The organism is Pseudomonas sp. NPDC087639 (genome assembly GCF_044743385.1).
Classification (GTDB): domain Bacteria; phylum Pseudomonadota; class Gammaproteobacteria; order Pseudomonadales; family Pseudomonadaceae; genus Aquipseudomonas.
In genome coordinates this window covers 1-57,671 of sequence record NZ_JBIUWI010000022.1, presented here as the reverse complement: position 1 = coordinate 57,671, position 57,671 = coordinate 1, and the positions used below count along the sequence as shown (strand labels likewise).

The 57,671-nt window shown below is 59.2% G+C and carries 46 protein-coding genes and 2 pseudogenes (1 of these 48 running past the window's edge); 24 read left to right on the top strand and 24 right to left on the bottom strand.

From position 1 onward, the window contains the following. From ACIOVB_RS12040 to ACIOVB_RS12025, 4 genes are all read left to right on the top strand, one after another. Nucleotides 1–1,070: the 3' portion of a DUF1302 domain-containing protein gene (locus tag ACIOVB_RS12040; RefSeq protein ID WP_401267900.1), read on the top strand. 724 nt of this gene lie to the left of the window's left edge; the window shows 1,070 of its 1,794 coding nt (coding positions 725–1,794); its start codon lies off the left edge, out of view; the stop codon is at nt 1,068–1,070. 23 nt (nt 1,071–1,093) lie between these two features. Beyond that, nucleotides 1,094–2,461, top strand: a complete 1,368-nt coding sequence (locus ACIOVB_RS12035; protein ID WP_187676822.1) for a DUF1329 domain-containing protein — start codon at nt 1,094–1,096, stop codon at nt 2,459–2,461. A 139-nt stretch (nt 2,462–2,600) separates the two neighbouring features. Then, nucleotides 2,601–5,156: a LuxR C-terminal-related transcriptional regulator gene (locus tag ACIOVB_RS12030; protein WP_401267898.1), complete on the top strand. Its 2,556-nt coding sequence runs from the start codon at nt 2,601–2,603 to the stop codon at nt 5,154–5,156. Nucleotides 5,157–5,444: 288 nt separating this feature from the next. Further along, nucleotides 5,445–8,939, top strand: coding sequence for a dermonecrotic toxin domain-containing protein (locus ACIOVB_RS12025; protein ID WP_401267895.1), 3,495 nt, complete (start codon nt 5,445–5,447; stop codon nt 8,937–8,939). 28 nt (nt 8,940–8,967) lie between these two features. On the opposite strand, the gene ACIOVB_RS12020 is transcribed toward ACIOVB_RS12025, so the two are convergent. Continuing rightward, on the bottom strand, nt 8,968–9,756 hold the full coding sequence (locus ACIOVB_RS12020; RefSeq protein WP_401267892.1) for an IclR family transcriptional regulator: 789 nt from the start codon (nt 9,754–9,756) through the stop codon (nt 8,968–8,970). Between the two features lie 165 nt (nt 9,757–9,921). Here ACIOVB_RS12020 and hmgA point away from each other — a divergent pair, with 165 nt between their 5' ends. The 4 genes from hmgA to ACIOVB_RS12000 all read left to right on the top strand — a co-directional run bounded on the left by hmgA (nt 9,922) and on the right by ACIOVB_RS12000 (nt 14,704). After that, nucleotides 9,922–11,226 (top strand): homogentisate 1,2-dioxygenase, encoded by a 1,305-nt coding sequence (gene hmgA / locus ACIOVB_RS12015; protein ID WP_187676826.1) that lies wholly within the window; start codon nt 9,922–9,924, stop codon nt 11,224–11,226. Between the two features lie 3 nt (nt 11,227–11,229). Next, nucleotides 11,230–12,534, top strand: coding sequence for a fumarylacetoacetase (gene fahA, locus ACIOVB_RS12010; protein WP_401267889.1), 1,305 nt, complete (start codon nt 11,230–11,232; stop codon nt 12,532–12,534). 12 nt (nt 12,535–12,546) lie between these two features. Continuing rightward, nucleotides 12,547–13,182: a maleylacetoacetate isomerase gene (maiA, locus tag ACIOVB_RS12005; RefSeq protein WP_401267886.1), complete on the top strand. Its 636-nt coding sequence runs from the start codon at nt 12,547–12,549 to the stop codon at nt 13,180–13,182. A gap of 151 nt (nt 13,183–13,333) precedes the next feature. After that, nucleotides 13,334–14,704, top strand: coding sequence for an MFS transporter (locus ACIOVB_RS12000; RefSeq protein ID WP_401267884.1), 1,371 nt, complete (start codon nt 13,334–13,336; stop codon nt 14,702–14,704). A 51-nt stretch (nt 14,705–14,755) separates the two neighbouring features. Here ACIOVB_RS12000 and ACIOVB_RS11995 read toward each other — a convergent pair whose 3' ends face one another. Then, nucleotides 14,756–15,559, bottom strand: a complete 804-nt coding sequence (locus tag ACIOVB_RS11995) for a transglutaminase family protein (protein WP_401267883.1) — start codon at nt 15,557–15,559, stop codon at nt 14,756–14,758. Between the two features lie 185 nt (nt 15,560–15,744). Here ACIOVB_RS11995 and ACIOVB_RS11990 point away from each other — a divergent pair, with 185 nt between their 5' ends. Beyond that, entirely contained in the window at nt 15,745–16,764 is a 1,020-nt protein-coding gene (locus ACIOVB_RS11990; RefSeq protein WP_187676831.1) for a Glu/Leu/Phe/Val dehydrogenase, read from the top strand. 145 nt (nt 16,765–16,909) lie between these two features. Here the strand turns inward: ACIOVB_RS11990 and ACIOVB_RS11985 are convergent. After that, nucleotides 16,910–17,164 (bottom strand): annotated as a pseudogene (locus ACIOVB_RS11985) (YebG family protein); the annotation flags it as partial. 337 nt (nt 17,165–17,501) lie between these two features. On the opposite strand from ACIOVB_RS11985, the gene ACIOVB_RS11980 reads away from it, so the two are divergent. Then, nucleotides 17,502–18,002, top strand: coding sequence for a phosphate-starvation-inducible protein PsiE (locus ACIOVB_RS11980; protein ID WP_187676832.1), 501 nt, complete (start codon nt 17,502–17,504; stop codon nt 18,000–18,002). Here ACIOVB_RS11980 and ACIOVB_RS11975 read toward each other — a convergent pair. After that, a complete protein-coding gene (locus tag ACIOVB_RS11975) occupies nt 17,999–18,316 on the bottom strand; it encodes a DUF3509 domain-containing protein (RefSeq protein ID WP_187676833.1) in 318 nt (105 codons plus the stop codon). The genes ACIOVB_RS11980 and ACIOVB_RS11975 overlap by 4 nt on opposite strands. Nucleotides 18,317–18,560: 244 nt before the next feature. Further along, nucleotides 18,561–19,937 carry an L-serine ammonia-lyase gene (locus ACIOVB_RS11970; protein WP_401267880.1) on the bottom strand — a complete coding sequence of 459 codons (1,377 nt, stop codon included), beginning with the start codon at nt 19,935–19,937 and terminating at the stop codon, nt 18,561–18,563. A gap of 135 nt (nt 19,938–20,072) precedes the next feature. Here ACIOVB_RS11970 and ACIOVB_RS11965 point away from each other — a divergent pair, with 135 nt between their 5' ends. Continuing rightward, nucleotides 20,073–21,020: a LysR substrate-binding domain-containing protein gene (locus ACIOVB_RS11965; protein ID WP_187676835.1), complete on the top strand. Its 948-nt coding sequence runs from the start codon at nt 20,073–20,075 to the stop codon at nt 21,018–21,020. 200 nt (nt 21,021–21,220) lie between these two features. After that, on the top strand, nt 21,221–21,625 hold the full coding sequence (locus ACIOVB_RS11960; RefSeq protein ID WP_401267877.1) for an HPF/RaiA family ribosome-associated protein: 405 nt from the start codon (nt 21,221–21,223) through the stop codon (nt 21,623–21,625). Between the two features lie 70 nt (nt 21,626–21,695). On the opposite strand, the gene fecA is transcribed toward ACIOVB_RS11960, so the two are convergent. The 3 genes from fecA to ACIOVB_RS11945 all read right to left on the bottom strand — a co-directional run bounded on the left by fecA (nt 21,696) and on the right by ACIOVB_RS11945 (nt 25,537). Further along, on the bottom strand, nt 21,696–24,029 hold the full coding sequence (fecA, locus tag ACIOVB_RS11955; protein ID WP_401267874.1) for a TonB-dependent Fe(3+) dicitrate receptor FecA: 2,334 nt from the start codon (nt 24,027–24,029) through the stop codon (nt 21,696–21,698). 90 nt (nt 24,030–24,119) lie between these two features. After that, nucleotides 24,120–25,052 carry a FecR domain-containing protein gene (locus ACIOVB_RS11950; protein ID WP_401267873.1) on the bottom strand — a complete coding sequence of 311 codons (933 nt, stop codon included), beginning with the start codon at nt 25,050–25,052 and terminating at the stop codon, nt 24,120–24,122. After that, on the bottom strand, nt 25,049–25,537 hold the full coding sequence (locus ACIOVB_RS11945; RefSeq protein ID WP_401267871.1) for a sigma-70 family RNA polymerase sigma factor: 489 nt from the start codon (nt 25,535–25,537) through the stop codon (nt 25,049–25,051). Before ACIOVB_RS11945 ends, ACIOVB_RS11950 begins: the two co-directional genes overlap by 4 nt. Nucleotides 25,538–25,714: 177 nt before the next feature. Between ACIOVB_RS11945 and ACIOVB_RS11940 the strand changes: the two genes are divergently transcribed. The 6 genes from ACIOVB_RS11940 (at nt 25,715) to ACIOVB_RS11915 (ending at nt 32,069) form a co-directional block, all read left to right on the top strand. Then, nucleotides 25,715–26,020: a DUF3649 domain-containing protein gene (locus ACIOVB_RS11940; protein WP_305441490.1), complete on the top strand. Its 306-nt coding sequence runs from the start codon at nt 25,715–25,717 to the stop codon at nt 26,018–26,020. Beyond that, nucleotides 26,017–27,603, top strand: a complete 1,587-nt coding sequence (locus ACIOVB_RS11935) for a PepSY-associated TM helix domain-containing protein (protein ID WP_401267870.1) — start codon at nt 26,017–26,019, stop codon at nt 27,601–27,603. The genes ACIOVB_RS11940 and ACIOVB_RS11935 overlap by 4 nt, the downstream gene beginning before the upstream one ends. Beyond that, on the top strand, nt 27,603–27,929 hold the full coding sequence (locus ACIOVB_RS11930) for a DUF3325 domain-containing protein (protein ID WP_187676841.1): 327 nt from the start codon (nt 27,603–27,605) through the stop codon (nt 27,927–27,929). The genes ACIOVB_RS11935 and ACIOVB_RS11930 overlap by 1 nt, the downstream gene beginning before the upstream one ends. A gap of 1 nt (nt 27,930) precedes the next feature. Then, nucleotides 27,931–28,497 carry an RNA polymerase sigma factor gene (locus ACIOVB_RS11925; protein WP_401267868.1) on the top strand — a complete coding sequence of 189 codons (567 nt, stop codon included), beginning with the start codon at nt 27,931–27,933 and terminating at the stop codon, nt 28,495–28,497. Further along, nucleotides 28,494–29,483 carry a FecR family protein gene (locus tag ACIOVB_RS11920; RefSeq protein WP_401267865.1) on the top strand — a complete coding sequence of 330 codons (990 nt, stop codon included), beginning with the start codon at nt 28,494–28,496 and terminating at the stop codon, nt 29,481–29,483. Before ACIOVB_RS11925 ends, ACIOVB_RS11920 begins: the two co-directional genes overlap by 4 nt. Nucleotides 29,484–29,639: 156 nt before the next feature. Beyond that, nucleotides 29,640–32,069 carry a TonB-dependent siderophore receptor gene (locus ACIOVB_RS11915; RefSeq protein ID WP_401267863.1) on the top strand — a complete coding sequence of 810 codons (2,430 nt, stop codon included), beginning with the start codon at nt 29,640–29,642 and terminating at the stop codon, nt 32,067–32,069. A 117-nt stretch (nt 32,070–32,186) separates the two neighbouring features. Here the strand turns inward: ACIOVB_RS11915 and ACIOVB_RS11910 are convergent, their stop codons facing one another. Next, entirely contained in the window at nt 32,187–33,062 is an 876-nt protein-coding gene (locus ACIOVB_RS11910; RefSeq protein WP_401267861.1) for a helix-turn-helix domain-containing protein, read from the bottom strand. Between the two features lie 139 nt (nt 33,063–33,201). Here ACIOVB_RS11910 and ACIOVB_RS11905 point away from each other — a divergent pair, with 139 nt between their 5' ends. Then, on the top strand, nt 33,202–34,104 hold the full coding sequence (locus ACIOVB_RS11905) for a DMT family transporter (protein WP_401267858.1): 903 nt from the start codon (nt 33,202–33,204) through the stop codon (nt 34,102–34,104). Nucleotides 34,105–34,123: 19 nt separating this feature from the next. Here the strand turns inward: ACIOVB_RS11905 and ACIOVB_RS11900 are convergent, their stop codons facing one another. From ACIOVB_RS11900 to ACIOVB_RS11875, 6 genes are all read right to left on the bottom strand, one after another. Next, on the bottom strand, nt 34,124–34,633 hold the full coding sequence (locus ACIOVB_RS11900) for a DUF2165 family protein (protein WP_401267855.1): 510 nt from the start codon (nt 34,631–34,633) through the stop codon (nt 34,124–34,126). Nucleotides 34,634–34,781: 148 nt separating this feature from the next. Then, nucleotides 34,782–35,756: a 2-hydroxyacid dehydrogenase gene (locus ACIOVB_RS11895; protein ID WP_401267853.1), complete on the bottom strand. Its 975-nt coding sequence runs from the start codon at nt 35,754–35,756 to the stop codon at nt 34,782–34,784. A gap of 140 nt (nt 35,757–35,896) precedes the next feature. Then, nucleotides 35,897–36,346 carry a hypothetical protein gene (locus ACIOVB_RS11890; protein WP_401267851.1) on the bottom strand — a complete coding sequence of 150 codons (450 nt, stop codon included), beginning with the start codon at nt 36,344–36,346 and terminating at the stop codon, nt 35,897–35,899. A gap of 449 nt (nt 36,347–36,795) precedes the next feature. Further along, nucleotides 36,796–37,170, bottom strand: a complete 375-nt coding sequence (locus ACIOVB_RS11885) for a DUF6124 family protein (RefSeq protein WP_401267849.1) — start codon at nt 37,168–37,170, stop codon at nt 36,796–36,798. Nucleotides 37,171–37,733: 563 nt separating this feature from the next. Continuing rightward, entirely contained in the window at nt 37,734–38,108 is a 375-nt protein-coding gene (locus ACIOVB_RS11880) for a DUF6124 family protein (protein ID WP_401267846.1), read from the bottom strand. A gap of 412 nt (nt 38,109–38,520) precedes the next feature. Further along, on the bottom strand, nt 38,521–39,489 hold the full coding sequence (locus ACIOVB_RS11875; protein ID WP_103305180.1) for a LysR family transcriptional regulator: 969 nt from the start codon (nt 39,487–39,489) through the stop codon (nt 38,521–38,523). 193 nt (nt 39,490–39,682) lie between these two features. Between ACIOVB_RS11875 and ACIOVB_RS11870 the strand changes: the two genes are divergently transcribed. The 4 genes from ACIOVB_RS11870 (at nt 39,683) to ACIOVB_RS11855 (ending at nt 44,665) form a co-directional block, all read left to right on the top strand. After that, the gene (locus ACIOVB_RS11870) at nt 39,683–41,182 is read left to right on the top strand and encodes an efflux transporter outer membrane subunit (protein ID WP_401267844.1); all 1,500 of its coding nucleotides are present in this window, start codon (nt 39,683–39,685) and stop codon (nt 41,180–41,182) included. Nucleotides 41,183–41,390: 208 nt separating this feature from the next. Then, on the top strand, nt 41,391–43,583 hold the full coding sequence (locus ACIOVB_RS11865; protein ID WP_401267842.1) for an FUSC family protein: 2,193 nt from the start codon (nt 41,391–41,393) through the stop codon (nt 43,581–43,583). After that, entirely contained in the window at nt 43,573–43,773 is a 201-nt protein-coding gene (locus tag ACIOVB_RS11860) for a DUF1656 domain-containing protein (RefSeq protein ID WP_007914106.1), read from the top strand. Before ACIOVB_RS11865 ends, ACIOVB_RS11860 begins: the two co-directional genes overlap by 11 nt. A gap of 25 nt (nt 43,774–43,798) precedes the next feature. Continuing rightward, on the top strand, nt 43,799–44,665 hold the full coding sequence (locus ACIOVB_RS11855) for an efflux RND transporter periplasmic adaptor subunit (RefSeq protein ID WP_401267840.1): 867 nt from the start codon (nt 43,799–43,801) through the stop codon (nt 44,663–44,665). A 99-nt stretch (nt 44,666–44,764) separates the two neighbouring features. On the opposite strand, the gene ACIOVB_RS11850 is transcribed toward ACIOVB_RS11855, so the two are convergent. Beyond that, complete coding sequence (locus ACIOVB_RS11850) at nt 44,765–45,589, bottom strand: SDR family oxidoreductase (protein WP_401267837.1); 825 nt, start codon at nt 45,587–45,589, stop codon at nt 44,765–44,767. 35 nt (nt 45,590–45,624) lie between these two features. Beyond that, on the bottom strand, nt 45,625–46,089 hold the full coding sequence (locus ACIOVB_RS11845) for a multidrug transporter (RefSeq protein ID WP_187676855.1): 465 nt from the start codon (nt 46,087–46,089) through the stop codon (nt 45,625–45,627). A gap of 163 nt (nt 46,090–46,252) precedes the next feature. Between ACIOVB_RS11845 and ACIOVB_RS11840 the strand changes: the two genes are divergently transcribed. Next, nucleotides 46,253–49,111, top strand: a complete 2,859-nt coding sequence (locus ACIOVB_RS11840; protein ID WP_401267834.1) for an RHS repeat domain-containing protein — start codon at nt 46,253–46,255, stop codon at nt 49,109–49,111. Between the two features lie 74 nt (nt 49,112–49,185). Here ACIOVB_RS11840 and ACIOVB_RS11835 read toward each other — a convergent pair whose 3' ends face one another. From ACIOVB_RS11835 to ACIOVB_RS11805, 7 genes and pseudogenes are all read right to left on the bottom strand, one after another. Continuing rightward, entirely contained in the window at nt 49,186–50,637 is a 1,452-nt protein-coding gene (locus tag ACIOVB_RS11835) for a mannose-1-phosphate guanylyltransferase/mannose-6-phosphate isomerase (RefSeq protein ID WP_100846177.1), read from the bottom strand. Between the two features lie 214 nt (nt 50,638–50,851). Next, entirely contained in the window at nt 50,852–51,508 is a 657-nt protein-coding gene (locus ACIOVB_RS11830) for an alginate O-acetyltransferase AlgF (RefSeq protein WP_401267830.1), read from the bottom strand. 14 nt (nt 51,509–51,522) lie between these two features. Next, nucleotides 51,523–52,698 carry an alginate O-acetyltransferase gene (locus ACIOVB_RS11825; protein WP_401267827.1) on the bottom strand — a complete coding sequence of 392 codons (1,176 nt, stop codon included), beginning with the start codon at nt 52,696–52,698 and terminating at the stop codon, nt 51,523–51,525. 10 nt (nt 52,699–52,708) lie between these two features. Next, complete coding sequence (locus tag ACIOVB_RS11820; protein ID WP_401267824.1) at nt 52,709–54,274, bottom strand: MBOAT family O-acyltransferase; 1,566 nt, start codon at nt 54,272–54,274, stop codon at nt 52,709–52,711. 346 nt (nt 54,275–54,620) lie between these two features. After that, nucleotides 54,621–55,745 carry a mannuronate-specific alginate lyase gene (locus ACIOVB_RS11815; RefSeq protein WP_401267821.1) on the bottom strand — a complete coding sequence of 375 codons (1,125 nt, stop codon included), beginning with the start codon at nt 55,743–55,745 and terminating at the stop codon, nt 54,621–54,623. 8 nt (nt 55,746–55,753) lie between these two features. Then, on the bottom strand, nt 55,754–57,214 hold the full coding sequence (locus ACIOVB_RS11810) for an alginate O-acetyltransferase (protein WP_187676861.1): 1,461 nt from the start codon (nt 57,212–57,214) through the stop codon (nt 55,754–55,756). A gap of 10 nt (nt 57,215–57,224) precedes the next feature. After that, nucleotides 57,225–57,671, bottom strand: a pseudogene (locus ACIOVB_RS11805) (right-handed parallel beta-helix repeat-containing protein); the annotation flags it as partial.

Here is a 57,671-nt window from a genome sequence, read left to right as displayed (position 1 = left end):
GCGTCGATGTGGCAGCGGACGGTTGCAACAGCGGCTACACCGTCGGCAATCCGGCGATTGCTCCGTTGGTGCCGTTGACCACGGCATTTGGTCAGGGCATTCAAGTCACCCGCGAAGGCGTAGTGATCCCCCGTGGCGGCGACCGCGATGCGCGGGATTCCGGGCAGTGGGGCACGGCGTTGCGCTGGCTGGGTGACGACACCGAGTACGGCCTGTACTTCATGAACTACCACAGCCGCACGCCAACAGTGGGCACCACCACCGCAGGGCTTTCGACCCTGGCGGCATTGCCGGGTATGGTCGGCATTGCCAACGGTCTGGCGCCCGGCAGCGGTTCGGGACTGGCGCAGAGTGTGATGCTCGGGCGCGGTGGCTATTACCTCGAATACCCGGAGGACATTCGCCTGTACGGCGCGAGTTTCTCCACCACATTGCCCACCGGAACGGCATGGACCGGCGAGATCAGCTACCGGCCAAACGCCCCGGTGCAGGTCAGCACCAACGATCTGACGCTGGCGCTCCTCAACCCGATTGCCGGCGGCGCCGCCTCGCCACTTTCGACTTCCCCCGGTGCCGACAACAAGGGTTATCGCCGTAAAGAGGTCACACAGATCCAGAGCACTCTCACGCACTTTTTCGATCAGGTGTGGGGTGCTCAACGCCTGACTCTGGTCGGTGAGGCGGCGGTGGTGCGGGTCGGTGGTCTGGAGTCTCGAAGCAAGCTGCGTTACGGCCGGGACTCGGTGTACGGCCAGTACGGTTTCGGTGGCGATACCGACGGCTTCGTCACCTCGACTTCGTGGGGCTACCGCGCCCGGGCGATCCTCGATTACGCCAACGTGATCGGCGGGATCAACCTCAAACCCAACCTGTCGTGGTCGCATGACGTCGCCGGTTACGGCCCCAACGGTTTGTTCAACGAAGGTGCGAAAGCGATCAGCGTCGGCGTCGATGCCGATTACCGCAACACCTACACCGCGAGCCTCAGTTACACCGACTTTTTCGGCGGCGATTACAACGTCCTCGAAGACCGTGACTTCGTGGCCCTGAGCTTCGGCGTGAACTTCTGATCTGCCCGAGAAGGATGAAAGCAATGCGCAAAATGATTCTGCAATGCGGTGTGCTGGCCCTGAGTCTGTTGGCGGCCAACGTGATGGCGGCAGTGTCGCCGGATGAGGCAAACAAACTCGGCACCAGCCTGACCCCGCTCGGCGCCGAGAAGGCCGGCAACGCTGACGGTTCGATCCCGGCATGGACCGGTGGCATCCCGAAGAACGCCGGTGCGGTGGACAGCAAAGGCTTTCTCGCGGACCCGTTCGCCAGTGAAAAACCGTTGTTCACCATCACTGCGGCCAACGTCGACCAGTACAAGAGCAAGCTTTCCGACGGCCAGGTAGCCATGTTCAAACGCTACCCGCAAACCTACAAGATCCCGGTTTATCCGACCCACCGCACCGTCGCCGTGCCGCCGGAAATCTACGAGTCGGCCAAGCGCAGCGCACTCAACGTTACCAGCATCAACGACGGCAACGGCCTTGCCAATTTCACCGGTAATCGCTATTACGCTTTCCCGATTCCGAAGAATGGCGTCGAGGTGTTGTGGAACCACATCACCCGATACCACGGCGGCAATCTGCGCCGAATCATCACCCAGGTCACGCCGCAAACCAACGGCAGTTACACGCCGATCCGCTTCGAAGAAGAGATCGCCGTGCCGCAACTGATGAAGGATATCGATCCGGAAAAAGCCGCCAACGTGCTGACCTTCTTCAAGCAGTCGGTGACCGCGCCGGCACGGCTGGCCGGCAACGTGCTGTTGGTGCACGAAACTCTCGATCAAGTGAAAGAACCGCGTCTGGCGTGGATCTACAACGCCGGGCAGCGCCGGGTACGCCGCGCTCCGCAAGTCGCATATGACGGCCCGGGCACCGCCGCTGATGGCCTGCGTACGTCGGACAACTTCGACATGTTCTCCGGAGCACCGGATCGCTACGACTGGAAACTGGTCGGCAAGAAGGAAATGTACATTCCCTACAACAGCTACAAACTCGATTCGCCGAAGTTGAAATATGACGACATCGTCAAGGCCGGGCACATCAATCAGGATCTGACCCGCTATGAGTTGCACCGGGTCTGGGAAGTGATCGGCACGGTCAAGCCGAGCGAGCGACACATCTACGCCAAGCGCCACATGTACATCGACGAGGACAGCTGGCAAGTGGCGCTCGCCGACCACTACGACGGTCGCGGGCAACTGTGGCGCGTCGCCGAAGGTCACGCTCAGTACTACTACGATCACCAGGCTCAGGCCTACACCCTCGAAGCGCTCTACGACATCATTGCTGGCCGATACATTGCCCTGGGGATGAAGAACGAAGAGAAGCACAGCTTCGAATTCGGCTTCGAAGCCAAGGCTGCCGACTACACGCCATCGGCCCTGCGTGCCGAGGGGGTGCGGTAACGTTTCGGATACATCGACTGAACAAAAGGCGACCGCACGGTCGCCTTTTTTATGGCCGCCAATCAGCGTGCTGAATACTTATCAACAAGCGGTTTGGAGAGGGCTAGGGTGAGCCAACAACTATAAAAAGGTTAAACCGATGACCGCCATGACGCCGTGTCTGGATCGCCCCGGATTTCTGCCCAGACTGTCCGCCCATCATCAGGCACGCTCGCGATTGAGCGAGCCGTTGCTTGAGTCGATGGCGCGGGTCAGGCTGATCTGCGCTCCTGCGGGCAGTGGCAAGAGTGCGCTGCTTGCCGAGTGCCTGCTGCAGGCGCCGCCACGCTGCGAGGTCGGCTGGTTGCCGTTGGCAGGCGCGGCATTGAGTACCAGTGAATTTTGTCTGCGACTGGCGCAGGCGCTGGGGCTGGCCGAGACAACGGAGTCCGCTCTGGTCGCTGCGCTGAGTCGCTGGTCGAGGCCGACCTGGCTGTTTATCGATGACTACTGCCGCCTGCCGGATCCAGCGCTGGACGCGTTGCTTGATCGGTTATTGACGGTCAGCAGTTCCGCGTGCGTCTGGTGGATCGGCACGCGTAGACGCCCGCAATGCAACTGGCCACGCCTGCTGCTCGATGATGAACTGTACGAGTGCGAAAGCCCGACGCTGGCGCTCACGCAAGCAGAAATTGCCCATGCGCTGAAGCACTTGCCCGCCGAGCAGGCGAGCGACCTGTCCGCGCGAATCTACCAGCGAACCGCAGGCTGGTGCGCCGGGGTCCGCATGGCGCTGTTGCGCAAATGCGATTGGTCGCAGACAACTGAACCACAGCAACGCGTCGATACGCTGCTCGACTATCTGCAACATGAACTCTTCAGTGGCCTCTCGCCGGAACTGACCGAAGTCTGGCGCGTGCTCGCACAAATGCCGCGCTTCAATGCTCAACTGTGCGAGCACTTGTTCGGCGCCGGGGAGGGGGCTGTACACCTGCGCACATTGCAAATGCTTGGCTGCTTTATTGAGCCCTGGAATGATTCTGCGGACTGGTCGCACATTTTTCCGCCGCTGTCTCGCGTCGTGCGCGAGGAACATTGGCCGTCGCGCCGTACATGGCATCGACGTGCCTGTCAGTGGTTCAGTGCAGCACGGGATTGGCGCTCGGCATTTGAACAGGCGTTATTGGCAGAAGAATATGAAGCCGCAGTCAGCTTGCTGCAGCACTTCAGCTTCGAGCAGTTGTTTGAAGAGCAAACCGTCGTGTTATTGGTGCAGTTGCACGAGCAACAAGGTGTGGAGTTGACCCTGAGCACTCCGCAACTGGTCGGGCTGATTACCGCTGCGTTGCTCTTTGCCGGTCGTTTCGAGCAGGCAGCGAAATGCATCGGGCACCTGGGGCGGTTCATGCCGCAGCCTTCGCCAGCGCTTGAGCGGCAGTTGATTGCGCGTTGGCAAACGTCGCAAGGCTGGTTATTGCATTTGGAAGGGCGGATGGAGGCCGCTCATGAACACTTTTCGCAAGCGCTGGAGGTACTCGATCTCGAGAACTGGATCGCTCGGGTGATGTGTTTGTCAGGGTTGACCCAGCAGGCTCTGTTGCGCGGGGAGCTGGATCTGGCCCACGCGCTGAATCGCCAGGCGCTATGTCTGGCGCGGGCGCAAGGCTCGCTGGTTTTCGAAGCACTGCTTGAACTCGATCACGGACAATTGCTCGAGCAGCGCGGCGCTGCACCTCGGGCTGAAAGTCTGCTGGCGGGCGTGCATGATTTGCTCGCCCGGCAGCCGAACCGGCTGAGCCCTTTGCTGGGACGGATTGCCTTGCGTCGCGGGCGCCTTGCGCTGAGTCAGGGGCTGGATGCCTCGGCGGCTGCGTTTTTCCAGTCGGGGCTGGACGATTGCAAGCGCAATCAAGACAAGCGGGTTTTGTATGGTTATCTGGGACTGGCGCAACTGGCTGCCAACGAGGCAGATTATCAAAAGGCGTTCGTATGGCTGCGTGATGGTGAGCGTTTGATGCAGCAAAGGCAGATTCCGGAAACGGTTTATCGGGGAGTGCTGTTACAGGTCAGCAGCCTGTTCTGGTTACAGCAAGGACGTCCCGAGCTGGCATGCGAGGCCATGACGCGTCTGCTGCGACACTACCAAGGATCGGATGCCTTGCAGGCACCGCCGGCGACACTTGAGCTGATTCCGCGGGTTGAGTATTTGCTGATCCTTGCACAAGTTGGGCTGCGCACGGCGCTCAATCCGATCGGTCGTCTCCAGCTTTTGTTGGAGGCGGCACATCAACGCAAAATGCTTTGGCTGGAAACCGACCTTCATCTGGTGTTGGCCGAGGCTGCCTTTATGCTAGGCGATCAGCCTTCGGCGCGGCGTCACTTACAGAAGGGGCTGGAAATGGCCAGTCACCATGGTTTGCATCAGGCGTTACGTGAACTGAAACTGCGTCAACCTGATTTGTTGAAAGAATTGAATAACAAGGTCGTAGATTCGCCCAGTGCCAGGAAACTGATTGATAGCGGTCTGCTCAGTCTCCGCGAGTTGGAAGTTTTAGGTCTGATCGCCAAGGGATATTCAAATCAACAAATTGCGGATCAGTTGTTTATTTCTCTACATACGGTAAAGACCCACGCCAGACGCATACATGGAAAGTTAGGTGTCGCACGACGAACTCAGGCGGTGGCGTGTGCCAAGTCAATGGGTATGGTGTTGTAGTGTTTTTGTTACATGTAATTTTTAGAAAGGGATGGGTTTGCTCTTCGTAATAAAGAAGACTGAATGTAAGCGTCAAGGTCTGGTGGTAGGCGGATTTTAGTTGTTGGCGGTGTCGGTGTGAAGAAATAATTAATTTGTATTATTTATTCTGAATGTTTGGTTTTGGTCGTATACAAGATTGGAAAAGTATTCTGAGTATCTTTTCGATAAGTGCCCGGTTTAGTTTGAATTAGCGAAGCAAATGTCATTCGGATATTTGTAAGTATCAAACTGATAGGGTGTTTCGAAATGGAAGTTCGTAGTCTTGATGAGTCTGGATTTGGCAGATTGGGTGAGGCACTGGCCGCACTGTCGGATCACTTGAAGGGCGTGCCTGCATTTGATTTTATTTTACGTGCCTGTTTGAAGCGTGCACTTGGAGAATTCGCGCCAGGGATCGATGAACGTCTTGTTCACATCAATGTTCGTGGCAATGTCAAACCGAAGCAAATGGAGCCGGTAGGAGGTTTGTTTCACGTTTTGAATGACTGCCTGCAGCGTGGCAGGGCACCGACGTACGATGCGCAGTATTACGCGATTTATGATCGCCCGCTTTCAACCGATACTCGAAATCTATACCCTGCGGTCTCTCTGGCCTCTGTGGAGAAACTGCTGACGCACCTGTTTCGAAACTTGCCAGACTACTATGTTGCTGCGCTACAAGAGTACTGGGCAGGAAAAGACGAAAGTAAGGGGCAGTTTTCCCTTCCAAGAAAAATGACCTTGGGCGAGCTTCAGGCCAATCTCTTTCTAAATGAACTTGAAGTTCTTGCTGATGAGGGCGCTATCAGCCGTGAGGAGCTTCAACGCATCCGCTATAGGGTTCAACCGGGTTCGCGCGGCTCATGGTATGGCGTATTTATCGGCAGCCGAGGGGACGCTTATAGCGAGCAACGTTCAATGTTCGCCATCCCGCTCGAAGCGCCCGTCAACGATGAACTTGTTCCTCGGGCCGATACGGCGATAGTGCTTTACTCCCCGACCCATGGCGTCGAAAAATTCTCTTCCTCTGCTCAGTTGCATCAGACGCTGGAGCAACGCTTGATGTCAGGTGACAGTCGTGAGGTGTTCTTGCGGTCGCTCGCGATCAATGAGCGAGAAACATTTCCGACCGCGCCTGAATTTCGTTATTTGAAAGTTGAGGCCGATCTGTTTGCACGCATCAGCGATAACGGGATTGAGAAATCTTGCGCTGATGTTGTGAAACAGCTGGCTCGGTTCACAGATCCGGATTCGGATTTTGTTTCGGTTGTTGCGTCGGTGACGTCTGCACAGTCTCTACCGGACATTCCTCGCTTGGCGAAGGCTCGCCAGGCGGTACTTCTGCGCCAAGCGCAAAGAAACCGGTGGCCGGTCTGGTTAAAAAATGCCGGTTCGACGAATCAGGAAGTTTATGAGGCATTGCAACAGCGCCTGCTTGAAAGCGAGGTTCAATACCATGAAGTAACCAAGGGGTTCGCATCGCTCAAGGACTTTGCAAAAAATGAAGTGGAAGCATTCATTTCGCCGGGTAAGGACGTTCGGATTGATCCCGATAGCATCTTCGTCAATATCCGAAATGTGTTGAAAGTAACGAATGGCCAACAGATTGAGACAAAGGAGCGCAAGACGCTCACTCAGGCGTTCATGTACGGCGTGCATGATCGAGGCGGTCAATATGAGATTGCTGTAGAAAATCAGCCGTTTAACCCAAAATTTACGCCTTCCAATCTGATCAATTCGATCATTTCGCTGAATGTGCGTAACCGGTATAACGACGCGCGGCAAGCAGTCTACTCCAAGCGTGAAGTTTTCGACGCTCTTCGAGAAGTTCAAGGCAAGAGGACGGCGCTGTCGATATTTAGCGCGGTTCTGCAAAAGCATGTGAGCTCGCGTGCCAATGACATGGTCAATCGCTATAACTTTGGTGATCTGTCTTTTATGTCCGGGGAGATCAAGCTCGGTGCGAAATATGAAGCGTTCAAAGACTTGAGGTATTTTGCACAAAAGCTTAATCGCGAAGACTTCATCGTGTTGTATGCGCCGGGTTTTCCATCCGGACAAGAGTGGTTTGAGTTTCCCAATTCAAGACAGTTAAGGAATGAATTATTAGCATGGGTCCAGGACGATGAAATTTGGGAGTATTTGAAGGGTCAGGCCGTTCTGTCTGATGTAAACAGAATGGTGGCTGAAGTCACAGGGGATAGTTGGACTCTACGGTGGATTGGCCAATCGAGCTTTGAATTCCCGTTCACTACTGAAGACTACCCGTTGGAAAATGCGGTAAAAAATATCCTCAGTTGGGAAGCGAAGCAAATTGAAGCCTTCACACCTCAGTGGTTCAGGAAAGCCTCGGTGGAGGAACAAGGGTTATCCGTTCGACTGCATACAGAACTCAAGGCTATTCAGAACATTGCAAAAGACGATCTGAAAATCGTGCCTTTCAAGGAGTTTGCTCGTGATCTGGTGATGAAGACATTCGCCCAGTACTGGGATCGAAAGGGACTTAAAGTTCCTGTCTTCGATCCGGAAAATGTAAGGGTCAAAATTAATAATGTTCCAGAAATGACGCTCACCAATCTGTTCATCCAGTGGCAGACCTGGCGTAGTGACGTTTCGATTTTTGAGAAAATTCTGAGTGCCGTCGTTCCAGGAGTCTCCATAGCAATAGGTGAGTTAAGAGATTACCTTCGAACTGCCAAATTCAGCGGTTCGGTTCCACGAGCATTAAATGTACAGGTCATCAATGATCTTATTGATCTTAAGCCCGGTGAACTTTATGAGGCGTATCTTGAAAAACAATTCATCTCGACCCCACGTCGTGCTCTGAAAGAAGTTTTTTACCGAGAGCTGAAACAGAACGAAATGCTCACTGCAGCCCTGGCCCAGAAAATCAGGCGCACGATATCCAATGAGGATTTCAATTGGTTGAAAGCGCTTATTGATGGTCTTGATAGAAATAGTCCCGGCACTGATTTATACACAGTAGGCGCTCAATCCGTGCCGGACGTGGGCGTTTATCATTTCACCTTGGAAGGCAGGAAAATTCACGGCGCTTATATCTTTAGTCGCCAGTTTAACGGGCGGCTGCAGTCTGTTGTTTATACGCCGGGTACCCATGACGGGAATGATTTCTTCCCTGTCGAACAGTTGTCGGCGCGGCTTGAAGATTCCGCCTTTAAAGGCCATGTTTTACGAATGGTCAGTCTTGAAGATCAAAAGGCTGTCAAACAACTCACAGATAAGTACAAAAGCGGCGGCACACGCGAACGGCCGCCCGTGCTGTACAACGCGTATGGGGTTGGCAACGAGTTCAAACACGAGTACGTCGCCCTGGTAAAGCGTTTCATGGCTGACGTGGATTATCAAACCACCAGCACTTGGGAGGCGGTCTGGGTCGATGCCAAGATTTTGATTGGTGTCGCTTTGGATGTTGTCTCGTTGTTCGTGCCTCCAGTAGGCGCGGTGGTGAGTGTACTGCGAATCGCCTATACGATCGTTGAGGGGATTTCGGCCTCACTGGACGGCGATAAGGAAGCAGCCAATGCCTACTTTGCCAGTGCCTGGAGGGCGGCCATCATGTTTTATATCGGCAAGATCTCTGGCGTCGGCAACTCTGTCAGCGCGTACGGACTACTGTCTCAGATCAAGGATTATGCAGACCTGCTCTCGGATGTAACCGGTGTCCCCGTCGGCATCAGCTATGTGACCGCAGTCGCCGTAGCGCCTCACAGAGTGGAAAGCACCACCCGACTGATCGGTTGATCCAGTAATCGAAGCGCCGGCTACTCTTTCAGGACGCTGGCGTCTCGAATCCCATCCGCCAACTCACGGCCCGCGTCGCAGCCAACAACCGCTGCGCCGCCGGGCCGTTTTCGTCTGCGTGGAACAACGAGGTCGGGCCGACGATGGTCAGCACCGCAGCGACTTGTCCAACGGCGTTGAACACCGGCGCCGACAAGGCATCCACGCCCGGCATCAACAAACCATGCACATGATGCAGACCGCGTTCGCGGATCTGTTCACACAAGGTTGCGTAAACCGTTTCATCGGCCAGCGGATGGTCGGCGACGGCGATTTCCTGCTCGCGCAATTCGTCAGTTTCCCGATGCGGCAGATAGGCGCTGAACACCAGTCCGGTCGAGGAACTGAGCAGCGGCAGCACCGAGCCCAATTGCGTCACCACCGTCACCGCACGCACGGCCGGTTCGATGTGCACCACGGTCGCACCCTGATTGCCCCACACCGCCAGGAAGCAGGTTTCGTTGAGTTCGTCGCGCAATTCGGCCAGCGGCAGGGCGGCGACTTTCAGCACGTCCATACTGTTGAGGGCGGCCAGGCCAACGCGCAGCGCTTCACGGCCGAGGCCGTAATGGTTGGTGGCGGGGTTCTGCTCGGCAAAACCCGAGGCGATCAACGCCTGCAGATAACGATGCACTTTGCTCGCCGGCATCTGCACATGTTCGGCCAGACGCGACAGCGACGTGGCTGGCGACAACTCGGCCAGGGCCTTGAGGATGTCGGTGCCGACTTCGGCGGAGCGGACTTTCTGTTTGCCGTTGCTGTCGCTGGTTTTTTCCATGGTGCTGCCGGGATCCGAAAACGAATGGGCGTCTTTATAGCTTGACGCTGGATAGCGAGCAAATTACGTTATGCGTAATCGAATTACGATAATAACAACCCCGGCGTGCCGAAACCTCTGAGCCAGAGCGATGGGCCACTGCCGACTCCCTGTTCAGGAGGCTCCATGAACCTCGATTCAACCGCGTCGACGCTGGCTTATCAGTCCGGCTTCGGCAACGAATTCAGCTCTGAAGCGTTGCCCGGCGCGCTGCCTGTTGGTCAGAATTCCCCGCAAAAAGCCCCATACGGCCTCTATACCGAATTGTTCTCCGGCACTGCGTTCACCATGACCCGCAGTGAAGCGCGACGCACCTGGATGTACCGGATTCAGCCGTCGGCCAATCACCCGGCGTTCGTCAAGCTGGAGCGGCAACTGGCGGGCGGCCCGTTGGGTGAAGTGACCCCCAATCGCCTGCGGTGGAACCCTTTGGACATCCCGAGCGAGCCGACCGATTTCATCGACGGCCTGGTGAGCATGGCGGCCAACGCCGGTGCTGAAAAACCCGCCGGGATCAGCATCTACAACTACGCCGCCAACCGCTCGATGGAGCGTGTATTTTTCAACGCCGACGGCGAACTGCTGCTGGTGCCGCAACTCGGGCGTCTGCGCATCGCTACTGAACTGGGTGTGCTGGAAGTGGCGCCGCTGGAGATCGTCGTGCTGCCGCGCGGTTTGAAATTCCGCGTCGAACTGCTCGATCCGCAGGCGCGCGGCTACATCGCCGAGAACCATGGCGCACCGCTGCGCCTGCCGGATCTGGGACCGATCGGCAGCAACGGTCTGGCCAATCCGCGCGACTTCCTGACACCGGTCGCCGCCTACGAAAACCTGCAACAACCGACCACGCTGGTGCAGAAATTCCTCGGCCAATTGTGGGCCACCGAACTCAATCACTCGCCGCTGAACGTGGTCGCCTGGCACGGCAACAATGTGCCCTACAAATATGATCTGCGCCGCTTCAACACCATCGGCACGGTCAGTTTCGATCACCCGGATCCGTCGATCTTCACCGTATTGACCTCGCCGACCAGCGTGCACGGTCTGGCCAACCTCGACTTTGTGATCTTCCCGCCGCGCTGGATGGTGGCCGAGAACACCTTCCGTCCGCCGTGGTTCCACCGCAACCTGATGAACGAATTCATGGGCCTGATCCAGGGCGAATACGACGCCAAGGCCGAAGGTTTCGTGCCCGGCGGCGCCTCGCTGCACAGCTGCATGAGCGCCCATGGCCCGGATGGCGAGACCTGCACCAAAGCGATCAACGCCGATCTCAAACCGGCGAAAATCGACAACACCATGGCCTTCATGTTCGAGACCAGTCAGGTGCTGCGCCCAAGCCGTTTTGCCCTCGACTGCCCGCAACTGCAATCCACTTACGACGCCTGCTGGGCCACGCTGCCCGCCACGTTCGACCCGACCCGGAGATAACCCATGACTCAGAATTCCATCACCCGCAGCTGGGTCGCTTCGGCCAACGGCCACGCCGATTTTCCGTTGCAGAACCTGCCGTTGGGCGTGTTCAGCGTTGAGGGCTCCGAGCCGCGCAGTGGCGTGGCGATTGGCGAACACATCTTCGATCTGCAAGTTGCACTTGAGGCCGGTCTGTTCGACGGCGTCGCTCGCACGGCGGTTGAAGCCATGCACGGCGGTCAGCTGAACGCGTTCTTCGAGCTCGGTCGTGAGGCGCGTGTGGCCTTGCGCGAACGTCTGCTGGAACTGTTCAGCGAAGGCAGCACCCTGCGCGGCAACATCGAAGCTCAAGGCGCAAAACTGCTGCCGTTGGCCGCCGATTGCCAGTTGCATTTGCCGGCGCGCATCAGCGACTACACCGACTTCTACGTAGGCATTGAGCATGCGCAGAACGTCGGCAAACTGTTCCGCCCCGACAACCCGTTGCTGCCTAATTACAAGCATGTGCCGATCGGTTATCACGGTCGCGCCTCCACCGTGCGCGCGTCCGGCACCGACGTGCGTCGCCCGAAAGGCCAAACCTTGCCGGCGGGTGCGAGCGAGCCGACCTTCGGCCCTTGCGCGCGTCTGGACTACGAGCTGGAGTTGGGGATTTGGATCGGGCAGGGCAACGAGATGGGCGAGTCGATTGCCATCGGTGATGCCGCCGAACACATCGCCGGTTTCTGCCTGCTCAATGACTGGTCGGCCCGCGATATCCAGGCCTGGGAATACCAGCCGCTGGGGCCTTTCCTGTCCAAGAGCTTCATCACCAGCGTCTCGCCGTGGGTGGTCACCGCCGAAGCGCTGCAGCCGTTCCGCACCGCACAACCGGCGCGTCCTGAAGGTGATCCGCAGCCGCTGCCGTATCTGTTCGACAAGCGCGATCAGGATGGCGGCGCCTTCGACATCGAACTGGAAGTACTGCTGCTCACCGAAGCCATGCGCGAGCAGAATCTGCCGGCGCATCGCCTGACCCTGAGCAACACCCGTTACATGTACTGGACCGTGGCGCAAATGGTCGCGCACCACAGCGTCAACGGCTGCCAGTTGCAGGCCGGCGATCTGTTCGGTTCGGGCACTTTGTCCGGCCCTGAAAACGGTCAGTTCGGCAGCCTGCTGGAAATCACCGAGGGCGGCAAAAAGCCGATCGAACTGGCGTCCGGCGAGGTGCGTAAATTCCTTGAGGACGGTGACGAAATCATCCTGCGCGCACGCTGCGCCCGCGACGGTTTTGCCTCCATCGGCTTCGGCGAATGCCGCGGCAAAGTGCTGGCGGCGCGCTGACAGGAGCGGCTCATGGATCTCTATACCTATTACCGTTCGACCTCGTCGTATCGGGTGCGGATCGCGCTGGCGCTCAAGGGCCTCGACTATCAGGCGTTGCCGGTCAATCTGATCGCGCCGTCCGGTGGCGAGCATCGGCAAGCGGCGTATCTGTCGATCAATCCGCAGGGGCGGGTGCCGGCCTTGCGTACCGATGATGGCGAGTTGCTGATCCAGTCGCCGGCGATCATCGAGTATCTGGAAGAACGTTATCCACAGATGCCGCTGTTGCCCGAAGACCTTGCTGCCCGCGCCCATGTGCGTGGAGTGGCGGCGGTGATCGGTTGCGATGTGCATCCGCTGCACAACGTCAGCGTGCTCAATCGGCTGCGTCAGCTGGGGCACGATGAACCGCAGGTGGTGGAGTGGATCAGTCACTGGATCAGCCAAGGCCTGGCGGCGGTTGAGCCGTTGATCGGCGACAGCGGCTTCTGTTTCGGCGAGTGGCCGTGCGTGGCGGACGTTTACCTGATCCCGCAGTTGTATGCGGCAGAGCGGTTCAATGTTTCGCTGGAGGCTTACCCGCGTATTCGTCGCGTTGCAGCGCTGGCTGCCGAGCATCCGGCGTTTATCAAGGCGCATCCCGCCAATCAGCCAGATACACCGTAATACCCCCTGTGGGAGCGAGCCTGCTCGCGAATGCTGAGTGTCAGCCACCATTCATTTACCTGACACACCGCATTCGCGAGCAGGCTCGCTCCCACAAGGTTCGGCGTTGATCCACGCAAAAAAACCATAAAAACAAAACAGGAACCTTGCGATGCACAACCAGATTGCCAGCTTCCGGGCGGCACTCGACGCCCGTCCTGTGTCCCGCTATCAGTGGTTGCTCTTGATCCTGCTCGCGTTGTTGCTAGTCACCGACGGCTATGACGCCCAAGTGCTCGGTTATGTGGTGCCGGCACTGGCGCAGGACTGGGGGTTGGAAAAGTCAGCGTTCGGCCCTGTGTTCAGCGCCAACCTGCTGGGCCTCACCATTGGCTCTCTCGTCGTCACGCCACTGGCCGACCGCTTCGGCGTGCGCCGCATCCTGCTCGCCTGCGTACTGATTTACGCGAGCCTGACGGTGCTGATGGTGTTCGCCGATTCTCTGAATTCGCTGATGATCGCGCGCTTCATCTGCGGGATCGGCATGGGCGGCGCAATGCCCAGCGCCATGGCATTGATGTCGGAATATTCGCCACCGCGCCTGCGCACACTGATGGTCACGCTGGCCGCGTGCGGCTTCTCGTTCGGCGGTGCGGCGGGTGGTTTTGTTGCGGCGGGGTTTATCGATCAATTTGGCTGGCAAGCGGTGTTTCTCGCCGGCGGTGTGACGCCGTTGCTGCTGTTCCCGTTCCTCTGGTGGATGCTGCCGGAATCCTTGCCGCGTCTGCTGCGTGATGCCCCGCCGTATGCGCGGCTGCGCAAAGTCACCGCGCGGATGCTGCCCGACTGGCAACCGCCAGCCGCCTCCGTTGAACAGAACGAGCAGGAGCAGGGCAGCAAACTGACCGTGGTCGAGTTGTTCCGTAACGGCTACGCGCGGCCGACCTTGCTGATCTGGGCGACGTTTTTCGTCAGCCTGATTTTGCTGTACTTCATGATCAGTTGGCTGCCGTCACTGTTGCTGGAAAGCGGCCTGAAACTCAACGAAGCCAACCTGGTGACGTCGATGTTCCTGTTCGCCGGGACCCTGGGCGCGATCTGCATGGCCTGGTTCGCCGACCGCTTGAAACGCAAGGTGCGTCTGTTATCCGCCGTGCTCGCGTGCGCAGCGTTGTGCACAATCCTGCTGGGACTCAATCACGACAACCCGCGTTATCTGGTGGCCTGCGTGTTTGCCGCAGGCTTCTGCATCATCGGCGGGCAACTGACCCTGAATGCGTTCGCCAGTAACTTCTATCCCGCGCATGTACGCGCCACTGGCACCGGTTGGGCGTTGGGGGTAGGGCGTTTCGGTTCGATTCTTGGGCCGCTGTTCGGCAGTTTGCTGTTGGCGATGCATATTCCGGTGGAGCAGATTTTCTTCTTCTGCGCGATTCCGGCCGTCATTGCCGCACTGTTGATCATTCAGGTGCGCTCGCCCTCTGAAGCCACACCGAGCACTGTGGGAGCGAGCCTGCTCGCGAAGAACGATAACGCGGTTTGACTCATGGACCGAGGCGCCTGATTCGCGAGCAGGCTCGCTCCCACAAAGGGATCAGTGGACGACGGAATTGGGCGGCAAGTGTCCCAGTCTTTCGGTCAGGCGCAGACGCTGGATTGGATCGTCGCTGAGCAACAAGGCATGTTCCAGATCGAAACGCTCGGCATTCGGGCAATCCAGTTTTTGATACAGACTGGCCCGAGCGAGGTAATCGGCGGCACCGGCATCACCCAGTTCCAGCACACGTTCGGCATCGATCAGCGCAGCAATAAAGTCGTCGTGACTCGAGTGCAACTGACGAAGGTTACGCGACAGGCGCTGGAGCATCTGCACCGGTGTGGCGGTCAGTAGATGCTCGGCATTGATTTTCATGTGCGCCCCATATTGGCGCTGCAACAGTTCGCGACAGTCATTGGGATACAGGCGTCGGCCACCGCACGGATCAAGCAAGTGATCGGCGCCGGGCACCTTTAGCAGGAAGTGCCCGGGGAAATTGACCCCGACCAGTGGAATCTCCAGGGCGCGCGCCAACTCCAGGGCAATCAAGGCCAGTGCCAACGGTTGTCCGCGGCGGGTTTGCAAGACTTTATGCAGCATTGCAGCCTGCGGGCGCAGCGGCAGGAAGTCATCCTGGGCGAAGCCCAGATCAGTCATGCGCCGCAACAACGGCTGCGCCAGTTCACTCACCGGCAGCATCGGCAAGCCGTAACTGACCCGCTGCTGCAGATCCTTGAAGTCTTGCAGCAGCGTTTGGGGATCGATAGCTTTTTCGTGCTCGGCCGCCATCCACAGCGCGGCTTCGAACAGCGCGGGCGGGGAGCGGTGCAGACACTCGAAAAAACGTTGGCGCGGACTCATTGAAATCTCCGGGGAATGCCTCGTTTTAGCCCCGTCCGTGCCATTCGTCCAGTGTCTGGCAACTCGGGCCCGGGGTTATGCCGCAAAGCCATCATCACCATTGATGCTTATTCCGGTGCGCTCCAGCAATTTTCGGGCGCAAGCCTATACTGGCGTTCTACAAGAAGTGATTCGGGAGCCCAACGATGTTTGCGCTCATGCAAAGCACTCGCCTGGAATCGCTGCACCTGAGCGTTGACCCGGTTTCCGGGTTGAAGGCGGTCATAGCCATTCATAACAGTCGTCTGGGGCCGGCCCTGGGCGGGTGCCGTTACCTTGCCTATCCCAATGACGAGTCGGCCGTCGAAGACGCTATTCGTCTCGCCCAGGGCATGAGCTACAAAGCCGCGCTGGCCGGATTGCCTCAGGGCGGTGGCGTTGCGGTGATCGTAAGACCGGTGCACGTGGAAAACCGTGGCGCACTGTTCGAAGCCTTTGGTCGGTGCATCGATCAGCTCGACGGCCGCTACATCACCGCTATCGACAGTGGCACCTCGGTGGCGGACATGGATTGCATAGCCCAGCAGACCCAGCATGTCACCAGCACCACGTCGGCGGGCGATCCTGCGCCGCACGCAGCGATGGGCGTGTTTGCCGGGATTCGTGCAACCGCCATGGCACGGTTGGGCAGCGACAATCTTGAAGGTTTGCGTATCGCCATTCAGGGGTTGGGCAATGTCGGTTTTGCGCTGGCCGAGCAACTGCATGCCGCCGGGGCCGAACTGCTGGTCAGCGACATTGACCACGGCAAGGTGCAACTGGCGATGGAGCAGCTCAACGCTCACCCGATCGCCAACGATGCGTTGCTCAGTACGCCCTGCGACATACTCGCTCCGTGCGGGCTGGGCGGTGTGCTGAGCAGTCACTCGGTTGCACAATTACGTTGCTCGGCGGTGGCGGGCTCGGCCAACAATCAGCTGACACATCTGGATGTGGCTGATCAATTGGAGCGGCGCGGAATTCTTTATGCGCCGGACTATGTGATCAATGCCGGTGGCCTGATTTATGTCTCGCTGAAACATCGTGGCGAGGAACTGACCACCATTACCGCGCACCTGTCGAAAATCAGTTCACGGCTGACCGAAGTGTTCGCTCATGCGCAGGCGGAAAAACGCTCGCCAGCGCGGGTGGCGGATGAGTTGGCGGAAAGGGTTTTGTATCGGTAGGTTTCGAAGGCATGAAAAAGGCCCTGAGTCGTACGACTCAGGGCCTATTCAATTCGGGCATAAATTACTTCGCCGCTTTCGCTGCTTTGGCTGGTTTCACCGGCGCTTCAGCAGATTCCTCGACCTCGGCTTTTTCGACCGGCTCAGCCGGCGCATTGATCAGCTCCGACAATGCATCAGGCTGGCTCTTGAACGCTCGGGCGAACACATCGCGGTTCTTCGCCATGTAAATCCCGGCTTCTTCCACTTGCTGTTCAGTCAGCGACGGAACAGCTTTTTGCAGCACATCGGCCAAGTATTCGGCCAGTTCGAGCATTTTGTCATGACGGTCAGCTTCGGCTTTATCCATGAACAAGCGCTCCAGATCTCGGCTGCTGCGGTATACCACTTCGACGGCCATTCACCACCTCACATGCCTTCACATTAGTTGTCTTTGCGACCACTGTATTTATATACAGCGAAAAGGATAAGCGAATCCCTGCGCTTTGGGTAGTGGCTTTTCAATGTAGACCGGATTTTGGGTTTGTCAGATCGACCGTGTCACCTTCATTCGCGAGCAAGCTCGCTCTCACAGGGGCGGGTGCGAGACCAAGAGTGCGACCAAACGCCACGGCGCGGGTTTTGCGGCGTCTCGCCATGATGCGTGGCCCTGTTTCTGCATGAAATCAGGCGCGTGAAGAAAAACCGTCACGTCCAACACGCATCATCCGCTCGCATCGAGCTAAGGAAACATCATCGTGAAAATCAACTGGGCCGAGAAACTGCGGCAAAACGTGCATCAACTGGCCGAGTCTCTGGGCAATCTGTTCGTCGAGACCTTCCACTACCTGGCGCTGTTCGCCATCGGTGCGGTCACCGCGTGGGCGGCGGTGATGGAGTTTCTCGGGATGCTCGAAGTCGGGCATATCAAGATCGATGACATTCTGCTGCTGTTTATTTATCTGGAATTGGGGGCGATGGTCGGGATTTACTTCAAGACCAACCATATGCCGGTGCGTTTCCTGATCTACGTGGCGATCACTGCGCTGACGCGGCTGCTGATCTCCAACGTCTCGCACCACAATCCGCCAGACATGGGCATCATTTATCTGTGCGGCGGGATTCTGCTGCTTGCGTTCGCGATTCTGGTGGTGCGTTACGCCTCGTCGCAATTCCCTTCGGTGAAGATTGAACACCCGCAACGCAAGATTGGTACGGGGTCCGGTGAGCATCCCGAAGTCGAGAAGGGCGAGCTTTAAAGTCCGGCGGCTTGCCGGGGCTGGCCGATGACTTTTGGCGGTGGCGGGGTCAGCCCGTCGCCGCTGGTCATGGCTTCGAGGATCGCCATGGCGCTGTGGCCCTGTTCGATGGCGATGCCGAACTGAATGCTTTGCACCAGACGCTTCAGGCGTGTGGGGTCGTTGCGCTGTTCGGCGCTGATCATCCGTTTGGCCACGATGCGGCCGCTGTTGGACAGAGTCAGCATGATGCTGCCGTCCAGGCCCTGAATGCTCAAGTTGATCTGATAGTCCGGCGCGAAGGCATCGGTAATGATCTGAAAAGGGTTGTCCATGATGCGTCACCGCCTGATTGAACGTGCAGTTGTTGACCGGCCGTGATCTGGTTGGTTCGCCCCTCCAGACCACCGGCCATTCCGTGGCCATATCGCCATTATCGTGTTGATCAGGTGTAGCAAGGGCTATGCCGGGAATCTTGTCGGACAATGGATACGGCATAAAAAAGGCGAGCCCATGGCTCGCCTTGTTTATTTGTGGCCCGTTTCAGGGCGCGTGACCGCTCACAGTGCAATTAGCCGGTCAGCATTCCACCCAGTTCACCGCCAAGCCGCCCCTTGAAGTCTCTTTGTATTTGTCGTGCATGTCGGCGCCGGTATCACGCATGGTGCGGATCACCCGGTCGAGGGAAATGAAGTGGTTGCCGTCGCCGCGCAGAGCCATTTGCGTGGCGTTGATCGCCTTGACCGCCGCGATGGCATTGCGCTCGATACACGGCACTTGCACCAGGCCGCCCACCGGGTCGCAGGTCAGGCCGAGGTTGTGTTCCAGGCCGATTTCAGCGGCGTTTTCCAGTTGTTCCGGGGTTGCTCCGAGCACGTCGGCCAGGCCGGCAGCAGCCATGGCGCAGGCCGAACCGACCTCACCCTGACAGCCGACTTCGGCGCCGGAGATGGACGCATTTTTCTTGCATAAAATGCCGACGGCGGCCGCGCCCAGGAAGAAATTGACGACGTCATCGTCAGACGCATCCGGGTTGAATTTCATGTAGTAGTGCAACACCGCCGGAATGATCCCGGCGGCACCGTTGGTCGGCGCGGTCACCATGCGTCCGCCAGCGGCGTTTTCTTCGTTGACGGCAAGGGCGAAGAGGTTGACCCACTCCATTGCCGACAGCGTCGAGCTGATGACATTCGGCTTGCCGATTTCCAAGAGACTGCGATGCAATTTCGCTGCACGGCGCGGGACATTCAGACCGCCGGGCAGAATGCCTTCGTGGCGCAGGCCTTGTTCGACGCACTCTCGCATCACCGACCAGATGTGCAACAGACCTTGACGGATCTCAGCGTCGGAGCGCCAGGCGCGTTCGTTGGCCATCATCAATTCGGAAACACGCAAATTGTGCTGTTTGCACAGCGACAGGAGTTCGGCGGCGCTGGAAAAGTCGTACGGCAACACCACGTCACCGGCCGGTGATACACCGGACTCGGCTTCTGCCGCTTCTATAATGAAACCGCCGCCCACCGAGTAGTACGTCTGCGTGAACAGTTCGGCGGTTTCGCCAAAGGCTGTCAGAGACATGGCGTTGGGGTGGTAGGGCAGGTTCTCGTCCAGCAACAGCAGATCGCGTTGCCAGTTGAAGGCGATCGAGCGTCCACCCGCGAGGGGCAGTTGGCCGGTTTCGCGCAGTTGCTGGATACGTGGCTCGATGGTCGACGGATCGATGCTGTCTGGCCATTCTCCCATCAGGCCCATGACCGTGGCGCGGTCTGTGGCATGGCCGACGCCAGTGGCCGACAGCGACCCGTACAAACGGATTTCCACACGACCTACGTCGTTCAACAAGCGTTGATCGGTCAGCGCCTGAGCGAAGGTTGCAGCGGCGCGCATCGGGCCGACGGTGTGGGAACTGGACGGACCGATGCCGACTTTGAATAGATCGAAAACACTGATAGCCATGCTAAACCCTTACAAGCAATGGAGTAGGAATCGCTGCCATTTTTTGTCGGACAAGCGCAATGTCGGCGATACTGCCTGCCTCGGTCTGCCGTGACCAACGAAACTTCCTAAGACAGCCTTTAGCAGGACTAAACAATGAGTCGTCAATTGCATGCCCAGACCTACGTCTGGCTGCAGGTGTTTTCCTGTGCCGCGCGGCACCTGTCGTTCACCCGTTGTGCAGAAGAACTGCACATCACGCCGGGTGCGGTCAGTCAGCAAATCCGCCAATTGGAAGAGCGCCTCGGTTTCCGTCTGTTTCATCGCCGTGCGCGTGGCGTGGAATTAAGCGCGCAAGGGCAGCGACTGGCGATAACAGTCAACGAAGCTTACGGCAGCATCGACGCCGAGCTGCGCCGACTCGATGCCGGGATGATCAGCGGGATTTTGCGGGTGCGTTCGATTCCGTCATTCCTGAGCAAATGGCTGACTCCACGCCTGCCTCGCCTGCAACAGCGTTTTCCGGATATCCAGTTGCGGCTGGTGGCCGAGGACAGCAGCGTGCCGTTACATGAGGGCGACTTTGATCTGGCGATCGACCTGAACGACGGCAGCTATCCGGGGCTGTTATCCACAGCCTTGCTCGACGAGCAGATTTTTCCGGTGTGCGCGCCGAGCCTGCTACGTGGACGTCCACCGCTGCATGGCCCGGCGGATCTGGTGCATTTCCCGTTGTTGCACGACATCACCGCCTGGCGTGGCAGTTATGAATATGCAGAGTGGGAATTCTATTTGAACGCGATTGGCTTCGAAGGCGCCGACGTGCGGCGGGGGCACACGTTCAATCGCAATCACCTGACCATCGAAGCGGCCATCGCCGGCATGGGCGTGGCGATTGCCCGGCGCACGCTGCTCAATGATGAGCTGGAGCGGGGCGCATTGATCGTGCCGTTCGGGCTGTCGGTGCCCAATCATAAACGTTATGTATTGCTGTATGCGCCAGGGGCGTTGAGCCATCCGGGCGTGCGTGCGGTGCACGATTGGCTGGTGGAAGAGGCGGGGATTTTTCGCAGTTTGCACCCGCTGAACGACGGGCAATTGTGAGCGAATTTTGCAGAGTGACGAGGCGACCCAACTCCCGACCTTACCAGCGCTTTGCCCGGTTGTCCGGCTTTTTTTGCGAATGAAAATTTTTCTTTTTTCAGGGGTTGAAATGTTTGGCAGTCGGGCCGATTGTTGTAATCAAGGGGTCACGAAATCCTGTTCAAGGCCTCTTGCGAGCTAGCTGAAATAAGGGATGAACTATGCAAATCCAAGTCAACAGCGATAACCATATTCAAAGTAGTCAACGACTGGAGGAGTGGGTACGTACAACCATTGAGAGCACGCTCGAACGTTATGAAGAAGACCTGACCCGTGTCGAAGTCCACCTGAGCGACGAGAACGGTGACAAACCAGGTCCCCATGACTTGCGCTGCCAACTGGAAGCGCGGCCAAAAGGCCATCAACCGATTTCCGTCACCCACAAAGCCGATTCGCTGGAACAGGCGATCGATGGTGCAGCCGAAAAACTGGAACACGCGCTGGAGCACCTGTTTGGCAAATTGCGCGGCAAACCACGCGCCGCTGTGGTGCCATTTAGCAAGGCGAATGACGCACTGCTGGAGCAAGAGTTTCTCGAGAATGAACAGGCAGCGATCAACAGTTGATGCGCTGATTATTTAATCACCCAATGAGAACGGGCCTGCTGATGCAGGCCCGTTTTGTTTTCAGTGGTGGTCAAAACGCCACAGAAGTCTGCACATACACCGTCCGCGGTTCCCCCACGTATTTACCCTTGTTGTTGTCATCGAACGAACGCGTGAAGTATTGCGTGTTGAAGATGTTCTTCACCCCCACCGCCACATTCAGATCCGACAATTGCGGGCCGAAGTCATAGCCCGCGCGACTGCTGAACAGCATGTAGCCCGGGATCTTACCGGTGCTGCCGTCGGCGCTTTCTTTTGAGGTGTTGGCGTTGTCGGCAAACTGATCGCTCTGGAAGCTGCTGTCCAGATTCAACTTCCACAGCCCCTCGGTGTAACCGACGCCAAGCGTGCCTTTGTGTTTCGAAGAGAACGGCACGCGATTGCCTTTGTTCGGCCCGTCTTCGCGGATGGTCGCATCGACGTAGGCGTAAGAGGCGTAGACATCGAAACCGGCCAGCGCCGGGCTCAAGTCGTCCAGCGCATAGTTGACGCTGGTCTCGATGCCTTGATGGCGGGTTTCGCCACGGGCGATCACCGAATCATTGGTCTGGTTACTTTCGTATTGGTTGTCGAAGTTGATCAGAAACGCGCCAATCTCTGCGCGCAACGCGCCGTTGTCGTAACGGGTGCCGAGTTCCCAGGTACGCGCCTTCTCCGGTTTCACTTCGCCGCTGCTCACGCGGTTGGGCATCTGGCTGTACTGCACGCTGCCGAACGAACCTTCGGTGTTGGCGTACAGGTTCCAGCTGTCAGTCAGGTGATAAAGCACGTTCAGTGCTGGCAGCGCGGTGTTGTAGTCGCCCTTGTATTTGACGTTGGTGAGGTTGTTGGTCTGCTGCGACTCGATCATTTCGTAGCGCACGCCCGGAGTGATCGTCCACTTGCCGATGTCGATACGGTCGTCGACGAAGAACGCATTGGCTTCGGTGCCGCCGCGCGTATCGCGGTCGTTGCGGCTGTCGGTGGTCGGGTATTGATTGCTGGCAATCGGCGTGCGGTAGCGCAATTCGTGGCCGGCCTCGTTGATGTAGCGATAGCCGACGCCGACTTCATGGCTGGTCGGGCCGAGATCGAAGCCCTGGGCGAAACGCGTTTCAAAGCCGCGCACCCAATACTCGCGTGGCGACAGCGAGAGGAAGGTGCCTTGATCCAGATAACCGCTGCGCAAGGTTTTGGTGAAGAAGGTGTTGGCGGTGAATTCGCGGCGATCTTCCTGATAGCGATAGCCGAAATTGAACATCGTGCGCCGGCCCCAGAACTGGTCTTTCGGGCGCGTGGATTGATACGGGTCGGCATCGTAATCAGCGACGTTCAGGCCTCCGGGCATGTCAGCCTTGCCTTCGTAATACTGGGCCATGGCGTTGAAGCTGTTGGCCTCGTCGAGCTGATATTTGCCTTTGAGGATCAGGTCGTCGATCTCGGTATCGCTGTGCTCACGCCAGTCGCCGCCGCGAGTACCGGAGTACAACAAAGCGCCGCCCAGACCGTTCTCGTTGGTGCCGCCGGCCAGCAGGTTGGCGCTGGTCTTGAAGCCGTCGTGGCTCGACGACGGACTGGTTTCTGTCTGGAAGCCGCCCTTGACCGTCGGCTCGTCGGGAATCGCCCGGGTCACGAAGTTGACCACGCCACCGACGTTCTGCGGGCCGTAACGCACCGCGCCACCGCCGCGCACCACGTCCACCGCATCCATGTTGCCCATGCTGATCGGCGCGAACGACAGTTGCGGTTGACCGTAAGGAGCAAAGGGTACCGGGATGCCATCCATCAACACCGTCGAGCGTGCGGCGAGACGTGGATTGAGACCGCGAATGCCGAAGTTCAGCGCCATATCATGGCTGCCGGTGCCGTTGTTCTCCGGGGCGTTGACGCCGGGAATGCGGTTGAGCACATCGCGCGCCTGGGTGGCGCCCTGGCGTTCGAAATCTTCGCGGCGGATCACGTCGCGAGCGCCAGGATGTTCGAAGACGTTGATTTGCTGCGCATCACCGAGCCAGTCGCCGACCACTTTGGAGGTGTCCAGCTCCAGCGCTGCGTTACCTGCCGGTTGCAGGCTGAAAGCGTTATCGCCCTCGGCGCGCGCTTGCAGGCCGGTGCCTTCGAGCAATGCGTCAAGACCTTGCTCTGGCGTGTAACTGCCTTCCAGGCCGCGGCTTTGCACGCCACTGGTGACGTGCGAGCCGAAAGAAATCAGCAACCCGGCTTCGCGGCCAAATTGATTGAGGGCGTTTTCCAGCGACGACGGCGCAATGTGATAAGCCTTGGCATCGGCAGCCAGCGCGACGGGCAGGGCGCTGAAACTCAGGCTGGCGCCGAGGACGAGGTTGCGCAGACTGCGGGCCAGCGGCGTGAGGCGGGTGGGGTGCATGTCGTATGATCCTGAGAAGGTTGAATCAAGGGGGCTTTCCTTCTCTGTCACGCCAGATCTGAAAAACGGCTCATTTGTTTTTAAGTATTTTCAAACCCGTGCTTCGACACTGACCCAGTAGCGGGTAAATCGCTTCACGTTCACCGGCAAGCTGATTTCCAGCAGGTCGAGAATCCGCTCGCTGTCGTCCAGTGGATAAGTCCCGGAGATCAGCAGATCGGCGACCTTCCTGTCGCAATTGAGCTGCCCGCGACGGTAGCGTCCCAGCTCATCGAGGAAATCACCGAGGCGCATGTGCGCGGCGACCAGCATGCCGTCGACCCAGGCGCCGCTGTTGGCGTCCAGTGATTTGGGTTCACTGACAGCGGTCGCGGTAAAACTCAGTTGTCGGGCGCCAGGCAGCAGCATTGGCGCGCGTGCGTTGCTGGTCAGTTCGACTCGACCTTCGAACAGCGCGACGTGCGTGCGATCGGCAAACTGACGTACGTTGAGGCGCGCGCCCTGGCTTTTCAGTACACCCTGCGCGGTGCGTATCTCGAATGATTGCGAGGCGCTCAGGAGCATTTCGCCTTCCAGCAAACGAATCAGCCGCTGCCCGCCATCTAAATCCACTGAACTGGCCGTGTTGAGGTGCAACTGGTCGCCCGCACCCAATGCAATTTTGCGTCGCTGACCCACCGGGCTGCGGTAATCGGCGAGCAGCGGCGGCAGCGGATTGTGCTCGCGCATGCCCCAGGTAACGGCGGAGCCGGCGCCAAGAATCAGCAACAGTTTCAGTGCCTGACGGCGGCCGCCGGACTTCGGCCCGTTCAACGCCGCGTGCGCCAGCGGCGAGGACACGCCGCGCAAGCGCTGGTTGACTCGCGCGATGTGCTCCCAGGCGCGGCGGTGTTCGCTGTGCGCGTCCAGCCACTGTTGCAACGCCTGTTGCTGGCGCGCGCTGAACGCGCCTTGCTGCATTTCCAGCAGCCAGCTCACAGCCTGTTCGGCCACTTGTGCGGAGAAATCCGGGGCGCGGTTCACAGAGCGAAATAGCAGCGCATCGCCGCTTTGTTCAGATGGCGTTTGACCGTGGCCACAGAAATGCCCAGTTCAGCGGCGATCTGCGGATAGGTCAGGCCATCGACTTGCGCCAATAGAAAGGCGCGTTTGACCAGCCGTGGCAAACCGTCGAGCAGTTGATCCAGCTCCATCAGGGTTTGCAGGATGATCGCTTTGTCTTCTTCCGACGGCGCCACTCGTTCTGGCATCTGCGCCAGGGTGTCGAGGTAGGCGCGCTCCAGATCCTGCCGGCGGTAGTGATTGCACAGCACGCGCTTGGCAAGGGTGGTGAGAAAGGCGCGCGGCTCGATGATCACCGGTGCTTCGCGGGCGGTTAGCACTTTGATGAACGTGTCTTGCGCCAGATCCGCCGCGCTGTCCGGGCAGCCGAGTTTGCGCCGCAACCAGCCGGTCAGCCAGCTGTGGTGGGCTTGATAGAGCGATTCGACGGGATGGGCGGACGGCAACGGTATTACTCCGGGCGCACTGTTTGTACGTTAGAGAACAAGAACTGTTCGCATTGTAGGGGCGTCGGAGGTTGGCCGGCAATCAGATGCTTTTGCGTATGAGAATATTTATCATTAATATTGCTCGCCTGTTGGTTCGGCTTGTCGGCCGGACGTTTTCCGTTTCAGGGTCGAAACATGAAAGCCAAACTCGCCACGCTCCCCATGTCCTATCGTCTTGCCGTCACCTCGCGGGTGCTGGCGGCGGTGTTTGGCGGCTATCTGGTTGCTGCGCTGGCCAGTGTCACGCTGACGATGTGGTTGCCCTTGAACCGTGCCGAAGCGGTGGTGACCGGCATGACTATTTCCTTTTTGGTCTATCTGGTCGCGGTGCTTTGGTGTTTCGCCTGCCGCACCGCCTGGTCGGCGTGGGTCGGTTTGCTGGTGCCGAGTGTGATTCTGGCGACCGTCTCCGGCGCCGCGCGCGGATTGGGTTACGCATGAAAGAGGGTTTCCGTCAGGCGATGGCCTGGTTGCACACCTGGGCCGGACTGGTGTTCGGCTGGTTGTTGTTCGCGATTTTCCTGACGGGAACCCTGGCCTATTTCAAGGACGAAACCAGTCACTGGATGCAGCCTGAAATCCCCGCGCGGCCGATCAATGCCGAGGCGAGCCTGACGCTGGCCCAGGATTATCTGCAACAACACGCGGCGGGCGCCTCGCGGTGGCTGATCGACCTGCCCGACGCCCGCGACCCCGGCCTGACCGTTCGCTGGCAACAAGCCCCGGCGAAACCCGGCGAGCGTGGCCGCTTCGAATCCAGAACCCTCGACGCTCAAACCGGCACCGAAGTGCAGGGCCGCGAAAGCATGGGCGGCGAGTTCTTCTACCGGTTCCACTTCCAGCTGCAAATGCCTTATCCGTGGGGCCGCTGGCTGGCGACGATCGCCGCGATGGTGATGTTCGTCGCGCTCATCACCGGGATCATCACCCACAAGAAAATTTTCAAGGACTTCTTCACCTTCCGCCCGCGCAAAGGTCAGCGTTCGTGGCTCGATGGGCATAACGCCTTGGGCGTTTTGGTGCTGCCGTTTCACTTGATGATCACCTACAGCAGCCTGGTGATCTTCATGTCGATGGTCATGCCGGCAAGCATTCTGGCGTCCTACGGCGGCGACGCGCGCAAGTTTTACGATGAGGTTTTTCCGGCCTCGAAGACGCCGGAGCGAGCGAATGTTGCTGCTCCACTGGCACCCATGGCGCCCTTGTTGGCCAAGGCCAGCGAGCAATGGGTCGGTGGCCACACCGCGCGGCTCTCGGTGAGCAATCCCGGGGATGAAAATGCCTCGGTGGTGCTGTCGCGCGCCGGCGATCGTGTGGTTCACGATTTTGGCAGCGCAGTGACTTTTAACGGTGTCACTGGGCAGATGCTCAGCAGCACGCCGGATCAACCGGCGGCGATGGCGGTGGGCGGCGCTTTCTATGGTCTGCACATGGGCCACTTTGCCGGGCCGGTGTTGCGTTGGTTGTACTTCATTTGTGGCTTGGCGGGCACAGCCATGATCGGCACCGGGCTGGTGATCTGGCTCGGCAAGCGTCAGCTCAAACACGCCAAGAGCGGTGTGATGCCGTTCGAGTTGCGGCTGGTGGAAGTGCTGAACATCACCAGCATGGCCGGGCTTGTGTCGGCGGTGGCGGTGTTCTTCCTCGCCAATCGGCTGCTGCCAGTGGATCTGGCTGGACGCGCAGATTGGGAAGTGAATGCGTTCTTTATTGCCTGGGGTTTGAGCGTGGTGCATGCGTTATTGCGTACCGGGCGCAAGGCGTGGATCGAGCAGCTTGTGCTGGGTGCCGCGCTATTTATCGCGGTGCCACTGATCAATGCACTGACCACGCCGTGGAATCTCGGCGTAACGCTGGCGCAGGGTGATTGGGTACTCGCCGGTTTCGATCTGACGTGTCTGGCTACCGGTGTTTTCCTGGCCTGGGCCGCGTGGAAGATGCAGCGTGCCGCCACCACGGTCAGGGTCAAAAAAACGCCCCGCGAAACGCACCGGCCGATCACGCTTGAGCAAGGGACAAACTGATGCTGCTGGCGCTTTTGCTTTGCTACGCCGGGTTCACGGCGCTGTGCCTGTCGATGCCTCGGCACCACGATGAATTGCTTGGCCACAAACCTTCGCCGCGACGCCGTCACGGCCTGACGCTGGCGGGTTGGTTGCTGCTGGGCTTATCGATTTGGGCGGCCGTGACGGCCAATGGCTGGAGTTTCGGGCTGGTCGACTGGTTTGCCGTGCTGATGCTCAGCGCATTGGCGCTGGTGCTGTTGCTGCCGTATCGCCCGCGTCTGGCCTTGGCGCTGGCCGGGGTCAGTCTGTTGGCCAGCCCGGTCGCGGCATGGGCGCAGTGCTGAAGTGCTGATCGGTCTGCCTCCGGAATCCCGCGACGACGAGCCGCGCGGGGCGCGTGCGCATTTTCTGCAGGTGTTCCTGTCCCAACGTTCGCAGATGGAAGCGCTGGTGAACCGGCGTGTCGGGTGCCGGGCGACGGCGGCGGATCTGGTGCAGGATTTGTTTCTGCGGTTCTGGCGTCGGCCCTTGGTGCAAGTCGAGGAGCTCAGCACCTACCTGTTGCGCTGCGCCGGCAACATCGCCATCGACCATCTGCGCAGCGAAAGCACGCGGGTGCGCGTCAACGAAGGCTGGCAACCCGACGCACCGGACAGCCACTGCAGCGAGCCGCAAGCCGCGCTCGAAGCCGGCAATGATCTGCGCCATGTCGAAGCGGCCTTGCGTGCCTTGCCCGAGCGCACCCGGCAGATCTTTTTGCTCAATCGCATCCACGGCCGCAAGTACGCGGAAATCGCCAAAGCCATGGGCCTGTCCCAAAGCGCCGTGGAAAAACATATGATGCGCGCCCTCGAGGCCTGCAAGGCCAGCCTGCGCGAACCCGCGCCACGCACGCCATGGAAAGCACCGTGAAGCACATCGACCGCGTCAACCCGACGCCCGCTCAGGAACAGGCCGCTTTTGCCTGGCTGAGCCTGCTGCATGACCGGCCGAGTGCTGGCGATCAACTCACCTTCAGCCACTGGCTGCGCGCCGACCCGGCCCACGCTGAGGCTTACGCACAGGCGCAAGTGGTCTGGGAGTTGAGCGAAGGGCCGGCGCGGACCCTGGCCGATGAGGAGGCCTTGGCGTTGCAGGGTTATCTCAATGCGATGGATCGTCCGCGTCGTCCACAGCTCTTGCGCTGGTCCGGCGCGCTGGCGATGGCCGCGTGTCTGCTGTTGATGATCAGTCTTGGCACGGGTTGGCAGCCGCAGCGCTGGATCGATGATCTGGGCGCAGATTATGTGTCGGCACCTGGCGAGATCCGCACCGTGACATTGGCCGATAAAACGCAGGTGACACTGGACGCCGACAGCGCCATTGCGGTGAATTTCAGCCATGGCGAGCGTCATGTGCAGTTGCGTCGCGGCGCCGGTTTTTTCAGTGTCACCCATACTGGCGAGCCTTTCGTAGTCGAGGCCGAAAAGGGCCAGGCGCGGGTGCTCGGGACGCAATTTGAAGTGCGTCTGCAAGACCATGGCGCGCAGGTCACGGTGTTGTCCGGGCGGGTTGGTGTGACGGCGGATCGCGGTGCAGCGCAGCAGATTCTTACGGCCGGCCAGCAAGTGGCTTACGGCGATGGCGCGGCGGAAAAACTGCACGCGGTGGACAGCGAAGCGCAACTGGCCTGGCGTCAGGGTTGGCTGACTTACTACAAGTCGACGCTGGGCGATGTGGTGGCGGATCTGCGCCGGTATTACCCCGGGCGGATTGTGTTGCTCAACGATGAGTTGGCGGCGCGCAAGGTCAGCGGCAGTTTTCCGAGCAAGGATCCGCATGCGGTGTTGAGTTCGCTGCAAGGGGTGATGGGGTTTGAGCAGCACCAAGTACTGGGGCATCTGATCATTTTGCAGTGAGGTAAACGGCCTCTTCGCGAAGGCGCCAGACCAGACAACACATCTCCTGAAAAATATTTTCAAAATTGTGGTGAGGTAAACCCGAGCCCCATCCGTGTAGTGACTGAAACTGCGAGTCATTCGCATCCGTTGCGGTTCTACACAGGTCATTGAGTAATGAAGTCCAAGGCAAAATCGGGTTCGGTCAAACAGTGGTTGGGCGCTCAAGCGCTGAGTTTTTCCGCATTGGCGTTGCTGCCGATGAGCGTGGCGCTCGCCGCTGAATCCGTCAGCAGCCAGGCGCAAAAGCAGTTCAGTTTCTCCCTGGCCACCAAACCGCTGCCCCAGGCCCTGAGCGACTTCAGCCGCGTCACCGGGCAAAGTGTGGTCTACACCGATGAAGCGCCGTACGGCCTCACCGCGCCGGCGGTCAACGGTCAGATGAGTGCCGAGCAAGCGCTGCAACGTCTGCTCACAGGTTCCGGCCTGAGCTTCCGCCGTACCGACAGCCACACGCTGGCGCTGGAGCCACAACCCACTGCCGGTGCGCTGAATCTTGGCGCGACCACCATCACCTCGATGCGTGACGAGTCCATGAGTTACCAGCCGCCGCAAACCAGCTCGGTGATGCGCTCATCGGCCTCGCTTCAGGAAATCCCGCAGACCGTCAATGTCATTCCCGCACAAGTGATCCGCGATCAGGCGCCGCGCAACCTTGATGACGCGCTGGCCAACGTCAGTGGCATCACCCAGGGCAACACCTTGGGCAGCACGCAGGATTCGGTGATGACCCGCGGCTTCGGCGATAACCGCAACGGCTCGATCATGCGCGACGGCATGCCGATCGTGCAGGGCCGAGGCATGAACGCCACGGTTGATCGCGTCGAAGTGCTCAAAGGCCCGGCGTCTTTGCTCTATGGAATTCAGGACCCGGGCGGGGTGGTCAACCTCGTCAGCAAGAAGCCCGAACTTGAGCAATACAACGCGCTGACCCTGCGCGGCTCGACCTATGGCGAAGGCAAGAACGGCAGTGGCGGCACCTTCGACAGCACCGGTGCGCTGGGTGAATCCGGGTTCGCTTATCGCTTGGTACTGGATCACGAAGACGAGGATTACTGGCGCAACTACGGCACCCATCGCGAAACCCTGATCGCCCCTTCGCTGGCTTGGTTCGGCGAGCGCACGAAGCTGTCGTTCGGCTACGAGCATCGCGAATTCCTCACGCCGTTCGATCGCGGCACGGTGATCGATCCGCGCACCAACCATCCGCTGAACATCTCACGCAAGGAGCGTCTCGACGAGCCGTTCAACGACATGGAAGGGCGTTCGGATTTGTATCACTTCGAGGCCGATCACGAACTCAACGATGACTGGAAAGCCCACTTCGGCTACAGCTGGAACCGCGAAACCTACGACGCCAGCCAGGTACGCATCACGGCCATCGACACCAATAAAGGCACGCTGACCCGCAGCATGGACGGCACCCACGGCGCGATCAGCACCGACCGTTTCACCACCGCCAGCCTCGAAGGCAAAGTCAACGTGTTGGGCATGCAGCATGACCTGGTGTTCGGCGTCGACGACGAGTACCGCAAGATCTACCGCGCCGACCTGATCCGCCAAAAAAGCCTGACGACCTTCAGCTACACCAACCCTGTGTACGGCCGCGAAGTGGAGGGCACCACGGTCAGCCCGGCAGACAGTGCCCAGACCGATTTGCTGCGCAGCGATTCGGTATTTTTGCAGGACTCGATCCACCTCAACGACCAGTGGATTCTGGTCGCCGGCGGGCGCTTTCAGGAGTACGACCAGTACGCCGGCAAAGGCGTGCCGTTCAAGGCCAACACCGACAGCAACGGGCAGAAATGGGTGCCGCGCGCAGGTCTGGTGTATCGCTACACCGACGAGCTGTCGTTCTATGGCAGCTACACCGAATCGTTCAAGCCCAACTCGACCATTGCCCCGCTGAGCGGCAGCAGCACCGTGCTCGACGGGAGTATTGCGCCGGAAGAAGCCAAGTCGTGGGAGCTGGGTGCACGGCTGGATATGCCGGGGCGCATCACCGGTAACGTCGCACTGTTCGACATCAAAAAACGCAACGTGCTGGTGGCCAACTCCGAAGGCCCGACGACGATTTACAGCGCCGCCGGTGAAGTGCGTTCGCGCGGTCTGGAAGTGGACATGACCGGTCAGTTGAGCGACCGCTGGAGCATGATCGGCAGCTACGCCTATACCGATGCCGAAGTCACCGAAGACCCAACGTACAAGGGCAAACGCCTGCAAAACGTGGCGAAGAACAGCGGCTCATTGTCGGCGGTGTATGACTTCGGCAGCGTGATCGGCGGCGATCAACTGCGCATCGGTGCCGGAGCACGCTATGTCGGTGAGCGAGCAGGTAACGCGGTGAATGATTTTGACCTGCCGAGCTACACCGTGGCCGATGCCTTCGCTACTTACGACACCAAAGTCGAAGGGCAGAAGGTCAAGTTTCAGCTCAACGTGAAGAACCTTTTTGATCGCACGTATTACACCTCGGCGGCGAGTCGGTTCTTTGTGTCGATGGGGGATTCGCGGCAGGTTTCGCTTTCCAGCACTTTGGAGTTCTGATCCGCAACCGCGTCATCGTTCATCGCGAGCAGGCTCGCTCCCACAGGGAATTGCATTCCAAATGTGGGAGCGAGCCTGCTCGCGAAGAGGCCCTGAAAGGCACTTAAGATTTCAGGCCTAACGCAAGAACGCCTGCCGATACTCGCCGGGCGTTCCACCCAACACCTGCTTGAACCGATTAGTAAAATGACTCGCACTGGCAAACCCGCACGCCAGCGCAATCTCCCCCAGCGGCAACGCGGTTGCGCGCAACAACTCCCGCGCCCGGCTCAAACGTCGTGCCAGCACATACTGATGCGGCGGCAGGCCGAAGCTCACGCGAAACATCCGCGCAAAGTGGTATTCCGACAACGCACACAACCCGGCCAATTGCCCGAGGCTGATCGGCTCGGCCAACTGTGCGTCGATGAATTCCACCAATTGCCTGCGCTGGTGCGGCGCCAGTCCGCCTTTCAAACGTAAACCCTGCCGGGCACCGACCTGACTGAGCAGGGTATGGCTGATCAATTCATGGGCAAGGCTGCTGGTCAGCAAACGCTCGGCGGGTTCGTCCCAATTCAGCGTCAGCAGCTGCCGAAAGCGTTGTGCCTGTTGCGGGTCTTCGAGAAAGGTCTGCTCACGCAACTGCATCTCTCGCGGCTCGCGATCGAGCAGCGTGACGCAACCGAGGGCAAACTGTTCGGCGCTGAAATACAGATGCGCCAGGCGAATATCGCCATTGATCACCCAACCCGATTCGTGATCGGCCGGCAGGATGCACAGCTTGTCCGGCCCGCCCTTTTGGCCCGGCTGACCGCGACGAAACGTACCGGTCCCGCCAGCGATGTAGCAGGACAGGGTGTGATGGCTCGGCGCTTCGTATTCCTGCGCATCGTGATGATTGGTCCACAGAGCCGCAGACAAGCCGTCACCGAGCTCGGCGCTGTGCACAAGGCGTGCGTTCGGCGAGCGGTTAAGTGCTTGAAAGACTTGCAGCGTATCGATGGCGGCCATGATCAGTTCTCTTCAACGCCTTGCATCCTACTCCGTAGCCCCGGCGCTGCCAGCCTGCCGGGCGACAAAAGCGCAAGTTTATGCAAGCGCTTGCCGCCTGCCGAAGCAGACACTCAAGGCCTATCAAGGAGTGTTCGTCATGAATCTGTCGTTGTATCTGTTGACCGTGCTGATCTGGGGCACCACCTGGATTGCCCTGAAATGGCAACTGGGCGTGGTGGCGATTCCGGTGTCGATCGTCTATCGCTTCGGCCTCGCGGCGTTGGTGCTGTTCGTTTTGCTGTTGCTCAGCCGTCGCTTGCAACCGATGAACCGGCGCGGCCATTTGATCTGCGTGGCTCAGGGCTTGTGCCTTTTTTGCGTCAACTTCATGTGCTTTCTCACCGCCAGTCAGTGGATTCCCAGCGGTCTGGTGGCGGTGGTGTTCTCCACCGCAACCTTGTGGAACGCGCTCAATGCGCGGGTGTTCTTCGGCCAGCGAATTGCCCGCAATGTGCTGATGGGTGGGGCGCTGGGCTTGTTCGGTCTGGGCATGTTGTTTTGGCCGGAGCTGGCCGGTCATCAGGCCAGCCCGCAAACCTTGCTTGGCCTTGGCTTGGCCCTGTGCGGCACCTTGTGTTTTTCGGCGGGCAACATGCTGTCGAGCCTGCAACAGAAGGCCGGTCTCAAGCCGCTGACCACCAATGCCTGGGGCATGGCTTATGGCGCGGCAATGCTGACGGTGTGGTGCCTGGTCAAAGGCATTTCGTTCGACATGGACTGGTCGCCGCGTTACGTCGGTGCGTTGCTGTATCTGGTGATTCCGGGCTCGGTGATCGGTTTCACCGCGTACCTGACGCTGGTCGGGCGCATGGGGCCGGAACGTGCGGCTTACTGCACGGTGCTGTTCCCGGTGGTGGCGCTGAACGTCTCGGCGTTTGCCGAGGGTTACCAGTGGACAGCTCCGGCGCTGGTCGGTCTGGTATTGGTGATGCTGGGTAACGTGCTGGTGTTTCGTAAACCGAAAGCGGTGGTGCCGCCGGTGCAGGGGAAGTTGGCTTGAAATAAACGAGCGCTGAACTTCAGCGCTCGACTTTCAATGTGATGTAAATCATTACCGGGAATATAAAATCAACGATGTGGCGTGCCCAGTCCTTGGCATTCCATGATTGAGAAGTGTCCATATCAAACCATTCCACCCCCACGGTTTGCAGGCAAACGTAATAAATGAATATTGCCGCCAGTATGCCCATGATCGAGAACTTTTTTGCCTCGTGGAATATTTCGGCGGAGGCGTTGATGTTGCGATAGAGCTGATAGGTGCCTATCAGGCACAACACCGTATACGTGACTTCCAGTGTGATGATGAACCAGTAGATCCGGTGATGAATCATCGGCGATTCGATGGCTCGGTACTTTATGGTTTCACTGGCAGTGGTGGTGTCCATGCTTAGGATATGGGCCACGTAAGTGTAGTTTGAATCATAGTCGGTGAAATTGTGGATCATCACCAGCAGACCAAAGAAACTGATGTAAGCCATCAATATAACTTTGCTGTAGCGGATAAGTTTGTCGGTTGTCTGGGCGTTCAAGGTTTTGGCTCTCCATAGCGCTTGCCGATCATTCGACAGCCGGGAGGAGCTTATAACGCTGTTGTTTAATTTGGTTTGTTGTTCAATTTCAAGTTGTGTATGGCGATAACTAACGGGCAAGTGCGATGTTGCACTTGCCCGTATTTTTTTATCCGCGCCAGACTTGCGGGTTGACCAAATCCTGCGGGCGTTCGCCGAGCAGCGCGCTGCGCAGGTTGGCGAGCGCGCGATTGGCCATGGCTTCGCGGGTTTCATGGGTGGCGGAACCGATATGCGGCAAGGTCACAGCGTTTTTCAGTTGGAACAGTGGCGACTCGGCCAGCGGTTCTTTCTCGTAGACGTCCAGGCCGGCACCGCGAATCTGATTGTTTTGCAGTGCTTCGATCAGCGCGGGTTCATCGACCACCGGGCCGCGGGAGATGTTGACCAGAATCGCGCTCGGTTTCATCAGGGCCAGTTCGCGATGGCTGATGAGGTGGCGGGTCTTGTCGCTGAGGGGCACCACGAGGCAAACGAAATCGGCTTCGGCGAGCAGTTGGTCGAGGCTGCGAAATTGCGCGCCGAGTTCTTGTTCGAGGTCGCTCTTGCGGCTGTTGCCGCTGTAGATGATCGGCATGTTGAAGCCGAACCGGCCGCGGCGGGCGACGGCGGCGCCGATGTTGCCCATACCGACGATGCCGAGGGTTTTGCCGTGCACGTCACAGCCGAACAGTGGGGCGCCGACGCTGGCTTGCCATTGGCCGGCCTTGGTCCAGGTGTCGAGTTCGGCGACGCGGCGGGCGCTGCTCATGATAAGGGTGAAGGCGAGGTCGGCGGTGCTTTCGGTGAGCACATCCGGGGTGTTGGTGAGCATGATCCCGCGTTCATTGAAGTAGTCGAGGTCGTAGTTGTCGTAGCCGACGGAGACGCTGGAGACCACTTCCAGTTTGGCGGCGGTTTCGAGTTGGGCTTTGCCGAGTTTGCGGCCGACGCCGATGAGGCCGTGGGCGTGGGGCAGGGCTTCGTTGAATTGAGCGTTGATGTCGCCGTTTTTTGGGTTGGGGACGATGACGTCGAACTCTTGTTGCAGGCGTTCGATCATTGGGGGGGTGATGCGGCTGAAGGCCAGGACAGTTTTTTTCATTGGGCTTGGGCTCTCGGCGATTCGGGATTGCCAAGCAAGCTAACATTCTCTCTGGTGTTGTAGAAGGGGCGCGCATTACCGCGTGCCCCCCCGTTGATGCGCAGGCGTTCGCAAAATATCAAGTGATGGTCAGGTTTTAATTAGTCTTGATCCAAGAGATCTTTAGCTTCAATGGTGACATTAAGTTTGAGTTCGATGTCGCCGTGTTTTTCTTTGAGGTCTACATTCACTATTTTTGCAAATAATGTTCCCTCTTGACGATTAAATTTGATCTCTACATACCCCTTGCCATTTTTGACTCCTTCAAAGGATGGCGAGTCATGAAAGGGGCCTTCAGTGTAAGAAATTCTTGTGATCGGACCATCCTTGGTGAAATCGTGCTTGCCATTGCTGATGTTCCCAGGGAACTCCAGGAATACCGCCTTTGCATTACGACCTGCGGCAAGGCGGAAACCATCGACGCCTACGCGTCCATCCATTAGCGTGAATATTCTGATCGGCAGATCAACCTTTTCGTTGGGACGAGGTGTAACTGTTCCCTTGATAGAACCCGGATAGGATCTTTCTTTATCTTGAGTGGTCGTGGTCATTTCTATGCACCTGTCGTGAAGTGGCATGATTTGCCTGAAAACGTGGGTGAAGTGATACGGCACTGATTGTTCACTTAAAAAAGTTGAAGGGATACTGTCAAACCTGACAGGTTAGTTATATTAATTGGCTATTAAGCATGGGGTTTGCCGGCGGCTTCAGCGGAAACTTATCCACCGCACTTCCGACGAACAACCTGCAAAAACACGTCGGAAATATCCGCGAAATCACGCTTGTGGAACTGCCATAGGCTGCGATCTGTTGATTTTTAAACGTCAACATCAAAAGATCACAGCCTGCGGCGGCTTCTACGGGTTTTACGGTGTGTTGAAAATGCGTTGTACTCCATCCCTGTGGGAGCTGGCTTGCCAGCGATGACGGCCTTACAGCCAACCATTTTCTGGATGAATGCACTCAATCAAAACTGTGGGAGCAAGCCCGCTCCACTGGGTCAGCTGTGTGGCGCAGGTTGCGTCACTTCGACTTGATCCAGCACCCGGTTGACCGCCAGTTCCGCGAGCATGATGATTTGCTGGATCGCCAGAATCGTACGTCGCTGCGGGAGGTCGACGTAGGCGGCGATGTCGCTGGACATGAGGCTGGCTTGCGCCAGTGATTCGCAGGCGTGGACGAGGAGGCTTTCGTTGTCTTGGCCCGGCGCGACCTGGAACATGGTGCTGGGTTTGTGGAAGCGCAGGGTCAACTCGTTGGGTTTGAAGTAGTGGTCGAGCGCTCGCTCGGCGGCTTCGTGGAATTTCTTCGAGCCGGAAGATTCGTAGGGGGAGGTGTTATCCGCTTCGGGCGGATTTGGTGTTGGCTTTTTCATCATGAAACTCCATTCGGGATGTGAAGTTCGCCAGACGCTGCGACCAAGCAGAAGGGTGGCGAACCGTACGCAGGTTGGTCGACCAGGGAATGGAAACCCGGCAGGGCCGAAGCCCTCCCACGCACAGCTCGCCATTAAGCAAACTTGAAAAGTGCGCCATTCTAAACCCGGACGACCAAGTCCGGTCGCTGATTCGTCAGCGACACCCAAAGCCTATCCACCGCACTTCCGACGGACAACCTGCAAAACACGTCGGAAACTTCCGCGAAAAGCCCGAAATGTAGGAGCTGCCGTAGGCTGCGATCTTTTGATTTTTAAACATCAACATCAAAAGATCGCAGCCTGCGGCAGCTCCAGGTTTTGCGGTGTGTTGAAAATGCGTTGTACTCCATCCCTGTGGGAGCTGGCTTGCCAGCGATGGCGGCCTACGAGCCGACCAATCACCTTCCGACTGCATACGATCCAATTGTAGGAGTGAGCCTGCTCGCGAAAGCGGTATGTCAGGCACCAAAAATGATGAATGGGCTGACGCCTTCGCGAGCAGGCTCGCTCCCACAGGGGGGTTAGCTGTGTGGCGGGGATTGGGGGATTTCGTGGTTATCCAGTACGCGATTCACGGCCAGTTCCGCGAGCATGATGATTTGCTGGATCGCGAGAATTACACGCCGTTCGGGGAGGTCGACGTAGGCGGCGATGTCGCTGCTCATGATGTTGGCTTGGGCCAGTGATTCGCAGGCGTGGACGAGGAGGCTTTCGTTGTCTTGGCCCGGCGCGACCTGAAACATGGTGCTGGGTTTGTGGAAGCGCAGGGTCAGGGCGTTGGGTTTGAGGTAGTGGTCGAGCGCTCGCTCGGCGGCTTCGTGGAATTTCTTCGAGCCGGAAGATTCGTAGGGGGAGGTGTTGTCGGCTTCTGGTGGGTTTGGTGTTGGCTTTTTCATGGGGAACATACTCATGGCAAGTTGACTTGAAGCCGCCACTTTTCGTTTTCCAGACGTAAGGGTGGCAGCCGTGCGCGGACTGGAAAAACCGGCCCAACTCACCAAAACCGGCAGGCCCAAGGGCCTCCCGCGCACAGCCGCCATAACATTGCGAGCAGAAAAAGCGCCGCAGTATGCCATGAGCTTTGGTAGTTGAAATCGGGTTTTCCAGACCCGGTCGCTGATTCGTCAGCGACACCCAAAGCCTATCCACCGCACTTCCGACGAACAACCTGCAAAACACGTCGGAAACTTCCGCGAAAAGCCCGAAATGTAGGAGCTGCCGTAGGCTGCGATCTTTTGATTTTTAAACATCAACATCAAAAGATCGCAGCCCGCGGCAGCTCCTACAGGTTTCACGGTGTGTTGAAAATCAGTTGGCGACGCGTGCTCCGGCGAGGCTGCCGCTGAGTTCGTAGGCGGCCAGTTCTGCCTGGTGTGCCGCGAGGATTTCCGGCAGTGAGCCGCGCAGGTATTCGACCCACGTCTTGATCTTTGCATCAAGGTATTGCCGCGATGGGTAGATCGCGTACAGGTTCAGTTCCTGCGAGCGGTAGTTGGGCATCACCCGTACCAGCGTGCCATTGCGCAGCCCTTCGATTGCCGCGTACACCGGCAACACGCCAACGCCCATGCCGCTGGTGATCGCGGTTTTCATGGCGTCGGCGGAGTTCACCAAAAACGGCGAGCTGTTGATGGTGACCATTTCCTGGCCTTCAGGGCCGTCGAAGGCCCATTTTTCCAGCGGGATCACCGGGCTGACGAGGCGCAGGCAGGCGTGGTTGAGCAGGTCGCTGGGCTTTTGCGCGCAGCCGTTGGCTTTCACGTAGGCCGGTGAGGCGCAGACGATGCTGTAGGTGATGCCCAGGCGTTGCGAGACGAAACCGGAGTCCGGCAGTTCGCGGGCCAGCACGATGGAGACGTCGTAGCCTTCATCGAGCAGGTCCGGCACGCGGTTGGCCATGGTCAGGTCGAAGGTGACGTCGGGGTGGGTCTTGCGATAGCGGGCGATGGCGTCGATGACGAAGTGCTGGCCGATGCCGGTCATGGTGTGCACTTTCAACTGCCCGGCCGGGCGGGCGTGGGCTTCGCTGGCCTCGGCTTCGGCTTCTTCGACGTAGGCCAGGATCTGCTCGCAGCGCAGCAGGTAGCGCTTGCCGGCTTCGGTCAGGGCAATGCGTCGAGTCGTGCGGTTAAGCAGTCGGGTTTGCAGGTGGGCTTCCAGGTTGGAGACCGCGCGCGAGACGTTGGCGGTGGTGGTGTCGAGCTGCACGGCGGCGGCGGTGAAGCTGCCGGCTTCGGCCACGCAACTGAAGGCGCGCATGTTTTGCAAAGTGTCCATGGGGTGCTCTCAAGGGAGATGGCAAATTGTGACACGAAGTTTCAGGGGGTGAGACCCCCGACCAAGGGATTATCTCGTTAACGGTAACAAAGATTCACAGGATTCCCAGCTTATCGCCGTTCAGGGCGCCCCCTAGAATTGCGCCGCTCCACACCACTCCTCGCCATATCCCTTCTTTCAGGAATTCGCAGCTGTGCCGCGTCGCATCAACAGAGCGCTTTTGCCGCTCAGTGTTCTGGCTTTTTCCCTGGCTCTTGGCGGCTGCATTTCAACCGAAGGTATTGCTCCGCAGGGCAACGCGCTGGAGGCCAATGATTTGGCCACCGACGATGCCATCGCCCACGCTGCCCGTGACGCCAACTGGCCCACCGCACAATGGTGGCAAGCCTACGGCGACCCGCAATTGAACCGCTGGATCGACCTCGCCGTACAAGGCAGCCCGAGCATGGCCATGGCCGCCGCGCGAGTGCGTCAGGCCAAAGCCCTGGCCGGTGTCGCTGAAGCGGCCGAGTCGTTGCAGATCAATGGCGAGTCGACCCTCAAGCGCCACAACTGGCCGACCGATCAGTTCTACGGCCCGGGCGAGTTGGCCAACACCACCACCTGGGACAACAACGCGGCGCTGGGTTTCAGCTACGCCCTCGACCTCTGGGGCCGCGAAAGTAATGCCAGCGAGCGGGCGGTGGATCTGGCGCACATGAGCGCTGCCGAAGCGCGGCAGGCGCAGTTGGAATTGCAGAACAACATCGTGCGCGCCTACATCGAGCTGTCGCTGCATTACGCCCAGCGCGACATCGTCGCCGCGACGCTCAAACAGCAACAGCAGATTCTTGAGCTGGCGCAGAAGCGTCTGGACGGCGGGATCGGCACGCACTTTGAAGTCAGCCAGGCTGAAACGCCGTTGCCGGAAACTCATCGGCAACTCGATGCGCTGGACGAAGAGATCGCCCTGAGCCGCAACCAACTCGCCGCACTGGCCGGTAAAGGTCCGGGTGCAGGCGCGCAGTTGCAGCGTCCGACGCTGTCGCTTGGCGCGGCGCTGAAGTTGCCGTCGGCACTGCCCGCTGAACTGCTCGGTCAGCGTCCGGACATCGTCGCCAGCCGCTGGCAAGTGGCGGCGCAGGCGCGCGGGATCGAGGTGGCGCATGCCGGTTTCTATCCCAACGTTGATCTGGTCGGCAGCCTCGGCTACATGGCCACCGGCGGCGGTGCGCTGGAGTTTTTGACCGGCAAGAAACTCACCTACAACGTGGGCCCGGCGATCTCGTTGCCGATCTTCGACGGCGGGCGCTTGCGTGCCGAGTTGGGTGAAGCGTCGGCCGGTTATGACATTGCCGTGGCGCATTACAATCAGACGCTGGTCAATGCGCTGAAGAACATCTCCGACCAGTTGATCCGCCGCGAGTCGATGGACAAGCAGCAAGGCTTCGCCGCCGAGTCCGTGGCCACGGCGCAGAAGACCTACGACATCGCGATGATCGCCTATCAACGCGGCCTCACCGATTACCTCAACGTGCTCAATGCGCAGACGTTGTTGTTCAAGCAGCAGCAAGTGCAGCAGCAGGTGCAGGCGGCGCGGTTGACGGCGCATGCGCAGTTGGTGACAGCGCTGGGTGGTGGACTTGGTGCCGGCAACGATGTGCCAACTGCCGAACAAACCCAAGCCCCGAAAACCCCGGCTCTCCTGCGGTGAACCTGAACCCGAGGATGGTGAACTCCTGTGGCGAGGGGATTTATCCCCGATGGGCTGCGGAGCAGCCCCAACACCTGCAAACCGGTTCTGCCTGGCACACCGCATTCGCTTTTCTTGGGGCCGCTTTGCAGCCCATCGGGGATAAATCCCCTCGCCACAGGAATTGTGTGATTCACAGATTTTTTCTTCATTCATTGAGCAAGATTTAATGACTCCCTTGCCCGCACCACTGCGCTGGCTCTACTCCCTGGAATGGCGCCGCGGTTTCTTTGACTGGGCGCGCAGTGATGGCGTGACCTGGGTCTACATCTTCAAGGTGTTGCTCGCCGCGTTCCTCACCCTGTGGCTGGCGATGCGTCTGGAATTGCCGCAACCGCGCACGGCGATGATCACCGTGTTCATCGTCATGCAGCCGCAAAGCGGTCAGGTGTTCGCCAAGAGTTTCTATCGCTTCCTCGGCACCCTGGCGGGGTCAGCGATGATGGTCACGCTGATTGCGCTGTTCGCGCAAAACACTGAACTGTTCCTCGGCTCGCTGGCGATCTGGGTCGGTATCTGCTCGGCCGGTGCGGCGCGTTGCCGTAACTTCCGCGCCTATGGTTTTGTCCTGGCCGGCTACACCGCCGCGATGGTCGGTTTGCCCGCGCTGGCGCACCCGGACGGTGCGTTCATGGCCGCGGTGTGGCGGGTGCTGGAGATCTCGCTGGGGATTCTCTGCGCCACGGTGGTCAGCGCCGCGATCCTGCCGCAAACCGCCAGCGCGGCGATGCGCAACGCCTTGTACCAGCGCTTCGGGGTGTTCGCTTTGTTCGTCACCGATGGCTTGCGCGGACGCAGCAAAACCGAATCCTTTGAAGCGAGCAACGTGCGTTTCATCGCCGAGGCTGTGGGGCTGGAAGGGCTGCGCAGCGTGACCGTGTTCGAAGACCCGCACATGCGTCGGCGCAATGGTCGCCTGAGCCGTTTGAACAGCGAGTTCATGGGCATCACCACGCGCTTCAATGCCTTGCATCAGTTGCTCGAACGCCTGCGCGGCAATGATGAAGAACACGTTGTGGCGGCGATCAGACCGGGCTTGCAGGATCTGGCCGAAGTGCTCGACGGTTTCAGCGGCCGGGCACTGACCAGCCCCGATGCCGCGCGGCTGGCGATGGCGCTGGCGACCTACAAGGAAGGCTTGCCGGCGCGGGTGCGCAGCCTGCGCGCAACCTTTCAGGAGAGCGAGCCGAGTGACGCCGAGCAACTGGATTTCCACACCGCGTATGAGTTGCTCTATCGCTTTGTCGATGATCTGCACGGTTACGCGCAGACCCACGCCTCCCTGGCCGATCACCGCCACGAACGCGAGCGCTGGGACGAGCCGTTCACCCCGCAAACCAACTGGTGGGCGGCGGCCGCTTCGGGGATTCGTGCGTCGTTCATCCTGATCGTGCTGGGCAGTTATTGGGTCGCGACGGCGTGGCCGAGTGGCGCGACAATGACCCTGATCGCCGCCGCCACCGTGGGCCTTTCCGCTGCCACGCCGAACCCGAAACGCATGGCCTTTCAGATGGCTTGCGGCACTTTCCTTGGTGCGCTGATCGGTTTCGTCGAGATGTTTTTCATCTTCCCGTGGATCGACGGTTTTCCGCTGCTGTGCGTGATGCTCGCGCCGGTAATCGTACTGGGTTCTTTCCTCACGTCGCGGCCGCAATATGCCGGTGTCGGTCTCGGTTTGCTGATCTTCTTCAGCACCGGTTCGGTGCCGGACAACCTGACCATCTACAACCCCTACACCTTCATCAACGACTACATCGCCATGGTCATGGGCATGCTGGTGTGTGCGGCGGCGGGCGCGATTATTTTGCCGCCGAACAGTCGCTGGTTGTGGCGGCGGCTGGAGCAGGATCTGCGTGGGCAAGTGGTCTATGCGATCAGCGGAAAACTCAAGGGGCTGGCGTCGAGTTTCGAGAGCCGCACCCGCGACTTGTTGCATCAGGCTTATGGTCTGGCGGCCGGTGAGCCGAAGGTGCAAAAGAGTCTTTTGCGCTGGATGTTCGTGGTGCTGGAAGTCGGCCACGCGATCATTGAATTGCGCAAGGAGCAGGCGATTTTGCCGGTGCACCCGGCCTATGCCGAATCGCAACCGTGGCGTCAGGCAATCCGTGTGATGGGCCGGGCGTTGGTGCGGCTTTTTCTGCAACCGAACTCAAGCAATCTGGAGCGCGCGCTAGTGGCAGTCGATCACGCGATCAGCCGTGTCGCCGCCACTGACGAACCGTTCGCGCCGCACTTCGATACCTCGGCCCTGCGCCGGGTGAAGAGCTATCTGCACTTCATTCGCACCTCGTTGCTCGACCCGCAATCACCGCTTGGCGCTTTCGCACACGCCAAGCCTGAAGGACTTGCCCATGCCTCGTGAAATCGCTTTCCACGGTGTGTACATGCCGACCATGACCCTGATGTTTTTCATCGCTGCGGCATTGGCCTGGGCGGTGGATCGGTTCTTGTCGGGCTTCGATCTGTACCGCTTCTTCTGGCACCCGGCGCTGCTGCGCCTGAGCCTGTTTACCTGCCTGTTCGGCGCGATGGCGCTGACTGTTTACCGTTGACTCTCTATCTCTGAAGAAGGCTCTGATGAAAAAGTTTTTCAGCCTGCTCGCGACCCTGCTGGTGCTGGCCCTTGCGCTGTGGATCGGCCGGACTTTGTGGGTGCATTACATGAACACGCCATGGACCCGCGACGGTCGGGTGCGCGCGGACATCATCAACGTCGCCGCCGACGTCACCGGTGAAGTGATCGACGTGCCGGTGCATGACAACCAATTGGTGAAGAAGGGCGATTTGCTGATGCAGATCGACCCCGAGCATTACCGCATCGCAGTGAAACAGGCGCAGTCGCTGGTCGCTTCACGCAAGTCGACGTGGGAGATGCGCAAGGTCAACGCCCATCGCCGCGCCGATCTGGACAACCTGGTGATCTCCAAGGAAAACCGCGACGACGCCAGCAACATCGCCGACGCCGCGCTGGCTGACTACCAACACGCGCAGGCGCAACTGGAAGCCGCCGAACTCAACCTCAAACGCACCGAAGTACGCGCGGCGGTGGACGGCTACGTGACCAACCTCAATGTGCATCGCGGCGACTACGCGCGCATCGGCGAGGCGAAAATGGCCGTGGTCGACATGAACTCGTTTTGGGTCTACGGCTTCTTCGAAGAAACCAAACTGCCGCATGTGCGTGTGGGCGACAAGGCCGACATGCAGTTGATGAGCGGCGAAGTCCTGAAGGGGCATGTGGAAAGCATTTCACGCGGCATCTACGACCGCGACAACCCGGAAAGCCGCGAACTGATCGCCGACGTCAACCCGACCTTCAACTGGGTGCGTCTGGCACAGCGAGTGCCAGTGCGTATTCACATTGATGAAGTGCCGGAGGGCGTGCTGCTGGCGGCGGGGATTACTTGTACGGTGGTGGTAAGGCAGGACGCTGTGGATAACTGACAGACCGAGGTGCTGCCATTCGCGAGCAGGCTCGCTCCCACACTGGATTCGCGTTGCACTGTGGGAGCGAGCCTGCTCGCGAAGAACGATAACGCGGTGTCAGAGTTGGCCGCGCAACCCGAAGCGCTTCATCAACGCCGACTCCAGCAACCCCTTCGGCAACAAAGCCGCCAACAATGGCAGCGCCCGACTGCCATTGCCAATCCTGATCAGCCGTGGCGGCTTGTTCTGCTGCACCGCCCCCAGTAACGCTGCGGCAAACTCACTGGCCGGCGTCGGCTTGTCCTGCGAGGCCTTGGCCCGCGCGCGAATGCCCTCACGCAACGGAAACCACGGCGATTGCTCGTTGATCAACTGTTCGGCCTCGTGCCCGGCATTTTTGGCGAAGCTCGATTGAATCGCGCCGGGCTGGACTTCCATCACGCGAATGCCGAACGGCGCCAGTTCCATGCGCAATGCATCGCTCAAGGCATGCACTGCTGCTTTCGAGGCGCAATAGGCACCGGCGAACGGTGTGACCAATACGCCGGAAACACTGCCAATGTTCACGACCAAGCCCTTGGCCCGGCGCAATACCGGGAACAGCGCGCGGGTGACGCCGACAATCGAGAACACATTGGTTTCGAACTGGCGCTGCATGGCCGGCACGCCGCCGTCGAGCAGCGGGCCCATGGCGCCGTAACCGGCGTTGTTTATCAGCACGTCGAGGCCGCCGTGTTGCTGGTTGATACGTTCGCCGAGTTGTTCCAGCGCCGCGTTGTCATTGACGTCGAGTTGCACGGCGGTGAACCCGGCTGTCGCCAGCAATGCGACATCTTCAGCCTTGCGCGCACTGGCCCAGACTTCATAACCGGCGGTTTTGAACGCATCGGCGAGGGCGCGGCCGATGCCGCTGGAACATCCGGTAATCAACGCAACGGGCATGGCGCATTCCTTGTGCAAAAGAGTGGGGAAGGGGATCAGTCGGAGAAGCTGCCCTGCAATCGCTCGGCGCGAAACTCCAGGGTTTGCGGGCGATAACCGGGACGCAGCGGTGGCATCGGCAAGCAGTCTTCCCAATTGCCGCCAGCCTGCAATTCGCCGGGGCCGCGGTAGCGCGGGGCGCTGTATTGATTGTCGGCCAGATTGACGGTGTCGCCCGGTGCATAGGCTGCAATGCGCCAGCGCAGTTCGGTCAGCGGCACGCTGTTGCCGTTGTTCATCTTCAATTGCAGCGGACGATCCGCCGGACACTGCTCGGGCGCATAGCTGATACGCAGTTCAAGGCGCGCCAGTTGTTTGATCTCGCGGTTGTCCAGCCACACCACCCACATGGCAACGAGGCCGAGGCCGATGGCGGCTGCCACCGAGACGGGCAAGGCCTTGGCCGGATAGCGCAACAACAGGATCAGCCAGGTGAAGACCAGCAAAACGCCGATGAACATGTGTGAACGCTCCTTGAACTCGTAACCAACATCCTACCGAAGGGTTGCCGGAATGGACATTCGCGTATCAGGCCATTGTGCCATTGGTCGGAACTGTAATTTCTGACAGTAGGCATCAATGCCCAGTCGCTGCTGAGATACCCCCACGCAACGGAGCAAAAATATGGGCATGCACAGCAAAACACCGACGCTTTCAGTGAGCGACCCGCGTGGGCTGCCGATCCGTACAGTCGACTACTGGCGCGCCGAGTATCCTGGCGCCGCTCAGACTCTCGTGCACCGCACCTTTCATGACGCGGCGGGGCGTGCTGTCGACCAGTGGGATCCACGTTTGTGGGCGCTGCAAATGAGCGATCCTCTGACGCCGGCCAGTCTGGCCATGGTTTATCTGTTGAACGGCCAAGTGCTGCGCTCGGACAGCGTCGATGCCGGTACGCAGGTTGCGTTGCACGGTCTCGGCGCGCAAGTGCTGCTCGAGTGCGACAGTCGTGGAACCCGTCGCGAAATCCGGCACGATTCGTTGCTGCGCCCGGTGGCCGTGTTCGAAGAAGGCGAATCGCAGCCGCAACGGTGCGTCGAGCGCTTTGTTTATGGTCAGCCCGGTGCTGGTGAACCGAGCCGCAACCAGCTCGGCCAGTTGATCCGCCACGATGACCCGGCAGGCAGTGTGTTGTTCGAACACTTTGCGATCAGCGGCCAATGCACAGAGAACACCCGGCACTTCATGCAGAACCTCGTGACCCCTGATTGGCCTGAGCCGATTGATGAACGCATGAAGTTGCTAGAACCCGGCGAGGGCGCGACGAGCCAATGGCATTTCGGGCCGCTGGGTCAGGTACTCCGACAGGTGGATGCGCGAAATAATCATCAGGGGATCGAGTTGACGCTCGATGGACGTTTGCGGGCCAGTTACCTGCAGTTGAAGCATCAGTCCGAACCTCAAACACTGGTCAGCGATATCCGTTACAACGCTGACGGGAAAGTCACGCAGGAACGGGCGGGAAACCGCGTATTGACGACATTGCGCTATCGAGCTGAAGACGGCCGTTTGCAGGTGCGTCAGGCCGAGAACAGCGACGGCGAAATCTTGCAGCATCTGATCTACGACTATGACCTGACGGGCAATGTGCTGAGCATCGAGGACAAGGCACTGCCGATCCGCTATTTCGCCAATCAGCGCATCGATCCGATCAGTCTCTTTATCTACGACAGTCGTTACCAGTTGCGCGAGGCAACTGGCTGGGAGGCGGGTGCTGCGAGCCAGGGACCCGCGACGCCCGGACGAGCCGATCCGGGCGCCGTGAGCAATTACCGCCAGAGTTATCGTTACGACGAGTCCGGCAATTTGCTGGAGCTGACGCATGTTGGCGCGCGTAATGGTCGCAAGCTGCGCGCCGCGCGATTCAGCAATCGCTGTTTGCCTTACCGCGCCGATGTACCGCCCACGGAAGAGGAAATCGCTGCGGCGTTTGATCTGCGTGGCAATCTGCGAGCACTCGAGGCCGGGCGATCACTGACGTGGAATTTGCGCAATCAGTTGCAATCGGTCACGCCGGTCGAACGTGCCGGCGGACGCAATGACCTTGAACACTATTGTTACGACGGCGCCGGTCAGCGTGTGCGCAAGACGCGTTTATTGCAGACAAATGCCCGTGGTGTCGTTGCCCAGGTGCGCTATTTGCCTGGACTGGAGTTGCGCAGTGACACAGGCAACGTAGAACAACTGCAAGTGATCACCGTCGAGGGGGCGCTCAACAGCGTGCGGGTCTTGCACTGGCAAAGCGCACCGCCAACCGGTTCCAACGACCACTATCGGTACACCTTCACTGATCATTTGGGCTCGACCAGCCTGGAGTTGGGTGAGGATGCCCGCGTCATCAGCCAGGAAACCTTCCACCCGTTCGGCGAGACGGCGTGGAGCAAGGACACCGAAGTCAGCTACAAAACCCTCCACTATTCGGGCAAGGAGCGTGATGCGACCGGGTGTTATTACTACGGTTATCGCTATTACATGCCTTGGTTGCAGCGATGGCTCAACCCTGACCCGAAAGGCTTTATTGACGGGCCGAATCTTTACCAGATGGTCGGTAACTCTCCCATGAGGCATGTTGACAGCGATGGCGGCGGGAAGAGCGATACGTCTACGTCAGCGCTGGCTGACAGCGCGCAAAAGCAGAAGGCACTGCTGGACTCGGTCACCTCGGCAGCGGCGGATGTCAGAAATTCGTTGCTCAACCACACCCAGGCACGACATCGGTTTCAGGCGTTGGCCCGGCGAGTCGGTACGCAACTGATCAGCAGCGCGGTCAGCACGGGGGCGCAAGCCTTGGGCGGCGCGGCCGGCACTGCATTGGGCGGGGCATTGGGGCCGGGAGCGGCCGTGCTTGGAGGGAAACTGGGTACGAAGCTCGCCGGCAAGGCAGCGGATGCAGCAATCGACAAGGTCGTGGACACCTATCAGTTGAACCGCCCTATCAATTTCAAGGGCAGCGAACTGAATCCCAAGGCTTTCGTTGAAAGCGTCGAGCCGAAAAAATCGCTCGGTCTTGCCACAGTGAAACTGGAACTGGCAGCACATGATCCGCGCACTTCCGACGGTCGATCACGACTGGTGAAAATGGCGCGCGCCAAGGTTGAGGACAAAGTGATCTCGGTAGTCGCCGACACGTTGGGATCGCAGACCCCGGGACTGATCCGGACAGGAAGGGAGTTCATCCATGCATCGCAAGGCTTGAATGCAGGGACGTTGAGTGACACCTACGAACATATTTCGGCAAACATCGACATGGTGTCGTTCAGGACGCAAGCGATATTGACCGAGCTGGCGACGGTCGGCGGCTCAGACACTGAACTGCTGGAAGCGGTCTCCGAATTGTCAATGCAGACCTTCAGTACCGTTCAAACGCTCAATCGAACCCAGGATTTCATTGGGCTGATCTCGCCCACACCCTACGCCGGCAGACAGCAATCGCTGGGGGGGAGCACCCGGCCCAAACTGACCCGACAACATTCGCAGGGCTAAAAAAGCCCCCGCCCAACCCGCTGCGGATAGGGGACGCAGTGGGCTGGGCGAGGGCTTCTTGTCTTGCGGATCGTTTACTGCGCGATGGTCTTCACCGACACGCCGCGTTCGATCGGGGTGGAGCGGCCGTAGATATCTTCGAAGCGTTCGATATCGTCTTCACCCAGATACGAACCCGATTGCACTTCGATGATTTCCAGCGGGATCTTGCCCGGGTTGCGCAGGCGATGCACCGAGGCGATCGGGATGTAGGTCGACTGGTTTTCGCAGAGCAGGAACACGTTGTCGTCGCAGGTCACTTCGGCGGTGCCGCTGACCACGATCCAGTGTTCGGCACGGTGGTGGTGCATCTGCAGCGACAGGCATGCGCCCGGTTTGACCGAGATGTGCTTGACCTGGAAGCGCCCGCCCATGTCCACCGAGTCGTACGAGCCCCACGGACGGTAGACCTCACAGTGGTTCTGGGTTTCGCTGCGGCCCTGTTCGTTGAGGGTGTTGACCATCTGCTTGACGCCCTGAACCTTGTCCTTGTGGGCGATCATCATGGCGTCCTTGGTTTCGACCACCACAATATTTTCCAGACCGATCACCGACACCAGTTTGCCGTTGCCGTGGATCATGCAGTTCTTGCTGTCCTGGATCACCACGTCGCCTTTGGTGACGTTGCCGTTGGCGTCTTTCTCGTTGACTTCCCACAACGACGACCAGCAACCGACATCGCTCCAGCCGGCAGTCAGCGGCACGACGCAGGCGCGCTGGGTTTTTTCCATCACGGAATAGTCGATGGAGTTGTCCGGGCAGCAGGCGAAGGTGGCTTCGTCCAGTGTGACGGTGTCGGCGTCCTGTTCGCTGCGCTCAAGGGTCAGCAGGCAGGTGTCGTAGATGTCCGGATCATGCTTTTTCAGCTCTTCGAGGAAGCGGCTGGCGCGGAACAGGAACATGCCGCTGTTCCAGTAGTAACCGCCGGACTCGACGTATTCGGTGGCGCGTTTCACATCCGGTTTTTCGACGAAGTGCGACACGCGGCTGACGCCTTCGGGCAGCAGCGAATCAGCGGTGGACTTGATGTAGCCGTAACCGGTTTCCGGTTTGGTCGCCGGCACGCCGAACAGCACCATTTCGCCGTTTTCGGCGGCGACGGTGGCCAGGGCCAGGGCGCGTTGCAGGGCTTTCTGGTCTTCGAGAACATGGTCGGCCGGCAGCACCAACATCAGTTCGTCACGACCTTCATTGACCAGCATCATCGCGGTCAGGGCCACGGCCGGCGCAGTGTTGCGGCCGAACGGTTCCATCAGGATGCGCTGGCATTCCAGCTTGCGGTTGGCCAACTGCTCGTTGACGATAAAACGGTGATCCTTGTTGCAGACCACGATCGGCGTGTCCATGCCTTCGAACACCAGGCGTTCCAGGGTTTGCTGGAACAGGGTGTGTTCGCCGGTCAGGGCCAGGAACTGTTTAGGGAATTGCTTGCGCGAAAGCGGCCAAAGACGTGAACCGCTACCACCTGACAAGATCACCGGAATCATATTGTTTACTCCATAAAATCGATTTGGTTAGAGGCACGAACGTTGTGTCGTTTCACTCTTGTTTTTGTCTCGTACCCGAACTGACAACCCGATCAAGGGTGGGAGCGAGCCTGCTCGCGAAAGCGGCGTATCAGTCGACATTGATGTTGGATGTCAGACCGTATTCGCGAGCAGGCTCGCTCCCACAGGGGGCTGCGTCAGTTCGGAAAATTGATTAGCGCGTCGACACCGGGCGTTTCACCCAGACTGGCGACAGGCTGCTGCCCGAACCGGTGACGTACAGCACTGCTGCTTCACCGCGCTCCAGGGCAACCGGCTTCACGTCGCCGACTTTCTTGTCGCCTTCGTACAGCGCCAGGCTGACTTTCACCGGGTTGATTTCACGTTCGCCACGGCCCTTGGCCGCCACGTTCGGCACCACGTCGGTCTTGCCGTCGGCGGTCTTCAGGGTCAGCGGCTTGTCGCTGAGGTTCTGCACACGCACTAGGGATTTCTGCTTGTTCTTGAACGGTGGCTCTTCGATCAGTTGCGGCGCGCCGGAAGCGTTGTTGACCAGGGTGTAATAGTGATCACCGGCGAGTTTTACCGGCAGGGTCTGGCTGCCGACCTTGGCGCTGTAGTCGCCGCCCGGCATGAAGCTGAAGTCGCTGCTGGCCAGAGGCGCAACGTCGCTCAGGTTGGTGCTGCCGACGGTGGCGCTGACTTCAGCGTTGCTGGCGTTATAGATGCGCACGAAGCTCGAGCCTTTCGGTGCGGTCGGGCCGTAGAGGGCGGCGTCGCCACCGGCGAAGGCAGGTACGGAAAGCACGCTGAGGCCAGCAACCAGTGCGAAGCTTTTCACGAGACTTTGATGCGTAGTAGTGAAAGTCATGGTGTACCTCTCTTTCAGTTTTGCGCCCGGTCGGGCGTCTCGGATTTAGTGTTTGCAGCTACGTTTTGTTGGCGTGCGCCGGCTTGTTTGAGCTCTGCGACCCACTGCGGGTCGGCGTCACCGATTTCGTTGTTCACAGGCAGATATCGTTCAGGAAACTCCCAGATCAGCACCTGTGGCGGGCTGTTCTTGAAGTCATCGCTTTTGAGGTAGCTGAGCATCGGCAGGATCGGGCCGTGGCCGTCTTCGGCGTAATTGACCACGTCGCTGTGCAGCGCTTGTTTCAGCGCACCGACGAAGTTCCAGTTGGGGTTGGCGCTGTAGCTGGTACCGATCAGTGCGACCGGTACTTCGCTGTTGGCGAACAGCGCGTCGTCACCGGCAGGCTGATCACCCGCGGCTACGGTGTTGCGCTTTTGCAGCGGTTCTTGCGCCGGCATCAGGTTTTCGAACAGCGGGTCCAGCGGCAGGAACAGGCGCAGGTCGCCCTTGTGCGTGACCTTCTCGGCAGGCGTGGTGACAAAGCGCTGCGGCTCGCCGCTGAGCGGGAACTTGTCAGTGATGGTTTTCGCCAGGGTGTTGGCCGCAACCTCGGCGCCCTCAGGCGTCCAGTGCGTGTCGGTGCGCAGGAACACTTGCTGACCGTTCTGCTTGGCCTGTTGCAATGGCTTGAGCAGGTCAGGGGCGAGGATCTTGTCCGCCGCAACGCGGTTGTGGAAATCCTCATAGAGGTTGGCGTGGATGCTCGCCGGTTTCACTTCACCCAGGTGTTCCGGGTACAGGCGAACCTTGGCCGGCACGATCGCCATCACCAGTTTCACGCCTTTCTCTTTGAGGGTCTGGCGTACGCCTTCGACCAGCGCGTAGTTGCCTTGCAGGTTCAGCTCTTCGTTGACGATCGGGTTGAATTCCTCATCGCTGTACAACCACTGATCGCGACCGAGCACGACGCCCGGACGACCTTCGTTGAACAGTTTGAAATCCAGCGCAGCCCAAAGGTTTGTGCCCAGGCGCTTGATCGGAAACTCTTCGTCATAGTGGGTTTCCACGGCTTTGGTCCATCGGCCGTTGAGCACCGTGGCGTCGGCGTTGGTGCTGAAGCCGAAGAAGCTGCGTACCGACCACAGACCCAAGACCAGCAGGGTCACCAGGAACAGGGCGATGTAGAAGATGCGTAATGAGCGGGTCATGTCAGATCCCTCAGAACTGGAAGTAAAGGAACGGCGAGAAGCTTTGCGCCGAGAGTTTGAGAATCGAGGCGATGAACAGCAGCAGAATCGCTGCGCGCATTGCGTAGCGCGACCAGTCCGCCGTCCAGTAGGCCGGTTGCACCTGGGCGTCAACGCCGACGGTGTAGCCAGGCTCGTGGATGCTCGCCGGGTTTTCGCCGGGGGCTGCCTTGATCATTCCAGGGGTTGCAGCGGCCGGGCCGTCGGTTTCGACGTTGACCACTGGCTTGGTTTTGACCGGCGGCTGGTTGGTGTACAGATCACGCAGACCGAAGAACGCCAGCGTCACGTAAGCCACCACCAGCGTTGCCACTTGCAGACCGGTGAGGCTGGCCTGATTGAGTTCCGACAGCGACCAGTCACCGAAGCTGAACATCGCGCCGTACATGCGCCCGGCAACGTGCAGGTTCTCGGCACGGAAGATCACCCAGCCCATGACCACCAGCAGGAAGGTCAGCGCCCAGCGGATCGGGTTGAGGCTGCGCGGCGAGGTGTTCAGACCCAGCGCTTTTTCAATCGCCAGCCACATGCCGTGCCACGCACCCCAGACAATGTAAGTGATGTTCGCGCCGTGCCACAGACCACCGAGGAGCATGGTCAGGAACAGGTTGCGATAGGTCATCAGCGTGCCTTTACGGTTACCGCCGAGGGTGATGTACAGGTAGTCACGCAGCCAGGTAGACAGGCTGATGTGCCAGCGGCGCCAGAACTCGGTGATCGACTGGCTGATGTACGGCTGTTTGAAGTTTTCCATGAAGCGGAAACCCATCATCAAGCCCAGGCCGATGGCCATGTCGCTGTAACCGGAGAAGTCGAAATACAGCTGCGCGGTGTAGGCCAGTGCGCCGAGCCAGGCATCACCCGTAGTCGGGTTTTGCAGGGCGAAGCAATGGTCGGCCACGACGGCGAGGGTGTCGGCGATGAAGACCTTCTTGATGAAACCCTGCATGAACCGTGTGCAGCCCTCGGAGAATTTGTCGAGGGTGTGCGTGCGGTTGTTGAACTGGTCGGCGAGGTCGCGGAAACGCAGAACCGGGCCGGCAATCAGGTGCGGGAAGATCGCCACGAAGGCCGCGAAGTCGATCAGGTTGCGCGTCGCCGGGGTGTCACCGCGATACACGTCGATGATGTAGCTGATCGACTCGAAAATGTAGAACGAGATCCCGATCGGCAATAGCACGTGGGTCAGGATGAACGGCGACAGACCGACCGAGGTCATCATCGCGTTGATGCTGTCGACACCGAAGTTGGCGTACTTGAAGTAGCCGAGGATGCACAGATCCACTGCCACGCCGAGCAACAGCCAGCGTTGCGCCGGTTTGGTCCGCACGCCGGCAGCACCGACTTTCAGGCCGATCCAGTAGTTCCACAACGTGACGGCAGCGAACAGCGCCAGGAAGTCCACCCGCCACCACGCATAGAACACGTAGCTGGCGAGTAGCAGCAGCAGATTGCGATAACGAATCCCGCTCAGGTAGTACATGCCGAGAAAGATCGGCAAGAACAGAAACAGGAACACGTTGGATGAAAATACCATCCCGATCTCTCCATGTTTGAACCAACAGTCAAGGGCCAAAGCCCCCCCAAACCCCCCGTGGTATTGGAGGGGTGAAACGGTGTTTCTGTCAGGGTTGTGCAGGGCCTTGAAATCTCTCCCTCACCCCCCGCCCTCTCCCGGAGGGAGAGGGAGCCTGATCTCCATGGTTTTCAGAAAAGGAGATTGGCTCGATATTTCTTTTCAGCCTATGGAGCCTGATCTCGGTTGTTTTCAGAACCTGAGATCGGCTCGATATTTCAGGTCGGCGAATTTCTGAAAAGCACCTCGTTCAGTCCCCTCTCCCTCCGGGAGAGGGTTAGGGTGAGGGGCTTTTGCTCTTCGCCTTTCAAGAACCCTTGTTGCCCTTTTCATGGGACGGGTCGTAGACCTTGGTCAGGTCGCCGCCGAGGCGGAAGGTCTTGAACGGTTGCATGCCGCGCTTCTTCTCGATCACATCGGCCGGGCAGGTGTAGAGCGTGCAGAACGGTTCGAGCCAGGCGAATTTCATGTCCTCTTTCAAGTCGGTCATGTCCTGCTTCTTGCCGTTCTTCTCTTCGAATTCGTCCGGGTCTTTCACGCCAGCCAATACGCGATCACCCAGACGCTTCAGCGCGGCGTTGTTTTCCTGACGCAAATCCACCCCGTTGACCTGGGCGAAACTCGCAATCATTGCCAGCGGCGGCAGGGCGTAGTTGTGATAGGCGAGGGCGCGTTGCTGGCGCTTGAGTTCGTTCGGCAGGAAACCGTCAGCATCGACTTGATTCACGCCGACCTTGTATTCCTTCACCGCCCAATCAAACAGGTCACGGCGGTTGGTCGCGATGGACGTCGCCATCACCGACCAGGCTGCCCAGTACGAGTGGTTGTTGGTTTTTTCCAGCGGCAGGTTGTCCCAGTCGCTGACCACCTGATCGGCCATTTTGCTGAACCACGCTTCGATCTCCTGCGCCTCCTGCTGGTGTTGAGCCAGCGGATGCGAGTCGGAGAACTTCAGGCGTATGTACGAAGAGGCCATGCTGCCCAGCGCCCATTTGCGCATCGATTTGCCGGTGTGGTTGAAGTCTTTCGACATCAGCGCATCCGCCTTGGCCCACGCGGTCAGCCAGTTCAGCGTGCAATCGAGCTGCTCCGGGCGACCGTCACGCATGAACTGCATGACGCGTTTGGCGGTACCGCGTTCCAGCGTGGTGATGTCTTTGGTGGTGTCGCGGAAGGCTTTTTCCGACTGCACGTTCAATGTCGAACGGGCCTTGTCCGAGCCTTCGTATTTGCTGCGAAATTGCAACGCGCCGGTGTACGGCGTCGGCATTGCATCGCAGCCTTCGCTTTTGTCGCCGGTCTTGAATTTATCCACAGGCGCGAAGTAGCCCTGAGGTGGACGCAGTGGTGCGGCGGCCTGCGCGGTGCCGGCGAAGATCGCCAGCCCGAGCAGCGTCGGCGCTAAAAGAGTTTTCAGTTTCGAGTTTCGCATAGCAGACCTCATTGCCCGACCTGAGCGGTTTGTTGCCCAGCGCCCGGGAATACGTTGCGTTTGCAGATTTTCGCTTCGACTTTCTGTGGCGCGGCGCCGGCTTCTGGCCCTTGGACTTCGACCGCCAGCAGGTTTTGCGAGGCCCAGTCTTCGTCCGTGCGCAGCTCAAAGGCGAAACGACCGTCGGTGTCGGAGGTTTCCGGTTTCTCGATCTTGATGTCCTCGTGGCGACCGTTCATGTACCAGAGGGTGGCTTGCAGGGTTTTCACCGAGGTGTCGGCGAAGCGGATGTCGACCTGATGGCTGCTGTTCTGCAGGTTCAGGTTCTTGCTGTTGACCATCAGTTCTTGTTTGCTGCCCGGCTTCAGCGTGGCGCTGCCGGTCATCTGTGCATCTTTGCCTTCGCAGCCGTTGTCGAGCAGGGCCATCATCTGGCGATAGATGGTTTCCTGATCAAGGCGATACAGCGGCGAGAATTCCCAGATGAGAATCTTCGGTGGAGTCTTCTGGAATTCGTCGCTGCCCAGGTACTGCAACATCGAACCTTCCAGACCACCGCCGGGGAAGGCGACGTTGAGAATGTCGGCGCCGATGGCCTCTTCGAGGAAGCCGGCGAAGTTGTAGTTCTTGCCGCTGTGCGAGGTACCCACGAGGGTGATTTGCGGGTTGCCGGAATCACCGAACAGATCGCCGTCACCGGCTTCGCCCTTAGGCTCGGTAGTGAACTGGTCCATGTACTGGATCGCATAACTGGTGCCGCACAGTTGCCCGGCCATGTTGTGCAGGGTGCCGGTCTTGCCCATGCGTCCGGACTTCTTGGTCTCGAACTCACGCTTGGGAATGTCGGCGAAGGCCGGGATCTGCTTGACCTTCTCGGCGACGATTTTCGCTGTGCGCTGGGCGCCGTATGGCGTCCAGTGCTGGTCGCCGCGGAAGTAGAAGTCGTGGGCGGGCAGGGTGTCCGGCAGCGATTCGTTGGTCAGTGGCGACAGGTCCGGCACCACGTAACCCATCTTGGCGAAACGGCCGAGCATGGTCTTGTAGTTACCCAACGCCTTCTCGTAATCGAACGCGGCTTTTTCCTGCGGGTTGAGCTTGTTGCGGTTCACCAGGCCACGGGTCGGCTGATAGACGATCACCAGCTCGACGCCTTTGCTCTTGAACGCATCGTGCAGTTGCTGCATGCGCTTGTAGCCGGCCGGGGTGGTGTTGAATTCGGTGCGCAGGTCTTCCTGGGTACGGAACAGCCAGTCGCCCTGGGCCTGCACCAGCGTGGTGAAGTTCTGCTGATAACGCGTGGTGTAATTCTTCGCGTCGTGTGCTTCAGGGCACAGGTTGCAGCACGGATCGGCGGTGAACTTCGGCGGGGTAGCGCCGGCAGCCTCATCGGCACGGGCGCCATTGCTGGCCGCCAGAATGCCCACGGTCAGGGCCGACAGGCTGAGTAATTTGATCAAGTGTGGGTGCATAAAATTATCCTCAGTCCTGCATTTCTGTCTGGCGTTCGACAGGGTCGATCAGCACGGCTTTCTGCTGGCGCACCAGCAAGTCGAGAATTTCATCCTGGCGCTCGCCGAGGATGCCGTTGAAGCTGATGCCGCTGGATTTGGTCGGCGCCAGCATCGATACGCGGTACAGCTCGACGCTCAAAGGCGAGTCGATCGACAGCGGGCCGCTGCCGTTGGCCGCCAGTTCACCGCCGACCACGATCAGCGACACTTGCGCGTCGAACGGGTCGAGCTTGATGTCGCGGTCGGTGTCGGTCAGGTCTTTGATGTGGCCGTAGACGCCGGTCAGACCGTTGGCCATAGCGATGTTTTCGTAGAGGCGAATGTTCACGCTGTTACGAATGCGGATGCCGTGGCGCTTGTTGCTGATGACCTTGTTGCCCCACAGCAGATTGTCGGCAGACTCGTAGAGGGTGAT

What these genes read in the sequence shown, in the direction of transcription:
- ACIOVB_RS12035 (WP_187676822.1), top strand. Translation starts at nt 1,094, where the DNA reads ATGCGCAAAATGATTCTGCAATGCGGTGTGCTGGCCCTGAGTCTGTTG.
- ACIOVB_RS12030 (WP_401267898.1), top strand. Translation starts at nt 2,601, where the DNA reads ATGACCGCCATGACGCCGTGTCTGGATCGCCCCGGATTTCTGCCCAGA.
- ACIOVB_RS12025 (WP_401267895.1), top strand. Translation starts at nt 5,445, where the DNA reads ATGGAAGTTCGTAGTCTTGATGAGTCTGGATTTGGCAGATTGGGTGAG.
- ACIOVB_RS12020 (WP_401267892.1), bottom strand. Translation starts at nt 9,756, where the DNA reads ATGGAAAAAACCAGCGACAGCAACGGCAAACAGAAAGTCCGCTCCGCC.
- hmgA (WP_187676826.1), top strand. Translation starts at nt 9,922, where the DNA reads ATGAACCTCGATTCAACCGCGTCGACGCTGGCTTATCAGTCCGGCTTC.
- fahA (WP_401267889.1), top strand. Translation starts at nt 11,230, where the DNA reads ATGACTCAGAATTCCATCACCCGCAGCTGGGTCGCTTCGGCCAACGGC.
- maiA (WP_401267886.1), top strand. Translation starts at nt 12,547, where the DNA reads ATGGATCTCTATACCTATTACCGTTCGACCTCGTCGTATCGGGTGCGG.
- ACIOVB_RS12000 (WP_401267884.1), top strand. Translation starts at nt 13,334, where the DNA reads ATGCACAACCAGATTGCCAGCTTCCGGGCGGCACTCGACGCCCGTCCT.
- ACIOVB_RS11995 (WP_401267883.1), bottom strand. Translation starts at nt 15,559, where the DNA reads ATGAGTCCGCGCCAACGTTTTTTCGAGTGTCTGCACCGCTCCCCGCCC.
- ACIOVB_RS11990 (WP_187676831.1), top strand. Translation starts at nt 15,745, where the DNA reads ATGTTTGCGCTCATGCAAAGCACTCGCCTGGAATCGCTGCACCTGAGC.
- ACIOVB_RS11975 (WP_187676833.1), bottom strand. Translation starts at nt 18,316, where the DNA reads ATGGACAACCCTTTTCAGATCATTACCGATGCCTTCGCGCCGGACTAT.
- ACIOVB_RS11970 (WP_401267880.1), bottom strand. Translation starts at nt 19,937, where the DNA reads ATGGCTATCAGTGTTTTCGATCTATTCAAAGTCGGCATCGGTCCGTCC.
- ACIOVB_RS11965 (WP_187676835.1), top strand. Translation starts at nt 20,073, where the DNA reads ATGAGTCGTCAATTGCATGCCCAGACCTACGTCTGGCTGCAGGTGTTT.
- ACIOVB_RS11960 (WP_401267877.1), top strand. Translation starts at nt 21,221, where the DNA reads ATGCAAATCCAAGTCAACAGCGATAACCATATTCAAAGTAGTCAACGA.
- fecA (WP_401267874.1), bottom strand. Translation starts at nt 24,029, where the DNA reads ATGCACCCCACCCGCCTCACGCCGCTGGCCCGCAGTCTGCGCAACCTC.
- ACIOVB_RS11940 (WP_305441490.1), top strand. Translation starts at nt 25,715, where the DNA reads ATGAAAGCCAAACTCGCCACGCTCCCCATGTCCTATCGTCTTGCCGTC.
- ACIOVB_RS11935 (WP_401267870.1), top strand. Translation starts at nt 26,017, where the DNA reads ATGAAAGAGGGTTTCCGTCAGGCGATGGCCTGGTTGCACACCTGGGCC.
- ACIOVB_RS11930 (WP_187676841.1), top strand. Translation starts at nt 27,603, where the DNA reads ATGCTGCTGGCGCTTTTGCTTTGCTACGCCGGGTTCACGGCGCTGTGC.
- ACIOVB_RS11915 (WP_401267863.1), top strand. Translation starts at nt 29,640, where the DNA reads ATGAAGTCCAAGGCAAAATCGGGTTCGGTCAAACAGTGGTTGGGCGCT.
- ACIOVB_RS11910 (WP_401267861.1), bottom strand. Translation starts at nt 33,062, where the DNA reads ATGGCCGCCATCGATACGCTGCAAGTCTTTCAAGCACTTAACCGCTCG.
- ACIOVB_RS11905 (WP_401267858.1), top strand. Translation starts at nt 33,202, where the DNA reads ATGAATCTGTCGTTGTATCTGTTGACCGTGCTGATCTGGGGCACCACC.
- ACIOVB_RS11895 (WP_401267853.1), bottom strand. Translation starts at nt 35,756, where the DNA reads ATGAAAAAAACTGTCCTGGCCTTCAGCCGCATCACCCCCCCAATGATC.
- ACIOVB_RS11890 (WP_401267851.1), bottom strand. Translation starts at nt 36,346, where the DNA reads ATGACCACGACCACTCAAGATAAAGAAAGATCCTATCCGGGTTCTATC.
- ACIOVB_RS11885 (WP_401267849.1), bottom strand. Translation starts at nt 37,170, where the DNA reads ATGAAAAAGCCAACACCAAATCCGCCCGAAGCGGATAACACCTCCCCC.
- ACIOVB_RS11880 (WP_401267846.1), bottom strand. Translation starts at nt 38,108, where the DNA reads ATGAAAAAGCCAACACCAAACCCACCAGAAGCCGACAACACCTCCCCC.
- ACIOVB_RS11875 (WP_103305180.1), bottom strand. Translation starts at nt 39,489, where the DNA reads ATGGACACTTTGCAAAACATGCGCGCCTTCAGTTGCGTGGCCGAAGCC.
- ACIOVB_RS11865 (WP_401267842.1), top strand. Translation starts at nt 41,391, where the DNA reads ATGACTCCCTTGCCCGCACCACTGCGCTGGCTCTACTCCCTGGAATGG.
- ACIOVB_RS11860 (WP_007914106.1), top strand. Translation starts at nt 43,573, where the DNA reads ATGCCTCGTGAAATCGCTTTCCACGGTGTGTACATGCCGACCATGACC.
- ACIOVB_RS11855 (WP_401267840.1), top strand. Translation starts at nt 43,799, where the DNA reads ATGAAAAAGTTTTTCAGCCTGCTCGCGACCCTGCTGGTGCTGGCCCTT.
- ACIOVB_RS11850 (WP_401267837.1), bottom strand. Translation starts at nt 45,589, where the DNA reads ATGCCCGTTGCGTTGATTACCGGATGTTCCAGCGGCATCGGCCGCGCC.
- ACIOVB_RS11845 (WP_187676855.1), bottom strand. Translation starts at nt 46,089, where the DNA reads ATGTTCATCGGCGTTTTGCTGGTCTTCACCTGGCTGATCCTGTTGTTG.
- ACIOVB_RS11840 (WP_401267834.1), top strand. Translation starts at nt 46,253, where the DNA reads ATGGGCATGCACAGCAAAACACCGACGCTTTCAGTGAGCGACCCGCGT.
- ACIOVB_RS11835 (WP_100846177.1), bottom strand. Translation starts at nt 50,637, where the DNA reads ATGATTCCGGTGATCTTGTCAGGTGGTAGCGGTTCACGTCTTTGGCCG.
- ACIOVB_RS11830 (WP_401267830.1), bottom strand. Translation starts at nt 51,508, where the DNA reads ATGACTTTCACTACTACGCATCAAAGTCTCGTGAAAAGCTTCGCACTG.
- ACIOVB_RS11825 (WP_401267827.1), bottom strand. Translation starts at nt 52,698, where the DNA reads ATGACCCGCTCATTACGCATCTTCTACATCGCCCTGTTCCTGGTGACC.
- ACIOVB_RS11820 (WP_401267824.1), bottom strand. Translation starts at nt 54,274, where the DNA reads ATGGTATTTTCATCCAACGTGTTCCTGTTTCTGTTCTTGCCGATCTTT.
- ACIOVB_RS11815 (WP_401267821.1), bottom strand. Translation starts at nt 55,745, where the DNA reads ATGCGAAACTCGAAACTGAAAACTCTTTTAGCGCCGACGCTGCTCGGG.
- ACIOVB_RS11810 (WP_187676861.1), bottom strand. Translation starts at nt 57,214, where the DNA reads ATGCACCCACACTTGATCAAATTACTCAGCCTGTCGGCCCTGACCGTG.